43 protein-coding genes (1 of these 43 only partly in view) are annotated in these 52508 nt (G+C 69.3%); 28 read left to right on the forward strand and 15 right to left on the reverse strand.

The window, feature by feature from the left end; genetic code table 11:
- Both ACWDEW_RS08050 and ACWDEW_RS08055 read right to left on the reverse strand, forming a co-directional pair.
- Positions 1-21: the 5' end (the start) of a ferritin-like domain-containing protein gene (locus ACWDEW_RS08050; RefSeq protein WP_450510676.1), read on the reverse strand. The gene continues 444 nt to the left of window position 1, outside the view; the window shows 21 of its 465 coding nt (coding positions 1-21); its start codon is at positions 19-21; its stop codon lies off the left edge, out of view.
- Positions 18-542 (reverse strand): hypothetical protein, encoded by a 525-nt coding sequence (locus ACWDEW_RS08055; protein WP_450510678.1) that lies wholly within the window; start codon positions 540-542, stop codon positions 18-20. The genes ACWDEW_RS08050 and ACWDEW_RS08055 overlap by 4 nt, the downstream gene beginning before the upstream one ends.
- Positions 543-746: 204 nt before the next feature.
- Here ACWDEW_RS08055 and rimP point away from each other — a divergent pair, with 204 nt between their 5' ends.
- The 9 genes from rimP (at position 747) to ACWDEW_RS08100 (ending at position 12772) form a co-directional block, all read left to right on the forward strand.
- Positions 747-1265, forward strand: coding sequence for a ribosome maturation factor RimP (gene rimP, locus ACWDEW_RS08060; protein ID WP_450510679.1), 519 nt, complete (start codon positions 747-749; stop codon positions 1263-1265).
- Positions 1266-1267: 2 nt separating this feature from the next.
- Positions 1268-2266, forward strand: a complete 999-nt coding sequence (gene nusA / locus ACWDEW_RS08065; protein WP_019074814.1) for a transcription termination factor NusA — start codon at positions 1268-1270, stop codon at positions 2264-2266.
- A 90-nt stretch (positions 2267-2356) separates the two neighbouring features.
- Entirely contained in the window at positions 2357-2635 is a 279-nt protein-coding gene (locus ACWDEW_RS08070) for a YlxR family protein (RefSeq protein ID WP_450510682.1), read from the forward strand.
- Between the two features lie 146 nt (positions 2636-2781).
- Entirely contained in the window at positions 2782-5955 is a 3174-nt protein-coding gene (gene infB, locus ACWDEW_RS08075; protein ID WP_450510684.1) for a translation initiation factor IF-2, read from the forward strand.
- A 137-nt stretch (positions 5956-6092) separates the two neighbouring features.
- Positions 6093-6386, forward strand: coding sequence for a DUF503 domain-containing protein (locus ACWDEW_RS08080; protein ID WP_450510686.1), 294 nt, complete (start codon positions 6093-6095; stop codon positions 6384-6386).
- Positions 6387-6424: 38 nt separating this feature from the next.
- Positions 6425-6868: a 30S ribosome-binding factor RbfA gene (gene rbfA, locus ACWDEW_RS08085; RefSeq protein ID WP_362973204.1), complete on the forward strand. Its 444-nt coding sequence runs from the start codon at positions 6425-6427 to the stop codon at positions 6866-6868.
- Entirely contained in the window at positions 6865-7770 is a 906-nt protein-coding gene (gene truB, locus ACWDEW_RS08090) for a tRNA pseudouridine(55) synthase TruB (protein ID WP_450510688.1), read from the forward strand. Before rbfA ends, truB begins: the two co-directional genes overlap by 4 nt.
- 270 nt (positions 7771-8040) lie before the next feature.
- The gene (locus tag ACWDEW_RS08095) at positions 8041-11655 is read left to right on the forward strand and encodes a trypsin-like peptidase domain-containing protein (protein ID WP_450510690.1); all 3615 of its coding nucleotides are present in this window, start codon (positions 8041-8043) and stop codon (positions 11653-11655) included.
- 139 nt (positions 11656-11794) lie between these two features.
- Positions 11795-12772 carry a bifunctional riboflavin kinase/FAD synthetase gene (locus tag ACWDEW_RS08100; RefSeq protein WP_450510691.1) on the forward strand — a complete coding sequence of 326 codons (978 nt, stop codon included), beginning with the start codon at positions 11795-11797 and terminating at the stop codon, positions 12770-12772.
- 75 nt (positions 12773-12847) lie between these two features.
- Here ACWDEW_RS08100 and ACWDEW_RS08105 read toward each other — a convergent pair whose 3' ends face one another.
- The 3 genes from ACWDEW_RS08105 to eccE all read right to left on the reverse strand — a co-directional run bounded on the left by ACWDEW_RS08105 (position 12848) and on the right by eccE (position 18348).
- Positions 12848-15946, reverse strand: coding sequence for an SCO5717 family growth-regulating ATPase (locus tag ACWDEW_RS08105; RefSeq protein ID WP_450510693.1), 3099 nt, complete (start codon positions 15944-15946; stop codon positions 12848-12850).
- Between the two features lie 333 nt (positions 15947-16279).
- Entirely contained in the window at positions 16280-17029 is a 750-nt protein-coding gene (locus ACWDEW_RS08110; protein WP_450510759.1) for a hypothetical protein, read from the reverse strand.
- Positions 17030-17034: 5 nt separating this feature from the next.
- The gene (gene eccE, locus ACWDEW_RS08115; RefSeq protein WP_450510695.1) at positions 17035-18348 is read right to left on the reverse strand and encodes a type VII secretion protein EccE; all 1314 of its coding nucleotides are present in this window, start codon (positions 18346-18348) and stop codon (positions 17035-17037) included.
- Positions 18349-18553: 205 nt separating this feature from the next.
- On the opposite strand from eccE, the gene eccB reads away from it, so the two are divergent.
- Positions 18554-20086, forward strand: a complete 1533-nt coding sequence (gene eccB, locus ACWDEW_RS08120; protein ID WP_450510697.1) for a type VII secretion protein EccB — start codon at positions 18554-18556, stop codon at positions 20084-20086.
- Between the two features lie 25 nt (positions 20087-20111).
- A complete protein-coding gene (gene mycP, locus ACWDEW_RS08125) occupies positions 20112-21368 on the forward strand; it encodes a type VII secretion-associated serine protease mycosin (RefSeq protein ID WP_450510699.1) in 1257 nt (418 codons plus the stop codon).
- A gap of 45 nt (positions 21369-21413) precedes the next feature.
- On the opposite strand, the gene ACWDEW_RS08130 is transcribed toward mycP, so the two are convergent.
- Together ACWDEW_RS08130 and ACWDEW_RS08135 are read right to left on the reverse strand one after the other, a co-directional pair.
- Positions 21414-21857, reverse strand: a complete 444-nt coding sequence (locus tag ACWDEW_RS08130; RefSeq protein ID WP_450510701.1) for a hypothetical protein — start codon at positions 21855-21857, stop codon at positions 21414-21416.
- Between the two features lie 388 nt (positions 21858-22245).
- Entirely contained in the window at positions 22246-22599 is a 354-nt protein-coding gene (locus ACWDEW_RS08135) for a DUF4333 domain-containing protein (protein WP_450510703.1), read from the reverse strand.
- A gap of 370 nt (positions 22600-22969) precedes the next feature.
- On the opposite strand from ACWDEW_RS08135, the gene ACWDEW_RS08140 reads away from it, so the two are divergent.
- The 3 genes from ACWDEW_RS08140 to ACWDEW_RS08150 are packed head-to-tail and all read left to right on the forward strand — an operon-like array spanning position 22970 to position 25180.
- Positions 22970-23275, forward strand: coding sequence for a hypothetical protein (locus ACWDEW_RS08140; protein ID WP_450510705.1), 306 nt, complete (start codon positions 22970-22972; stop codon positions 23273-23275).
- 40 nt (positions 23276-23315) lie between these two features.
- Positions 23316-24608, forward strand: a complete 1293-nt coding sequence (locus tag ACWDEW_RS08145; RefSeq protein ID WP_450510707.1) for a putative T7SS-secreted protein — start codon at positions 23316-23318, stop codon at positions 24606-24608.
- Between the two features lie 56 nt (positions 24609-24664).
- The gene (locus tag ACWDEW_RS08150) at positions 24665-25180 is read left to right on the forward strand and encodes a hypothetical protein (protein ID WP_450510709.1); all 516 of its coding nucleotides are present in this window, start codon (positions 24665-24667) and stop codon (positions 25178-25180) included.
- A gap of 11 nt (positions 25181-25191) precedes the next feature.
- Here the strand turns inward: ACWDEW_RS08150 and ACWDEW_RS08155 are convergent, their stop codons facing one another.
- The 4 genes from ACWDEW_RS08155 to ACWDEW_RS08170 all read right to left on the reverse strand — a co-directional run bounded on the left by ACWDEW_RS08155 (position 25192) and on the right by ACWDEW_RS08170 (position 29626).
- Positions 25192-25911 carry a hypothetical protein gene (locus ACWDEW_RS08155; RefSeq protein WP_450510711.1) on the reverse strand — a complete coding sequence of 240 codons (720 nt, stop codon included), beginning with the start codon at positions 25909-25911 and terminating at the stop codon, positions 25192-25194.
- Between the two features lie 218 nt (positions 25912-26129).
- Entirely contained in the window at positions 26130-26801 is a 672-nt protein-coding gene (locus ACWDEW_RS08160; protein ID WP_450510713.1) for a hypothetical protein, read from the reverse strand.
- Between the two features lie 66 nt (positions 26802-26867).
- Entirely contained in the window at positions 26868-29168 is a 2301-nt protein-coding gene (locus tag ACWDEW_RS08165) for a hypothetical protein (RefSeq protein WP_450510715.1), read from the reverse strand.
- 5 nt (positions 29169-29173) lie between these two features.
- A complete protein-coding gene (locus ACWDEW_RS08170; RefSeq protein ID WP_450510717.1) occupies positions 29174-29626 on the reverse strand; it encodes a hypothetical protein in 453 nt (150 codons plus the stop codon).
- A 688-nt stretch (positions 29627-30314) separates the two neighbouring features.
- On the opposite strand from ACWDEW_RS08170, the gene ACWDEW_RS08175 reads away from it, so the two are divergent.
- The 5 genes from ACWDEW_RS08175 to ACWDEW_RS08195 all read left to right on the forward strand — a co-directional run bounded on the left by ACWDEW_RS08175 (position 30315) and on the right by ACWDEW_RS08195 (position 34632).
- Positions 30315-30734: a hypothetical protein gene (locus ACWDEW_RS08175; protein WP_450510719.1), complete on the forward strand. Its 420-nt coding sequence runs from the start codon at positions 30315-30317 to the stop codon at positions 30732-30734.
- Positions 30735-30736: 2 nt separating this feature from the next.
- A complete protein-coding gene (locus tag ACWDEW_RS08180) occupies positions 30737-32551 on the forward strand; it encodes a hypothetical protein (RefSeq protein ID WP_450510721.1) in 1815 nt (604 codons plus the stop codon).
- A gap of 135 nt (positions 32552-32686) precedes the next feature.
- Positions 32687-33871 (forward strand): S8 family serine peptidase, encoded by a 1185-nt coding sequence (locus tag ACWDEW_RS08185; protein ID WP_450510761.1) that lies wholly within the window; start codon positions 32687-32689, stop codon positions 33869-33871.
- Between the two features lie 70 nt (positions 33872-33941).
- Entirely contained in the window at positions 33942-34286 is a 345-nt protein-coding gene (locus tag ACWDEW_RS08190; protein WP_019075425.1) for a WXG100 family type VII secretion target, read from the forward strand.
- A gap of 46 nt (positions 34287-34332) precedes the next feature.
- Positions 34333-34632, forward strand: a complete 300-nt coding sequence (locus tag ACWDEW_RS08195; RefSeq protein WP_019075424.1) for a WXG100 family type VII secretion target — start codon at positions 34333-34335, stop codon at positions 34630-34632.
- An 802-nt stretch (positions 34633-35434) separates the two neighbouring features.
- Here the strand turns inward: ACWDEW_RS08195 and eccCa are convergent.
- Positions 35435-39409, reverse strand: a complete 3975-nt coding sequence (gene eccCa / locus ACWDEW_RS08200; RefSeq protein ID WP_450510724.1) for a type VII secretion protein EccCa — start codon at positions 39407-39409, stop codon at positions 35435-35437.
- Positions 39410-39760: 351 nt separating this feature from the next.
- Here eccCa and eccD point away from each other — a divergent pair, with 351 nt between their 5' ends.
- Entirely contained in the window at positions 39761-41272 is a 1512-nt protein-coding gene (gene eccD / locus ACWDEW_RS08205; RefSeq protein WP_019075418.1) for a type VII secretion integral membrane protein EccD, read from the forward strand.
- Positions 41273-41328: 56 nt separating this feature from the next.
- On the opposite strand, the gene ACWDEW_RS08210 is transcribed toward eccD, so the two are convergent.
- Complete coding sequence (locus ACWDEW_RS08210) at positions 41329-41616, reverse strand: DUF397 domain-containing protein (RefSeq protein WP_450510726.1); 288 nt, start codon at positions 41614-41616, stop codon at positions 41329-41331.
- A 282-nt stretch (positions 41617-41898) separates the two neighbouring features.
- Between ACWDEW_RS08210 and rpsO the strand changes: the two genes are divergently transcribed.
- From rpsO to ACWDEW_RS08235, 5 genes are all read left to right on the forward strand, one after another.
- Positions 41899-42186: a 30S ribosomal protein S15 gene (rpsO, locus tag ACWDEW_RS08215; protein WP_019075416.1), complete on the forward strand. Its 288-nt coding sequence runs from the start codon at positions 41899-41901 to the stop codon at positions 42184-42186.
- Between the two features lie 346 nt (positions 42187-42532).
- Entirely contained in the window at positions 42533-44755 is a 2223-nt protein-coding gene (locus ACWDEW_RS08220; protein WP_450510729.1) for a polyribonucleotide nucleotidyltransferase, read from the forward strand.
- On the forward strand, positions 44752-46131 hold the full coding sequence (locus ACWDEW_RS08225; protein WP_431253336.1) for a M16 family metallopeptidase: 1380 nt from the start codon (positions 44752-44754) through the stop codon (positions 46129-46131). Before ACWDEW_RS08220 ends, ACWDEW_RS08225 begins: the two co-directional genes overlap by 4 nt.
- 25 nt (positions 46132-46156) lie before the next feature.
- On the forward strand, positions 46157-46909 hold the full coding sequence (gene dapB / locus ACWDEW_RS08230) for a 4-hydroxy-tetrahydrodipicolinate reductase (RefSeq protein ID WP_450510731.1): 753 nt from the start codon (positions 46157-46159) through the stop codon (positions 46907-46909).
- A 10-nt stretch (positions 46910-46919) separates the two neighbouring features.
- Positions 46920-47372: a tetratricopeptide repeat protein gene (locus ACWDEW_RS08235; RefSeq protein ID WP_262059233.1), complete on the forward strand. Its 453-nt coding sequence runs from the start codon at positions 46920-46922 to the stop codon at positions 47370-47372.
- Positions 47373-47441: 69 nt separating this feature from the next.
- On the opposite strand, the gene ACWDEW_RS08240 is transcribed toward ACWDEW_RS08235, so the two are convergent.
- Positions 47442-47996 carry a hypothetical protein gene (locus ACWDEW_RS08240; RefSeq protein WP_450510733.1) on the reverse strand — a complete coding sequence of 185 codons (555 nt, stop codon included), beginning with the start codon at positions 47994-47996 and terminating at the stop codon, positions 47442-47444.
- Positions 47997-48110: 114 nt separating this feature from the next.
- On the reverse strand, positions 48111-48350 hold the full coding sequence (locus tag ACWDEW_RS08245) for a hypothetical protein (RefSeq protein ID WP_362973145.1): 240 nt from the start codon (positions 48348-48350) through the stop codon (positions 48111-48113).
- 213 nt (positions 48351-48563) lie between these two features.
- Between ACWDEW_RS08245 and thyX the strand changes: the two genes are divergently transcribed.
- The 3 genes from thyX to ACWDEW_RS08260 all read left to right on the forward strand — a co-directional run bounded on the left by thyX (position 48564) and on the right by ACWDEW_RS08260 (position 52226).
- Entirely contained in the window at positions 48564-49304 is a 741-nt protein-coding gene (gene thyX, locus ACWDEW_RS08250; protein WP_427919630.1) for an FAD-dependent thymidylate synthase, read from the forward strand.
- A gap of 211 nt (positions 49305-49515) precedes the next feature.
- Positions 49516-50415, forward strand: a complete 900-nt coding sequence (gene dapA / locus ACWDEW_RS08255; RefSeq protein ID WP_450510734.1) for a 4-hydroxy-tetrahydrodipicolinate synthase — start codon at positions 49516-49518, stop codon at positions 50413-50415.
- 125 nt (positions 50416-50540) lie between these two features.
- Positions 50541-52226, forward strand: coding sequence for a ribonuclease J (locus ACWDEW_RS08260; protein WP_093629507.1), 1686 nt, complete (start codon positions 50541-50543; stop codon positions 52224-52226).
- Positions 52227-52508: the final 282 nt, after the last annotated feature.

Genomic DNA, 52508 nt, shown 5'->3' on the forward strand with positions numbered 1-52508 from the left:
CGCGGCCTTCTCGTCGCTCACTTGGCATCCTCCGTCAGCAGATACGCGTGCCCGGCCCCGGCCGCCGCCACCGAGGCCAGCAGCCGGGCCAGCTCGCCCGGCACGTCGAGCAGGGCCTTGGCCCGCTTGTCGGCGAGGCTCCGCTCGGCCGCCGCCAGCCCGGCCAGGGCCTCGTTCGCCGTCGCGGGCACGGCGGAGGCCGAAGCCGATGCCGTCGGCGCGGCAGTGGTCGTAGAAGAGGGCGTGGAACCGCTGCCCCCGAAGGCCGTCGCGTGCCGGACGACCTCCGCGCGGAGCGGGTCTAGGCGGTCCGCGAGGGTCGGGTGGGCGGCGAGGACCGCGTCGTACCGCTGGAGCAGGGTCTCGCTGTCGGCGGCGGCACGCGCGCGTGCGCGTTCGGCGGCCGAGGGGCTGTCCGCGGTGTTCTCGGAGTCGTCACCGTCGGTGGAGCAGCCCACCAGGAGCGCGGCTCCGGCGGCCGAGGCGAGCAGGCTCCTTCTGCGCGGTCCCGTGAGGGTGCGCGGAGGTGGGGGGAACGGCACGGCGGATCGTCCTCGGGGGCTCGTACGAACGAAAACACGGGAAGGGCTGCGCGCCCGTGATCACGGTACCCGCGCACCCGAACCCTGCCAGTCACCGGCACCGGTCTGTCCGCAGGTGGACGGCAACACACCCCGGGACCGGATACCCTTTGAGCAGACACGCGCCCTACCCACAACAGCACACGCGGCCGAGGAGTCACCCGGATGAGCACGACCCAGAGCGAGAGGCTGCGAGTACTGCTGGAACCGCTCGTCAGCTCCCAGGGACTCGATCTCGAAGAGGTCGAAGTGGACTCGGTCGGACGTAAGCGGGTGCTGCGCGTGGTCGTCGATTCCGACACGGGTGCCGATCTGGACCAGATCGCGGATGTGAGCCGCGCGCTCTCCGCGAAGCTCGACGAGACCGACGCGATGGGCGCGGGCGAGTACACCCTTGAGGTCGGGACCCCCGGTGCCGAGCGCGAGCTCACCGAACACCGTCACTACGTGCGCGCCACCGACCGGCTGGTGAAGTTCCAGCTGGCCGAGAGCGGTGAGCTGGTCGCCCGGATCCTCGGCGTGGACGACGACGGCGTCGATGTGGAAGTGCCCGGTGTGAAGGGGCGCAAGCCCACCGCCAGACGGCTCGCTTTCGCGGATGTCGTCAAGGCCCGCGTCCAGGTCGAGTTCAACCGTAAGAACAAGAGCGAAGACAACAACGAAGAGAACGCAGAGGAGGCGTAGCCGTGGACATCGACATGAGTGCCCTGCGGGGCCTGGTACGGGAGAAGGAGATCTCCTTCGACCTGCTGGTCGGAGCGATCGAGTCGGCCCTCCTCATCGCCTATCACCGCACCGAGGGAAGCCGCCGCCACGCGCGCGTGGTGCTCGACCGTGAGAACGGCCATGTGACGGTCTGGGCGAAAGAGGACCCCGAGGACCTGGAGGAGGGGGAGGAGCCGCGCGAGTTCGACGACACCCCGTCCGACTTCGGCCGGATCGCCGCCACCACCGCCAAGCAGGTCATCCTGCAGCGGCTGCGGGACGCCGAGGACGAGGTGACGTTCGGCGAGTTCGCCGGCCGTGAGGGCGACATCGTCGCCGGTGTGGTCCAGCAGGGCCGCGACCCGAAGAACGTGCTCGTCGACATCGGCAAGCTGGAGGCCATCCTGCCGGTGCAGGAGCAGGTGCCGGGTGAGGAGTACCCGCACGGGCTGCGGCTGCGGTCGTACGTCGTCCGGGTGGCGAAGGGCATGCGCGGTCCGTCCGTGACCCTCTCCCGTACGCATCCCAACCTGGTGAAGGCACTGTTCGCCATGGAGGTGCCGGAGGTCGCCGACGGGTCGGTGGAGATCGCCGCCATCGCGCGCGAGGCCGGCCACCGTACGAAGATCGCCGTCCGCTCCACCCGCAGCGGCCTGAACGCCAAGGGCGCCTGCATCGGCCCCATGGGCGGCCGGGTGCGCGCGGTGATGGGGGAGCTGCACGGCGAGAAGATCGACATCGTCGACTGGTCCGACGACCCGGCCGAGATGGTGGCCAACGCGCTGTCCCCGGCGCGGGTCTCCAAGGTCGAGGTGGTGGACCTCGCGACCCGCTCCGCGCGCGTGACGGTGCCGGACTACCAGCTGTCGCTGGCGATCGGCAAGGAAGGGCAGAATGCCCGGCTTGCGGCCCGCCTCACCGGCTGGCGGATCGACATCCGTCCGGACACCGAACAGCCGTCCGACCAGCCAGGGGAATAGTTCTCGGCCGCCAGTGGCTTAGATCACGACAACAGCCGTTCGATTCTTGCCCCGAAGGGGTGAGGTCGGTGCGGGGAGGTAGACTTAGACGTGTCTGGCCGGACGCGAGCCCGCGCATGCCCTGAACGCACCTGTGTGGGGTGCCGGGAGCGAGCGGCCAAGAAGGAACTGCTGCGGATCGTGGCGGTCGAGGGCGAATGCGTCCCCGATCATCGCGGTACGCTGCCCGGCCGGGGCGCATATCTGCACCCCGCCCTGGTCTGTCTCGACCTGGCGGTACGCCGCCGGGCGTTCCCACGGGCGCTGCGTGCCCAGGGAACGCTCGACACAAAGGCGTTGCGTCTCTCCGTCGAGCAGGCAACACAGTAAGAGCGAGTCGTACGGAACCTCCGTGCGGCCCGGTATTCCGCGAGTTGGAAGTAGGTCGAGATTGCGATGAGCACTCGATGAGCACGCGATGAGTACGCCCATGAAGTAGCGACGGTCCGGACGCACCCGGACCTAAAAGGAGCGAAGTGGCTAAGGTCCGGGTATACGAACTCGCCAAGGAGTTCGGGGTGGAGAGCAAGGTCGTCATGGCCAAGCTCCAAGAACTCGGTGAATTTGTCCGTTCGGCGTCCTCGACGATCGAGGCGCCCGTTGTACGCAAGCTGACAGACGCCCTCCAGCAGGGCAGCGGAGGCGGCAAGCCCGCTCCCGCACGCAAGGCTGCCCCGGCCCGTCCGGGTGCCCCCTCTCCGGCGCAGGGTGCCCGTCCGGGCCCCGCCGCGCCGCGTCCGCCGGCCCCGAAGCCGGCTGTCGCCGAGAGCGCCCCCGCGGCTCCCGCAGCCCCGGCCGCGCCCGCCGCACCGGCCTCCACCGGCGGCCCCCGTCCGGGCCCGAGGCCCGCGCCGCGGCCCGCCCCGGTCTCGCCGGCGCCGACAGCGCCCGAGTTCACCGCGCCTCCGGCGGCTCCCGCGGCTCCGGCCGCCCCTGCCTCCACCGGCGGCTCCGGACCCCGTCCGGGCGCCCCGCGTCCGGCTAGCCAGGCCCCCCGTCCGGGCGCTGCCCGTCCGGCCGGTCCCGGCCAGGGCGGACAGGGTCGTGGCGACCGCCCCGAGCGTGGCGGCGAGCGTCCCGGTGCTCCGCGTCCGGGTGGCCAGGGCGCACGCCCCGGTGCTCGTCCGGCCGGTCCCCGTCCGGGCAACAACCCGTTCACCTCCGGCGGCTCCACCGGCATGGCGCGCCCCGGTGCGCCCCGTCCCGGTGCCCCGCGTCCCGGCGGCCAGGACCGCCCGGGTGGTGCTCCCGGCGGCGCCCCGCGTCCGCAGGGTGCCGGTCAGGGCGGTCCCCGTCCCCAGGGTGCTTCGGGCGGTCCGCGTCCCGGTGCTCCGGGCGGCGCGCGTCCGACCCCGGGCGGCATGCCCCGCCCGCAGGGCGGCGCTCCGCGTCCGGGCGGTGGCCCCGGTGGCAACCGTCCGAACCCCGGCATGATGCCGCAGCGTCCCGCCGCGGGCAGCAGTCCCCGTCCCGGTGGCGGCCCCGGTGGCCGTGGTCCCGGTGCCGGCGGCGGTCGTCCGGGCGGTCCCGGCGGCGGTCGTCCCGGTGGCGGCGGCGGCTTCGCCGGTCGTCCCGGCGGCGGCGGTGGCGGTTTCGCCGGTCGTCCCGCGGGTCCCGGTGGCGGTGGCGGCGGTTTCGCCGGCCGTCCGGGTGCTCCCGCCGGTGGCGGCGGTGGCCGTCCCGGCTTCGGCGGTCGTCCCGGTGGTCCGGGTGGCCGTGGTGGCACACAGGGCGCCTTCGGCCGTCCCGGTGGTCCCGCGCGTCGCGGTCGCAAGTCGAAGCGGCAGAGGCGCCAGGAGTACGAGGCCATGCAGGCCCCGTCGGTCGGCGGTGTGATGCTGCCTCGTGGCAACGGACAGTCCGTCCGTCTGTCGCGCGGTGCCTCGCTCACCGACTTCGCCGAGAAGATCAACGCCAACCCGGCGTCGCTCGTCGGCGTGATGATGAACCTCGGCGAGATGGTCACTGCCACGCAGTCCGTCTCCGACGAGACGCTGAAGCTCCTCGCGGACGAGATGAACTTCGTCCTGGAGATCGTCAGCCCGGAGGAGGAGGACCGCGAGCTCCTGGAGTCCTTCGACATCGAGTTCGGCGAGGACGAGGGTGGCGAGGAGTTCCTCGTCGCGCGTCCGCCGGTCGTGACCGTCATGGGTCACGTCGACCACGGTAAGACCCGACTGCTGGACACCATCCGCAAGACGAACGTGGTCGCGGGCGAGGCCGGCGGTATCACGCAGCACATCGGCGCGTACCAGGTCACGACCGAGGTCAACGACGAAGAGCGCAAGATCACCTTCATCGACACCCCGGGTCACGAGGCGTTCACCGCCATGCGTGCCCGTGGTGCCAAGTCGACCGACATCGCGATCCTCGTGGTGGCGGCCAACGACGGTGTGATGCCCCAGACGATCGAGGCGCTGAACCACGCCAAGGCGGCCGACGTGCCGATCGTGGTCGCGGTCAACAAGATCGACGTCGAGGGCGCCGACCCGACCAAGGTGCGCGGTCAGCTCACCGAGTTCGGTCTGGTGGCCGAGGAGTACGGCGGCGACACGATGTTCGTCGACATCTCCGCCAAGCAGGGTCTCAACATCGACCAGCTGCTTGAGGCCGTGGTCCTGACCGCGGACGCCTCGCTCGACCTGCGGGCCAACCCGGAGCAGGACGCGCAGGGCATCGCGATCGAGTCCCACCTGGACCGTGGCCGCGGCGCCGTCGCGACCGTCCTGGTCCAGCGCGGCACCCTGCGGGTCGGCGACACCATGGTGGTCGGCGACGCCTACGGCCGTGTCCGCGCGATGCTCGACGACAAGGGCGACAACGTGGAAGAGGCGGGTCCCTCGACCCCGGTCCTCGTCCTCGGACTCACCAACGTCCCGGGTGCCGGCGACAACTTCCTCGTCGTCGACGAGGACCGCACGGCACGTCAGATCGCCGAGAAGCGCGCGGCGCGCGAGCGCAACGCCAACTTCGCCCGGCGTGGAGTCAGGTTCTCCCTGGAGAACCTGGACGAGGCCCTCAAGGCCGGTCTGGTGCAGGAACTCAACCTCATCATCAAGGGCGACGCGTCCGGTTCGGTGGAGGCTCTCGAGTCCTCGCTGCTCCAGCTCGACGTCGGCGACGAGGTCGACATCCGCGTCCTGCACCGCGGCGTGGGTGCGGTCACCGAGTCGGACATCGACCTGGCGACCGGCTCCGACGCGATCGTCATCGGCTTCAACGTCCGCGCAGCGGGCCGAGCGGCGCAGATGGCGGAGCGCGAGGGCGTCGACGTCCGGTACTACTCGGTGATCTACCAGGCCATCGAGGAGATCGAGGCGGCCCTGAAGGGCATGCTCAAGCCGGAGTACGAGGAGGTCGAGCTCGGCACGGCGGAGATCCGCGAGGTCTTCAAGTCGTCCAAGCTGGGCAACATCGCCGGTGTCCTGGTCCGCTCCGGAGAGGTCAAGCGCAACACCAAGGCGCGCCTCGTCCGCGACGGCAAGGTCATCGCGGAGAGCCTCACCATCTCCGGTCTGCGTCGCTTCAAGGACGACGTCACCGAGATCCGCGAAGGGTTCGAGGGCGGTATCAACCTCGGCAACTTCAACGACATCAAGGTCGACGACGTCATCGCGACGTACGAGATGCGCGAGAAGCCTCGCGGCTGATCGTCACAGCACGCGATCGGGGCCGGTCGGCGGGAGCAGAATTCCGTCGATCGGCCCCGGCCGTTGCGTGTACGGTTCCTGTATCGGCGTCCGAGACCGGCGCCCGTACCCCGAACCGGCGGGACATCCGGACACACATGTATGTGGGGACTCTGTCCTTCGACCTGCTCCTCGGCGACGTCCACTCGCTGAAGGAGAAACGCTCTCTCGTCCGTCCGATCGTGGCCGAACTCCAGCGCAAGTACGCGGTGAGCGCGGCCGAGACGGGCAACCAGGACCTTCACCGCAGGGCCGAGATCGGGCTCGCGGTGGTCTCCGGGGACACGGGACACCTCGCCGACGTACTGGACCGCTGTGAACGGCTGGTCGCCGGGCGGCCCGAGGTGGAACTGCTCTCGGTTCGACGCAGGCTCCACAGCGACGAAGACTGAAGCAAGCAGCAAGCAGTAGTTACTAAGGAGACGGACCAGTGGCCGACAACGCGCGTGCCAAGAGGCTGGCGGACCTCATCCGAGAGGTGGTGGCCCAGAAGCTGCAGCGCGGGATCAAGGACCCGCGGCTCGGCTCGCACGTCACCATCACGGACACCCGGGTCACCGGGGACCTGAGGGAGGCGACCGTCTTCTACACCGTGTACGGGGACGACGAGGAGCGGGCGGCAGCCGCCGCCGGTCTGGAGAGCGCCAAGGGCGTGCTCCGCTCGGCCGTGGGTGCCGCGGCCGGCGTGAAGTTCACGCCGACCCTCACCTTCGTCGCGGACGCCCTGCCGGACACCGCCAAGACCATCGAGGACCTCCTCGACAAGGCACGGCAGTCCGACGAGAAGGTGCGCGAGGTCTCGGCGGGCGCCGCCTACGCGGGCGACGCGGACCCGTACAAGAAGCCGGACGACGAGGACGACGCCGCCGAATGACGCAGAAGACCCAGACGCCCGACGGCCTTGTCATCGTGGACAAGCCGTCGGGCTTCACCTCGCACGACGTGGTCGCCAAGATGCGCGGCATCGCCCGCACCCGCCGCGTCGGGCACGCGGGCACCCTCGACCCCATGGCGACGGGCGTGCTCGTCCTCGGTGTCGAGAAGGCGACAAAGCTCCTCGGCCATCTCGCGCTGACGGAGAAGGAGTACCTGGGCACGATCCGCCTGGGCCAGAACACCCTGACGGACGACGCCGAGGGCGAGATCACGGGGTCGGTCGACGCCTCGAAGGTCACCCGGGAGGCCGTCGACGCCGGGATCGCCAAGCTCAGCGGCGAGATCATGCAGGTTCCGTCCAAGGTCAGCGCCATCAAGATCAACGGCGTGCGCTCCTACAAACGGGCCCGCGACGGCGAGGACTTCGAGATCCCCGCCCGCCCCGTCACCATCTCCTCCTTCACGGTCTACGACGTCCGGGACGCCGTCGCCGAGGACGGCACCCCCGTCCTGGACCTGGTGGTCTCGGTGGTCTGCTCGTCCGGCACCTACATCCGGGCCCTGGCCCGCGACCTGGGCGCGGACCTCGGCGTCGGCGGTCACCTCACCGCTCTCCGCCGCACCCGTGTGGGCCCGTACAAGCTGGACTCGGCCAGGACCCTGGACCAGCTCCAGGAGGAGCTGACCGTGATGCCGATCGCCGAGGCCGCCGAGGCCGCGTTCCCGCGCTGGTCGGTGGACGAACGGCGGGCCAAGCTGCTGCTCAACGGAGTCCGCCTGGACATCCCCGAGGAGTACGCGGGCGTCGGCGCGGTCGGCGTCTTCGACCCCGAGGGCCGCTTCCTGGCTCTCGTCGAGGCGCAGAAGGGCAAGGCCAAGAGCCTCGCGGTCTTCGCCTGAGCGACACCCCCGGAGATTTCTCCGGGGGTCTCAACTCCCGCCCGTGGAGCGGCGGTCACGGGGTCCACGTTCCCGCCGCTCCACGGTCCCCCCTCGGTTCCCCCACCCCTAGGGTGTATCCAACGCTCCGCGTCTATTCACCCACCTGGGCAGGCGCTCGGAGTGAACCGAGGGAGCGGAAGGGGGCGCGTTCACCACGCGATCTGTCCCGCTGATCACGCCACGCCTACCGTCGAACACAGGGCAGCGGTACAGCGGGGAGGTTCGACCATGGTGGGACGGGGCCCGCGGCGATCCACCGGAGGCGATGCGACAGCGCCCCAAAGGGGCGTGGGGAACTGCGCGACCAGCCACGACGGCGCCGCAGATGAACGACGGCACATCGCGGCCCCAGCGGAGCGCCTCGTGCGGATCCGCGATCTGGCCGGACGTCCGCGCGGCACCGGATTCGTCGCCGACCACCACGGCACGGTGATCACCAGCCACGAGGCCGTCGACGGACTGGCCCGGCTCGTCCTGCACGCGGCCGGCGACCGCAGCTGCCTGGTGACCGCCGACGCGGTGACCCCACTGCCCGACCTCGACCTGGCCCTCGTGCGCACCGAGGGACTCGGCGTCGACCCGCTCCCCGTCACCGTCCGGGACCGGATCGGGACCGGCACCTACGTGCGGATCGCCGCGGGCTGCTGGCGCGAGGCCCGCGTCCTGGGCGCGACCTCCGTCACCTACACGGCCACCGACCGCTTCCATCTCCTCGACGACGCCCTGGAGTTGGCGATCGGCACATCCGGTCGGGACGCGCTGCGGCTGGGCGGGGGAGCGGCCGGCGGACCCGTCCTCGACACGGTGACCGGAGCGGTGGTCGCCGTCCTCGGCACGGCACTCCAGTCCGGGCAGCGGGACACGGGCTTCGCGGTACCCCTGCGCGCGCCCGACGGCCCACTGGCCGAACTCCTCGCCCGCAACGCGGCGACCGTGCCCGCGTACGGCGCCGACCTCAACCTGGCCGGTGTACTGGAACTGACGGCCACGTCGGTGGGCTCGGACGGCCCGCCCGGCACGCTCGCGGGCTTCGGCGGCCCCGGCCTCGACGGCCCGTCCATGCTTCGGCCGGTCGAACGCCCCTCGGTGGCAAGGGAGTTCGCCCGCTTCACCGCGAGCCCGGCCGCCGTACTCGGCCTCGTCGGGCCCCCGGGCAGTGGCCGTACGACGGAACTCGCGGCGTTCGCCGCCCGGCGCGGCGGCGGGGCGGAACCGGCGCCCACGCTGTGGCTGCGTGGCGCCGATCTGCGCGACGGCGACGCATCGGTGGCGGACGCGGTACGGCGGACGATGGAGCGGGCGGCCCGCATCCTGGCCGCGTCCGTCGCCCTGCCCGGCGGCCTCGGCGACGTCGGCCCCGATCGGCTGGCACGGGTCGCGCGCGAGGCGGGCAGGCCCTTGCTGTTGCTGCTCGACGGGCCCGAGGAGATGCCACCCGTGCTGGCGCACCGGCTGGACGCGTGGACCCGGGGGACGGGGGAGTGGCTGCGGGCGAGTGGGGCGCGGCTGGTGGTGGGGTGCCGGGCGGAGTACTGGGAAGGGGCGGGGTTTTCAAGGGAGTTGTTGTACGGAGGGTTTCCCCCAGAGGTGCCTGCGCCCGATGACGCGGGTCCGCATTCCTCAGCCCGTCCGGCGTTTGAGGACGAGGCCCTTTCGGGGCCGAAGCGGGGGTCTGGGGGCGCAGCCCCCGGGACGGCACTTCCAGCCTGCGTCCACCTTGGCGACCTGCGGGACGACGAAGCCCGCCGAGCCCGCGCAGCCTACGGCGTCCCCGAGGGCGCCCTCGCCGACCCCGACGCCCGTCACCCCCTCACCCTCCGCCTCCTCTCCGAGGTGCTCGCCGCGTTGCCCGCTGCCCCTGCTGCCCCACTTCACCGGGACGAGGTGTTCTCGGCCTACCTCGACCTCATGTGCCTCCGCATCGCCGTCCGGCTCGCCGCCGAGAACGGGCTGCGCGGCACCGCCGTACGACGCCTCGCCGCCAAGGTGTCCGGGCAGGTGCACGAAGCGGCGCGGCGCAGTCTTGGGCCGGGGCAGGGGGAGTTGGACCGGGAGGCGTTCGAGGCGGTGTTCCCGTGGGGGCCCGCACCGGCGCGGCTCGGCGGCGGTACCGGGTGGGCGTCCGCCGTCCTCACCGAGGGGCTTCTCGTGCCGGCCGGCAGTGGATACCGCTTCGCCCACGAGGAGTTGGCCGACTGGATCCAGGGCACGCACCTCGACCTCGACGAGGCACTGCACGCTCTCGTGCACCGCCCGCACACTCAGCGGGCCCCGCATCTCCTCCCCGTCCCGCACCACCGCATCGGCCCCGTCGTGCAGGCCCTGCTGCTCCTCGCCCGCGAGCACGGCACCGGTCAACTCGTCCTACGGCTGAAGGAGTTGGCGCGGGCTCTGGACGCCGACCCGCACTCCTGGTGGGCCGCTCGGCTGCTCGCCGGGGTGCTGGTACGGGTGCCCGACGCGACGCCGTACAGCGGCGTACTGCGGCTGCTCGCCGACGAGTTGGTGGGGTGGCGGCAGCAACAGGGCGATGTACCGGCGGAGTTCGGGCCGGACTTCTGGACCGCGCTGGCGTTGCCGGAGGCCGAGCGGTTCGAGCTGCTGCGGCGGCTGGTGCTCGCCGACGGTGCCCCGCAGGACGCCGTCGGGCCCCGATTCCTGGACGCCGCCGCCGAGTTGCTCGCCGCCGACCCCGCCGCCGTACAGCCGCTGCTGACCCGGTGGTTCGACGACGAGCGGCCGTTGCCCGCGACCCCGCACGCGACCGTGGCGACGGCCGCTCAGGCCCTGCTGCACACGCATCGGCGGCGGGCGCTGGACGATCTGACCGAGGTGCTGGTCGGCTGTGCGCACGGGCGGGCCGACGAACTCCTCGCCGTACTGGCCGAGGAGGAGCCGTCGGCCGTGTGCCGGGCCGTGGACCGGTGGGCGCACGACGAGCGGCCGGGGCGGCGGGTGGCGGCGGTGGCGTACGGGCTGCGGGCCGCACCGCACGTACGGACCGAGGCCGACCGTGAACTCCTGCGCTACGCGGCCCAGTTCCTGCTGGCCCGCCCCGCCGACCGCTCTCTGCACGGCGGCGCGCTCGCCCTCCTCGTCCGCGATCCGCACACCCGCTCCCGTCATCTCCCGCAGGCGCTGCGGCACTTCGCGTCCGGCGACCCGCAGTTCCCGCCGAGCGCGCTGGCCGCCGCCCTCACCACCCACTCCGACCCCGTCCTCGAAGCCTTCCGGGCCCGGCTGCACGGCCCGGACGCGGGCGAGGCGGTCCGCACGCTCGCCGACGTCACCACCCCCGCCCTCGCCCGCCGGGCCGCCGCCCTGGTGCGCGAGACCGTCGTACGGTGGCCGGAGACGGCGGCCCACCTCGGGGTCTACGTCGACCGGCGCCTCGACCGCGGCCCCACCGCACGGGCCGACCTCCTCCCCCTGGTCACCGGCCTGCTCGACGGCGGCCCGGAACCGGTGCGGACGGTCCTCGCCGCCGTGCTCGCCGCTCCCGGCACCCCCGCCTCCCGCCCGCTGCGCCGCGAACTCCTGGAGTTCCTGCTCGCGCACGAGCACGACCCCGCCGTGCTGGACGCCCTGCTGCACGCGGCGGCCCGGCGCGACGACGACGGGCTCCGCGACCTCGTCCACCGGACCGGCCGGCTGCTCGTCCGCACCCCCGCCGGAGCGACCCGCTTCGACCGCGGACTCGTCGACCTCGGCCGCCAGGTGCCGGGCTTCGCCGCCCTGATGGCCCGCTGGCTCGCGGACACCCCGGAGGACTGGGCCGCGGTGGTCGGACCCAGCACCCGGCGCATGATCGAGAACCTGGCCGGGGTGGGGGTTTCCGCCTAACGGTATTCGTACGTGCGCCCGGTCACAGCCTCCATGCCGATGCGGGGCGGAGGGCCCCGGCATGGCACCCTTAGACCTGCGTAAGAGGTCAACGACACAGGTCTACATACGGACACGGGTTCGATGAGGAGCGGTCACAGTGCAGCGCTGGCGTGGCTTGGAGGACATCCCCGAGGACTGGGGGCGCAGCGTCGTCACCATCGGTTCTTATGACGGGGTCCACCGCGGGCACCAGCTGATCATCCGGCATGCCGTGGAACGCGCCCGTGAGCTGGGCGTTCCCTCCGTCGTCGTCACCTTCGACCCGCACCCCAGCGAGGTCGTGCGCCCCGGCAGCCACCCCCCGCTGCTCGCCCCGCACCACCGCCGTGCCGAACTGATGGCCGAGCTGGGCGTGGACGCGGCGCTGATCCTGCCGTTCACCAAAGAGTTCTCCAAGCTGTCCCCGGCCGACTTCGTGGTCAAGGTCCTGGTGGACAAGCTGCACGCGAAAGCGGTCGTCGAGGGCCCCAACTTCCGCTTCGGCCACAAGGCCGCGGGCAATGTGGCCTTCCTGATCGAGCAGGGCCGGACATACGACTTCGAGGTAGAGGTGGTGGATCTTTACGTGAGCGGTGCGGCGGGCGGCGGCGAGCCCTTCTCCTCCACACTGACCAGGCGGCTGGTCGCCGAGGGCGACGTCGAGGGCGCCCGCGAGATTCTCGGCCGCCCGCACCGGGTCGAGGGTGTCGTGGTGCGCGGCGCCCAGCGCGGTCGCGAGATGGGCTTCCCGACGGCCAACGTCGAGACCCTGCCCCACACGGCGATCCCGGCCGACGGCGTCTACGCCGGGTACCTCCACGTCGAGGGCGAGGCCATGCCGGCCGCGATCTCCGTCGGCACGAACCCGCAGTTCGACGGCACCGAGCGCACGGTGGAGGCCTACGCCATCGACCGCGTCGGCCTCGACCTCTACGGCCTGCACGTCGCCGTCGACTTCCTCGCCTTCGTGCGCGGCCAGGCGAAGTTCGAGTCGCTGGAGGGTCTGCTGGAGCAGATCGCCCAGGATGTGAAGCGCTGCCGGGAGCTGATCTCGGCGGACGCGGACGCGGACACGGACTCCGGCGACGCCGGGTAGCTGTTTCCGGTTCTACGACGACGAAGGGCGGCCGGTGCTTGTGGGCACCGGCCGCCCTTCGTGTTCGGTGGTGGGTTACTGCTGCGGGGGTGCGGAGGGCGGGGGCGGGGTGCCCTCCGGCGGCTGCGCGTAACCCGGATGCTGCGGGTAGGGCTGGGCCTGCTGTCCCGGGTGCTGGGGGTAGGGCTGCTGGCCCGGCTGCTGTTGGGGCTGCTGCGGAGGGTACGGAGCCTGCTGGCCCGGAGCCTGTTGTCCCGGGTACGGCTGCTGTTGCGCCGGATAACCCTGCTGACCCGGGTAGCCCTGCGCTCCCGGGTATCCCTGCTGGCCCGGCATCGGCGGGGCCAGCACCGGCGGGGGGTTGCCGTCGCTCGTCCACAGGCCGTGCATCTGCTGGTGGCGGACGAAGTCCTCGGCGACCAGGGCCGCGAGGTTGAAGTACGACTCCCGGACCTTCGGCCGCATCATGTCGAGGTCGACCTCCGCACCGGCGGCGAGATGCTCGTCGAACGGCACGACCACGACACCCCGGCAGCGCGTCTCGAAGTGGCTGACGATGTCCTCCACCTTGATCGTCTTGCCGGTCTCGCGCACCCCCGAGATGACGGTGAGCGAGCGCGAGACGAGGTCCGCGTACCCGTGCGCCGACAGCCAGTCCAGGGTCGTACTCGCGCTGCTCGCACCGTCCACGGACGGGGTCGAGATGATGATGAGCTGGTCGGCGAGGTCCAGCACACCGCGCATGGCGCTGTAGAGGAGACCGGTACCGGAGTCGGTGAGGATGATCGGGTACTGCTTGCCCAGCACGTCGATCGCGCGCCGGTAGTCCTCGTCGTTGAAGGTCGTCGAGACGGCCGGGTCGACGTCGTTGGCGATGATCTCCAGACCTGAGGGCGCCTGGGACGTGAACCGGCGGATGTCCATGTAGGAGTTGAGGTACGGGATCGCCTGGACCAGGTCGCGGATGGTGGCGCCGGTCTCGCGGCGCACCCGGCGGCCGAGCGTGCCGGCGTCCGGGTTGGCGTCGATCGCGAGGATCTTGTCCTGGCGCTCGGTGGCGAGGGTGGAGCCGAGCGCGGTGGTGGTCGTCGTCTTGCCGACACCGCCCTTCAGGCTGATGACCGCGATCCGGTAGCAGGACAGCACGGGCGTGCGGATCAGCTCCAACTTCCGCTGCCGCTCGGCCTCTTCCTTCTTGCCGCCCAGCTTGAACCGCGAGGGCGAGGCACCCGGCCGACCGCTCTTCGCCTTCTGCTTCTTGTTGCTGAGCAGCCGGTCCGACGACAGTTCCACGGCGGCGGTGTAACCCAGCGGCGCGGCACCGGGGTTGACCGGCTGCCGGTGGTCGTGCTGCATGGGCTGCGGCCAGGCGGCACCGGTGCGGGGGTCGATCGGGGGCGCGGAGGGAGCCTGGGGGTGAGCCTGCGGCGGCAACGGTTGCGGCTGCGCCTGCGGTTGTTGGGGTGTCTGCGGGGGCGGGCCGGGGTGCCGCGGGTCGCCGGCCTGCCGGGGGACCTGAGGTGCCTGCGGGGGCTGCGCCGGGTCGGACCAGGACTCCGGGGCGAAGCCGGGGCGGGGGGCGCCTTGGGCGGGGGCGGGGGCGTGCGGGAATCCGTAGCCGTCCTGCTGAGCGGGGGGAGGGGGGAAGCCGTAGCCGCCCTGCTGGTCGGGAGGGGTGGGGGCCGGTCCGGGATGCGGGGCGGCTTGCTGGTTCTGCGGTGCGGGGAGCGGCCCCTGGGGGGTGCCGGGCTGGCCGTGTTGCGCCGGCGGCGGGAAGCCGTAGCTGCCCTGCTGGTTCGGTGGGGTGCCCGGCTGGTTCTGCTGGGCCGGGGGCTGGGGGAAGCCGTAGCCACCCTGTTCGTTGGGGGCCGGCGACGCGGGCGACGTGGGCGGCTGGGGGAAGCCGTAACCGCTCTGCGGCGGGGCCGGGGCCGGGGGCGTGGGTGCCGGGCCCTGGGGCGCGGGGGCGTTCCATGCGGCCGGTGCGGGCGGAGGTGTCTGTGATGACTGGGGTGCCTGCGGCTGCTGGAACGCGGGCTGCTGCTGGGGCGGCGACGGCGGCTGGGGCGGCCCGGGGTTCACGGCCGGGGGCTGCTGAGCCTGAGCCTGTGCCGGAGCCTGGGGGTGCGGCTGTGCGGGCCAGTGGTCGGCCGACGCCGGGGCGGCGGGCTGGTAGGAGGGGGGCAGGGGCGGGACCCCGCTCTGCGGGGCAGGCGGACGGGTCCAGGCGGGCGGGAGGGGCGGTACGTCGCCGGTGGCACCCGTCGCCGGGGCGGCGGGCTGCGGGGCGGCGGGCTGCGGGGCGGCGGCCTCGGGCGTGGAGGCCTCGGGTGTGGCGGCCGGGGCGTCGGTGTCGCTCGGTTCGTCCGCGGGGGCGGAGGGCGTGTCGGAGTTCGTGGCGGGGGGAGTGGAGGTGTCGTCGGCGCTCTCGTCCTCGGCCTGAGCTTCGGCCTCGGCCTCGGCCGAGGCCGCGCTCTCCGAGCCGGCGACCACGCCGTCCTCGTCCTGAGCGCTCACCTCGGCAGCGTCATCGGTCTCCGGGGTCTCCGTCAACTCACCGTCGGCCGGAGGCACCTCATCGGGCACCTCACGTTCGGGACCCCCGGAACCCTCGAACTCCCCTTCTCCGGAGCCCGATTCGGTACTGACGGGATCTCCCACAGAGCCCTCGGCGGGAACCGGAGCCGGAGCCGGAGTCACCAAGGCCTCCGCGTCGGTCTGTCCCGGCGTGGGGACGTCCACCCCACCCCGCTCCGTGATCTCCCGCTTCAGTGCGGCGGCCGAGATCCGCATGGTCGCGCCGCTCACGAGGTCGCCGTTCTCGGAGTCCTCGTCGTCCTCGTCGGAGACCAGGGCCGCGGCCGTCCAGGCGGACGGGAAGCCGGGGTTGTTCGGCAGCGCGGGCGTCGAGAACGGGAGGCCGACCGGCGGCGACGGCGGAGGCGTGGCCGTACCGTTCGGCGGAGTCGGTGCCGAAGGCGGTGCAGGTGTCGCAGGCGGCGCGGGCGTCGGCGGGGCCTGTGCAGGTGTGCCCGACGAGTTCTGCGTGTACCAGGCCGGCGGGGCGTAGTCGATCGTGAACTCGCCCGTCATCTCGATGGCGGACTCGTCGTCGGGCTGGTCATCGCCGGGCGTGGCCCAGCCCCCGCGGATCCCGTCCCGATCGCTGCTCACAATTCCTCCTGGTGTGGTCGAGCACCCTCATGCCGTGCTGGGGCGACCGTTCTTGACATCCGAACATCCGATGCGCCGGGTCGTCCCCCCGAGCCCCTGGCCCTGGGCGACGCACCACCCGCGCGCGGATACTCGTGACGTGCCCCGTCCCAGCCTAATCACCAAAACCGTGGACTCGGCAGGCCCGCCCATCCCTTCGTGCACACCCACACGACCGAGACCGGCGATAGTGGATCAAATCCCCCTGGAAATCGACCAAACGCGACAGCTCGGGCACTTCAATCGGCCGGATGCACCCCACCGGCGGTCCGGCGGTCCGCCCTCGCTCCGCCGTCAGTCCATGCGGCGCGCGACGCCCAGCAGTCCCACCTCGGCGTCCGTCGGCTGGGTCATCACGTACTGCCGGTCCCGCTCCGTGCACCACAGGGTGACGCCTTCGGGCAGCGTCGGCAGTGACTCCAGGTCGGGGCGCGGCAGCCCGATCACGCGCCCGATCTCGGCCGCCTCGTCCGGCGACACCCGCTGCACGCCCACCAGCCGCGCCTGCCGCATCAACCGCGGTGCGACCGGGCTGAGATACGGCAGCAGGGTCAGCACGGACTGCCAGGGCGCCGACGTCACCCGCCCGCGCGGGGGCCGCATCCCGCAGTCCCGCACCACCAGCACGGGCGTACCGGCGGAGGCGCCCTGCGGGGGGACGCGGCCGACGTCGTACACCGCGAGGCCGTTCTGCCCGCCGCCCATCGCGTGCACCATCTGCATCCAGGCCTGCGGCCGTCCCGTCTCGACGGCGACGCGCGCCCCGGTGGCCGCCGCGCGCAGCGCCAGCACCTGGGCTGTCCACAGACCGCTGATGAGCAGGATGTCGTACGGCGTCGGGCGGTTGACCCCGAGCACGGCGGGCCGGCCGTCGGGGTCGATGCCGACGACCACGCCGTCGTCCCCGATGGGCAGCGACAGCGCCTCCACCTGGTCGACGGGGAGTGCGTGCCGCGGATGGCGGGGGCCGAGCAGACCGAACCCGGTGCGCAGCCGCGAGGCGACACCGGTGGTGCCGGGCTCTGTGGTCGGCATGGTCGTCATGGTCATCAGCGGGCACCTCCGAGGGGCAACGTGGCGAGGACGCCGGGGAGTTGTTCGCGGTCGAGGCGGGCCAGGCCGGCGCGTGCCTGCCGGGCCGCCTGCTCCAACTCGCGCCGGGCGTCGGTCAGTTCCTGGTTGCTGCGGCCGGTGATCCGCAGGTGTCCGGTGAGGGCCACGTCCTGCTGCTCGCCGCGGGCCAGGGTCAGACTGAAGGTCGTCGCCAGCGCGGGCACCGCCGTCAACTGGGCCACCAGCTGTGCCAACGAGGTGCCGGACTCGCCCAGTTGGGGCCAGCGGCGCACCCAGTAGGTGGTGTGCCGGCGGTTGTCGCAGCGCCAACTGCGGCTGGACTCCTCGGTCCGCCGCTGCGGCGCCTCGCTCCGCCCGGCCTGCGCGGTCACCATCGGGTTGGCGCACGCGGAGGTGGCGATCGCGGCCGTCAGCTCCTCCTCCGTGAGCACATGGGCCCGCAGACCGGCACCGGACAGCCGGCTCGACAGATGCTCCGCCGACCGCACCAGGCACTTCTGCGCCCCGACGAGACCGCCCCCGCGCGCGGCCACCGCCTCGGGGCAGAGCTCGGGGTCGAGCTTCAGCGCGATCCAGGTGATACGGACGGCGGGGGAACCCGTCTGGGCCTGCAGCGGCGCGTAGTTGCTCACCACGACCGACTGCTGCGGCAGATGCAGCGCGGGCGCGGGCTGGGTGTGCACCACGATCTGCGCCGATTCGAGACGGATCCCGTCGACTTCGAGGGTGTCCCGGACCAGCCCCACGGGCAGCGGTCTGCGTCCGCGCTCGGCACGCAACGCGCCCGCGTCGGACTCCACTTGGAGCACCGCGGTCAGGAAGTCGCCGTCGCCGATCATCCCGACCGGCCGCTGGTCGCGGTCGTCACCGCGGTGGTAGCTGTACGTCCGCAGGCCCGGGTCGCACTCCACGGCGGGCGCGAGACCGGCGTCCGTCCCCGGCGGGACCGGGGTGTTGGCGGCCCGTCGCACCCGGGACCGCAGTGCCAGCAGCGTGCCGAGCCACTCCGGCAGGGAGCGCCCCCGGCGTCGTACGACAGCGAGGACCACCAGGAGCGCGGCGACGACGATCGAGGGCACGAGCGCGACCGGGCCGACGAGCCAGCCGCAGACCACGAGCGCCGCGGCGACCTCCAGCAGCACCAGCCGCTGGGTCGTGAACGAACCCCCGCGCCCCGAACGCGACTTCAGATGAGGCGTGAAGGAACCGCGGTACGGACCCGAGACGCTCGCCTGATCCGAGGCGGCCGCCGATTGCGATCGCGACCGGTTCCGCGTTGCGGAAGCCATCACTCCAAAACCCCCGAACTCTCCCGAAAATCCCTGCGCCCTGGTCCCCTCAGGGCCAGAGCACCCTACCCGTGACACAAGCACACCCACGCAACAGGCATAGTAGGGGGCGGGTCTGACACCAGAGGTATCAGAGGCAATCGGGGGCAGTGGACGTATCTCCACAGGTCCTCCACGGCTCCGCACGGGGAGAGAGCGGACACAGATGGCATCACGGCGCGACGAACTCAACGCCTACACCTTCGCGAAGCGCCGCACGCTGGCGTCCTTCCTGCAGCCGTCCCCGACAGGCTCGGAAGAGGGCGCGCCGAAACCACTGGGCGCACTGGTGCCCGGCGTCATCGTCGGCGTGGTGATCCTCGCGGTGTTCGGCGGTATCGGCATGTTCAAGCCGACAGCGCCCCAGGGGTGGGCCGACGTCGAGTCGCATGTCATCGTCGCGAGCAAGTCGACCACCCGGTACGTGGTGCTGACCACCGGCAAGAACAAGCAGAAGCAGCTGCACCCGGTCCTCAACATGGCCTCCGCCAAACTCCTCCTGGACCCCAGCAAGTCCAGCGTCATCACCGTCGACGAGAACGTCCTCGACAACGGCAAGCTCCCGCACGGCGCCACCATCGGCATCCCCTACGCCCCCGACCGCCTCCCCTCCTCCGACGAGGCCGAGGCGGCCAAGCGCTGGGCCGTGTGCGAGCGCCCCAGCGCCGGCGGACGCGCCATCCAGAAGGCGACGTTCGTGCTCGCGAAGAAGGAGTGGCCGAAGACGGAGGGCACCGGCAGGCTCTCCGGCGGCGACCTGATGTACGTCGTCGCCCCGGACGGCAGGACGCAGTACGTGGTCGACGCCCAGGGCACCGCCTACGAGATCGCCGACCCCTCGGACAACGAACTCCTCAAGGCCCTCGACACCCAGGGCCGTGCCCCGCAGCGCGTCTCCCAGGAATGGCTCGACACCCTCCACAAGGGGGACGAGATCTCCATCCCGAAGATCACCGGCGGCACCCCGGGCGCGAAGGCCGGCGCCTCCGCCCTCCTGGAGGACTACGACAAGGTCGGCGAGGTCATCAAGGCCTACGCCGGCCAGGTGATGCAGTACTACGTGGTGCTGCCCGGCAAGGTGGCCCGTATCTCCGAGTTCACCGCCACGCTCCTGCTCAACAGCGGTGACCTCGTCGGCGTCGGCCAGGCGGGCGAGGCCCAGCAGGTCAGCCCCGGCGCGGTCGCCGACAGCACGACGTTCGACGCGGACAAGAACTGGCCGACGTACAAGCCGAAGACGGTCAACGACGGCACCAGCGCCACCAGCGGTCCCAACACCGTCTGCAACGTGCTGCGTTCGGTCGGCGCCGACAACAGGACCACGCTCTCCACCTGGGTCGGCACCGACTACCCGGCGCAGCTGCCCACCGGCTCCTCCAGCGCCTACGTCACCGCCGGTTCCGGCCAGCTCTTCCGCCAGGTCAAGGGCACCGAGGCGAAGGCGGGCCCGGTCTTCCTGGTCACCGACACCGGCCTGCGCTACGCCCTGCAGTCCAACAGCGACAGCGCGACCGACGACAGCGGCATCGGCACCACCGCCGCACAGCGCAAACAGGAACTGAGCGAGGCCGAGATCGCGCAGACCCGCCTCGGCTACGAGAAGGTCACCCCCACACCCGTCCCCGCCGAGTGGTCGACGTTCCTGCCGATGGGCCCCCGACTGTCGGAGGCGGCGGCACGGCAGCCGCAGGGTTCGTGAGAGAAACGGGCGAGGGGTTCAACTGATGCTGATCGCGCGGATGTTGAGGGTCACGGTGGCGGCCTCGATGGTGGCCGTACCCCTGTCGATGTCACCGTTGCTGGTGACTCCGGTGTGGGCGGACGACGGCCAGTGCACGTTCCCGTCGAAGGACTACACGGGCCGCCCGTGGGCCCTGCAGCGCGTCAATCTCGACGAGTTGTGGGCGGAGTCCACCGGCAAGGGCGTCAAGGTGGCCGTGATCGACACGGGCGTCGACGTCAAGAACAAACAACTGAAGTCGGCCGTCGACGCGTCCAAGGGCGAGAACCTGCTGCCCCCCAAGAACTCCAAGGGCGAGACGATCGACCGCGGCAACAGCCGGGGCACCACCGACACGGTCGGCCACGGCACCCGGGTGGCCGGCATCATCGCGGCCCGCCCCGCCAAGGGCACCGGCTTCGTGGGCCTGGCCCCCGACGCGACGATCATCCCGATCAAGCAGAACGACGCGGAGGGCGACGGCACGGCCGCCACCCTCGCGACAGCGATCCGCGACGCGGTGGCCAAGGGCGCCGGCGTCATCAACATCTCCCAGGACACGGCGAACGCCCTAGCCCCCGACGACCGCCTCCGCCAGGCCGTGGACTACGCCCTCGCGCAGCGGGTCGTGGTCGTCGCTTCCGCGGGCAACGACGGCCTCGGCGGCAACGTCAAGGTCACCTACCCGGCCTCCTACGACGGCGTCCTCGCGGTAGCGGCCTCCGACCGCAACAACGAACGCGCCTCCTTCTCCCAGTCCGGCGAGTTCGTCGGCGTGGCCGCGCCCGGCGTCGACATGATCTCCACGGTGCCCGGCGGCGGCCACTGCTCCGACAACGGTACGAGCTTCTCGGCGCCCTATGTCGCGGGCGTGGCCGCCCTGTTGAAGGCCAAGTACCCGCACTGGACGGCCCGCCAGATCGTCGCCCAGATCGAACAGACCGCGGAACGCTCCATCTCCGGCCACGACCGCCTCGTCGGCTGGGGCGTCGTAGACCCGGTCAAGGCCCTCACGGACGTCGACCCCGAACACCCCGTCGAGTCCCCAGCCCCCGAGGGCGGAGTCTCCAAGGCGGAGGCCCCGTCGGTGACCCCACTCCACTTCGGCGAGACGGCGGACGAACGGAACACGCGGCTGGGGACGTATGTGGTCGTGGGTGGGTTGCTGGCGGTGGCGGGGCTTGGGGGGAGTGCGGTGGCGGTGCGGGATGCGCGTCGGCGGCGGGCCCGGGTCACGGGTGGTGGCGGGGCGGGGAGTTGACGGGGGTGGAGAAGCGTGGCCCCGGTTGGCAGCGCCGACACCCGCTCAGAAGGAGCTCCGCTTCTTGCAGGGCCCCTGTTTCTTGACCTTCGCCGTGTAGTCGGTGATCAGGCTCTTGATGGCCGACTCGTCCGACCGCGCGGGCTTCAGGACCTTGACGAGGGTGCTGATGTCCTCCTTCTGCACGTCGGTCCCACGGCACTTGAGCAGTGACACAGCGGCGTCGTCGGCGTACGCGATGCTGGTGCCTACCGTGAACTTCGGTTGTGTGACGCGGAGTTGGGTGTACAGGATGTGCCGCGCCGAGTCACCGGCGACGATGCGCTCCCTGCTCAACGCCAGCACCATGACGTCGTCGACGTCGACCGTGCAGAGCAGCACATCGTCGGTCGACCCCTCCGCCTCAGCGGTGAGCTTCTTGCCGGAGGCGGGCAGCAGCCGGGACAGCGCGTCGACCGGCACGGACACCCCGCACAGGGTTTTCGGCACCGTGAACTCCCGACTCGGCTTGTCCGTCGAGCAGCCGGTCGTAGCGAGCGCGGTGACCGTGGCAAGGATGGATACACCTCGCGCAAGGTACGTCCTGTGCCTCATTTCGTGTCACTTTCCGAGGTAAGGACCTCAGTCGGGGCAGGCGCCCGAGGCGGAAGCATTGGCCGCTCGTTTCTCCACGCTGATGGAGAGCACCGTTTCCCCGTCGTTCTGGAGCCGGCAGCGCTGCACGCCGACCGCGAACGTCCGCTGCGCGCTGATCTTCTTCCCGGGCGGCAGTACGGGTTCCAGCGTGGCGTTTGAGATCTCGGTGCCGCACAGCTCCTTCGGGGCGACGTATTCGCGTGTGGGCGACGGCGAGGAGCAAGCAGCCTTGACGCTCCGGTCAGCTTGCGGCGGGGGACGGTGTGGCGTCGGCCTCGATGCCGAAGTTGATGTTGTCGCCGTCGACGGAGGACACCGTGACGGTGACGCCCAAGGTGCTGCCGTCGCTCGCTGTGAGCTTGCACCGGGTGGTTGTACCGACCTTGCCGGTGAGGTCCTCCGGACAGGTGATGTCCGGCTTCGGCTGGCCCGTTGTGGCGGCGAGCTTCTCGGAGACCGTGGTGGCCAGCTTGTCCGCAGACAGTTTCGGCGTTGACTTCCCGGTGCTGACCGATGCGGAGCAGCCGACGAGCAGTGTGCCGACGGCCACGGCCGAGAGGATCGACGCTGCTGCGGACAACCGAGTTGCGGGCATGGTGGACTCCGGAGTGGGCGATGGTGGCAGGGGAGTCACGAAGCATACTTGGCAATTGCGTTGGCTCCGCCGGAGGGGCCGTCCGGCCTGAGTCGAAGCCATCGACGCTTCCGCAACCGGGGTCCGTGGGCACGCTCTCTCGTTGCACTCAAGTAACAGCGAGCCGTGAGCAAATTGCGCAAACAGCGCCTTATACAGGAACCAAACGCGATTGAGTTGCGCTTACATCGCGATGGTGAATGTCTAGTAGAGGTCATTGGGGCACCAGGGGATGAGTTGAGAATCCGATGGTGATCTTGGTGGTAACGTGCTTGCGCTCAGCGTGAGTTGCGTATGCGAACAGATGTAGCAGGAAGAGGGGGGATTCGCTGTGGCCGGCGATCTCGGAGTAGGTCCAGGAGTCCTCAAAAAGGGTGGGGCGGACATTCTGGAGTGCCTCGCCCCGGTCAAGAAGGTGGATCTGAGTGACCCCGCTGGGCTGGCCACTGCTGTCGGGGACGACGACACCGCCGCGGCACTGGTGACGTTCTGTGCCACTTGGGAGTCTGGAGCCGAGTTCCTCGCCGACTGTGCCGCGACCTTGGCGGCGGGGCTGAACAAGGCCAATGGCGATTACGAGGACACGGACGAGGCCATCCGCGACGCGGTGAACTCCGTCAACACGGCACTGAAGTAGACGCCCACGCCCAGGCGTCAGAAACGGGGAATCCGCAAACATGGCAGCTTCACTCGGGTCGACGAGTGACCCGAAGGAACTCATCCCGGGAGACACCGGCAAGCTCGGTGACCTGGAGACCGCGTTCACCAAATGGTCGACCAAGTTCGAAGGGATCGGCGACGGTCTGCGCGGCCTGCGCGTCAAAGGCTGGGTGGGCAAGGCCAGCGACGCCTTCTGGCCCACCTTGGGCAAGGAGAAGACCAACTGGTACTTCGCCGGCGACGCGATGTCCGATGCCTCCAAGGCGGTTCACTCGTACGCCTCCACACTGCACTGGGCACAGGGCCAAGCCGCGATCGCCATCGACAAATGGAAGACCGGGGACCACGACGCCGCAGAGCATGTACTGAGCGCCGCGCGTACACAACTCAAGCCGGAGGCCGAGAAGCTGGCCAAGAAGCTCAACGACCTTGCGGGGAGCGCCTCCGACAGCCCGGACTGGCTTGTGGCGATCAGGAGTGGGCTGGACGCGAAGAAGTGGGCGGAAGACCACGGAGTCGGCAAGAGCGCCATCGCGCCGGAAGCGTGGGCCAAGGAGAAGCGACAGTGGTTCGGCACCGACGAGAACCCGCGCCACCGGGAAAAGACATGGGGCAAGGACGAGGAAGGTAATTGGGTCTTCCGCGACAAGCCCGCGGACTCGGAGGACGACGCCGACACCCCCAGTAAGAAGGTCGAATGGAGCATCAAACTCGCTGAGTGGTCGGGAGACGCCAGCGCCTGGTCGGCCGATGCCGCCAAAGAAGGCAAGGCGGCCGGTGTCGACCTCAAGGGCGCGCTGGGCGTTTCACTGCTGGGTGTGGACGGCTCCGTCGGCGCGAGCGTCGCGAACGGGCAGTTCCAGGTCGGCGCTTCGGGGACCGCGTATCTCGGACAGGCCTCCGCGACCGGCAGCGCGCAGTACGGCATCCTCGGAGCGCAGGGTGAGGCGAAAGCCTTCGCGGGCGCCGATGCCTCGGCGAAGGTCTCGGCCGGCAAGGACGGACTGCACGGCGGCGCGGAGGCGTTCGCCGGGGCCAAGGCCACAGGGTCCGTCTCTGCGGACGTCGCTGGTGTGGGCGCCGGTGCGAACGGCGAGGCCTGGGCGGGCGCGGGCGCCGAGGCCAAGGCCGATCTGGGCAGGACGGACGGCAAGTTCACCATCGGCGGAGAGGTCGGCCTGGGTCTGGGCCTTGGCGGCAAGGTCGGTTTCAGCGTCAACGTCGACGCCGGAAAGCTGGGCGAAGCGCTCGACGACGGTGCCGACGCCGTCGGCGACGCCTGGGACAGCACAGTCGGCAGCTGGCTCTAGCCCGAGTCGAAGTCCACGAAGTCCACGTCGAAGCTCACTGAAGGTTGGGATCCACCATGGCGGCCACGTTGCCGGTCAAGATTTCCTTTTCACTGCCGGACGGCTGGCAGGCGGCACCACCGGAGGAGGTGGGAACTCCGAACGTGGCATTCGTAGCACTGCACCCCGCCTCCATCGACAACGGTTTCACCGCGAACATCACCATCTCGGGCGAGATGCGCAACGACAGTGCCACCATGTCGCAGATCGCCGATGAGGCGGTGCCGAGGCTGGAGCAGGCCGGGTCGGTACGCGTCCTCAAGAAGGCCGAAATCGGTACACCGGATATTCCTGGCCTGACGGACTCTCCCGGAGTCGTCCAGAACCTCGTCCTCGCCACCACCCTGCGGGGAGAGCCCATCGAGCTTTGTCAGAGCCAGGTGTACCTCGGCACGGAGGACGTCAGGAATCCGGCGCAGCGCGCCGTGATCGAAATCGTCCTCACGGCGAAACCGAATCAACTCGACGAGCTCATCGGCGACTACAAGGAATTCCTCAGGACAGTGGAGTCGGCGGACGAGAATCCAGCCTAGGATCGGATTGGTCAGGTGGTTGCCCACACCCGCGCGGGAATCCGGGCGAGTACATCGCACAGGTAGTCCAGCCGCTCTTCGAGGTCCTGCGGGGACAGCGTGCCCGTGTACCACGTGAACAGTTCGTCATCGCGCAGCCGGAGGGGGGACTTCTGGGCGCGGGAGTCCGAGAGCAGGAAGGTCGGCATGGGGTCGCTCAGGATGCTGCGGGCGAAGTCCTCGTCATCGGTGACAACCCGAAACTTCTCGTCGAATTCCGGTGAGCCCAGCAGCATTCTGGGCCGACGGCCGAGCATCGCATCGAGTTTGCTGGGCCGACCGATCTGCAGGAACGGCCCGGAACCCGGTGCTGATACCAGGAAGATCGACTCGATGGTCAGCTTCTTGGACTCCCCGACTCCGCTGCTGCCCGACAGAGGATTGGAGTAGCGGTACTCGAAGCACTTGAACGAACGGCCGCGGAATTCTCCGGTGACGTAGTGCCAGGCGCTCAGGTTGGAGCCGCTGCCAGGCATGGGACCCACCCCGCAGTACTCGGTGGCCCGCCCTCGCGCACGCTGTTCGTACGTCCACCCGTGCTCCGCGGCGACCCGCGAGAGGTCCGCCCAGCCCTGCCTGATCCGCTTGTCCTCCTTGCCGCTGCGCACGAACGCCCTGATGACGAGGGCGAACATCCCCACCACGAAGGCAAAGAGGGACACCTTCAGCAGAATCCCTACTACCGTCTCCATGCTCCAGATTATTGCGGACGGCGAGTGGGGCCTGGGGGTCGGCCCCTGACACTCCAGGGCCAACCCAACCAAACGTGCGGCTGGGCACATTGACCAGCAGACCGGACTCCGATGAACAGCCGAGGGCCTTGGCCGGGCCGTAGAGTTTGGCCTCTAGTTCTTTCCGTGCTTCCGGCCGTGTAGGTGATGATGATTCCCAGTGAGGAGTCACGTGGGTCTCACCTGGGAGTTCCTGTTTCTCCACTGGGTGCCGGTGCCGGGATCTCGGATGGGAGCGCCGCCTCCGAAGCGCAGTCGAGTTGCTTGGCCATGGCTCCCGAGAGGGCGTTGAGTACGGTCATCAAGTCTCGGCTGGTTGTCTTTGTGGAAATCTGTCCTGGCGCACTCGTAAGACTTGCTCGGATGTAGGGAGTGGTATCGCTTGCTTTTGTGGGATCTTGGGTCGGGCATTTGAAGTAGAGCAGCGCGCTGCTGGTGCCGCCGGTCTGGGCATAGGAGCCGATGGGGTAGAAGGTTTTCTCGGAATCCCCACCTGACTCTGAAGTCTCCGTTTTCGGGACGTACTTGGACGCCGAGAAATCAATATTGATCAGTGGGTGACCGCTCTTGTCCCCGGCCTTGAAGACAACGCATTGATTGCGCTGTGTTTGGCCCTTGTGGACCGTGCTCGCGGCGTATTTCAGGGAGAACTTGTTCGACTTCCCGGAGTCGTCGCTACCGGGCAGCTCTGTGAACGTGGTTGTGTTACCCATGCGCTGTAGAGATTTGGCTGCCGACGCGTCGAAAGCGGAAGCGCAGACCTGGGAAGCGGTCAGGTCGGTCTCATCGGTACTTTTGTCTCCCCCGCCACAGGCGGAAACCCCGAAGACCATCACTATGGCACCCAGCACTGAACACCGTACGGTGCGTGCGCTTGTCCTGTATTGCAGCGGTTCGCGTGTCTGTTGTCGCACAGGTCAGTCCTTGTATGGAGCTCGGCCACGGTAGTCGTTCTCGGCTGATCCGGTCCCGTAGTAGGCGTTGTTGATGTCCTGGTCCCAGTTTTGACTGTCGGCTGTTTCTTCGGTTTTGGGACTGTCATCCAAGTATGAGACGTACGCTTCACCCAGCTCGTTGATACCCTTTTTATAGAACTCACTGCTGGTCAGCTGAGACTTTTCCGCAGGGTTCTGTTCGGCATCGTCCACACTCTTGTCGATCTGCTGGCCGATGAAGGTGTTGATCGCTTCACCGACGGTGTCGGCGGCGATGGGTGCGATGACCACGGCCGCAGCGGTTGTCCCGGGGAGTGGGATGGCGCCGATGCCGACCCCGACGGTGGTCCCGACCCCTAGTTTGATCCAGTCGGAAGATCGTCCCAGAGACTTGTTGGCCGCGTCGGAGGCCTCTCCGTAGTCCGTCGAGGCCTGCTCCACACGGGAGTTGTCGAGGATGCCCCGGGCCTGAGCCCCTGCGACCAGCGCGTCATGCGCGTGACCGATGTTGGCGTCAGTGGTCGGCGGATACTTGTCGAGGACGCTGAGTGTGTAGAGGTGTTGTGCTGCGGTGACGGCTCGGTGCGAGTTCTCGTCCTGGCCGAGCACACTCAGGAAATTGATTGCACCGTCGTTGGTGAAATTCGCGCGGCCTTGGTAGCTGGCGGGGAAGGAGCCATTGTCCAACTGGTGTTCCCCGACGCCGGACAGGTTGTAGTCGATGTCGTCGATGTAGGCACCGGCCATCTTGCCCAGGCTGTCGGCCAACTCCGGCTGGCCATGCAGCAGTTTGGGACCGTCCTCGCCGCCGTAGAGGTATGCCACCTCCTCCATTACAGCTGCGGTCGCAGGAGTGCGATGATCTCCGCCGGCCTTGATGTCCTCGGCGGTCGCATCGGACGAGTACCCGGTCGTGGCGGCTTCCAGGGCGTGGCCGAGAGCGTCGCGTCCGGCAACGTAGCCGTCCTTGCCCTCCAGCGTTACATCGGAAGCCCAGACCCGTTCTTGGGTGAGGTATTTGAGGTGCTCGTTGACTTCTGAGTTCTCGTTGACCACGTCCCTGTCGACGGTGCCGTCCGTGACATCAGGCCGGGCGAAGAACTGCTCCGACGCTCCCGGATTGTGCCCCAGAGCCTCCAGGAATCCCGTCACCGGGTCGCGGCCCCGGTCGTTCTTGTAGCCCCAGTAGTTGAGGTCTCCCTGGTTGGCGTTGTTGACCCAGAGGCTGATGCCCTCGCCGTTGACCTGTTTGTCGTAGGCGAGGAGCTTGTCGCCGTAGTCGTTGAGGAACTGGTCGTCGTAGTCGCCGAAGCGCATGAGATTGCTCATGACGGCATAGCCGGTCGGATTGCTCGCGTCGTCGATGCCGAGCTGGTCCGGGCCGAGCTTGGTCATCTGGCTTTCCCAGCTCTGCATCTTGTCGCTGTCGGAGAGCGTGGCCCGTCCGATGGTGATGCCGAGGTTCTTCTGGAGCTGCTTGGCCTGCTCGCCGCGTGCGGGGTCGTAGCTGCCCTGGTAGGGGTCGGCGATGCCGGCATAGAAGGTGAGGAGCTTCTTGGGCCCCACCTGCTCGGCGAACTCCTCCGCGAAAAGAGGGTCGTTCTTGTATTTCACCAGGGTGGCGTTCAGGCTCGCGAGTTCCGTGTTCGTCACGTCGTGGGGGTTCTTGGCGAGGATCTTGGCCATCGCGTCGGCGTCGGCGATGGCCTTGGCCGCGGCGTCCCGGTTCTCGTAACTGGCGTCGGAGAAACCGTACTTGGCCTGGTCGACGATGAGGCGCAGCGCCTTGGCCGCGGTGGAGTCGCTCTCGGTGGCCTTGGTGAGGATGCGCTGGATCTCGTCGCGCAGGGAGTCGACTTCGTGCTGGTCGACGGCGTCGGACCGGCCGCTGGGATCCGAGGCCCAGTCGGGGCGCGTGGTCCGGGTGACGACGAAAGTGCCTTGGCCGGTGTCCAGTACCGTCAGGCTCTTCTTCTGGCCGCCCGCGACGGCTTCGTTCAACTGGTCGCGGTAACCGACGAGTTCGCCCCGGGTGTCACTGAGGATGTTGGCGACGGTGTCCGCCTGGGTGTGGGCGTCCGCGAACTCGCCTGCCGTCTTGTCGATGAACTCACGGGTGACAGTGGCGTTGACGCCGGCCCAATCCGCCTTGTCGGCCTTGCCCTTGAGGTTCCTGTCGGCGTCGGTGGCGAGCGTCTTGAGCTTCTTCGCCATGTTCTGCCAGTCGGTGATCGCCTCGTCGAGCTGGTGGAAGTTGCCGTAGCGGAGCGCGTCGAGATCCATCGGGTTCAGCTGCCCTTCCGCTCGTCGAAGCCCTTGTCGAGCGTGGCGATGTTGCTGAGCGTGCCCGCGATGTACGCCTCGTCGCCCGCGTGCGCGCCCTTGGTGTAGTCGAGGTGGTTGGAGATGTGGGCCGTCGCGTCGAGGACCGACTGGACCTGGTCCACCCAGTGCTCGGCGACATGGTCCAGCGCCGAACCGATCTCGTACCCCTCGCTCTTGAGGCCGTCGCCGGCCTTGATGGAACTCATCCGGGCGAGGTCGCTGTCGTGCTGGAAGGCTTGGTGCAACTCGTACGCCGCGTCACCGACCGCAGCGAGGTCGCTCTGGCTGACCCGTAGGTCACCTTGCGGATTGCCGCCGCCGGGATCGGCGGGGATCGAGTTGAGTTGCATGCGCGTGGAGCTCTGTTGGCGTGCAAGCGCGTCGCCCTTGAGCTGCTCCCATTCGTCCCAGCCCACCTTTGGTCACCCTCCCCCGCGCTCTGCCTCCGGCGCACCGGTCGGCAGGCGATGCCGTCTCCTGTTCACGATGATTGGTCAAGTTAGCAACCCGTGCCGAGGAAAATTAGAGTCGCGTCCGATGTGCGCGGATTGTCGATCGTGAAGGTTCGAGGGGGTGCCGAGTGTGTGGTTGGTCGACGGATGGTGGCCACATCCGTGCCTGCTCCTCGGCATCGGAAGGCTGCCGCTGCCGAAACCCGGCGCTGTCGGCGTGTGACTCGACCGGGCGCCCCTCAACGACACCGATGCGCCCCGAGTGGCGCGTGGGAGCCGTGGTGATCCGGAGCGATCGGTCGCGTGTGGGAATTCCATGAAGATCGCAACGGGGGCCCGTCCGGCGGCATCCGACGTTGTCGCGCGGGCTCGGGCCTCCGGCGGGGCGCCAGTGCTGCTGACGCGTGATCCATAAGTCGTAAAGTGACAAAACCGGCAGACTGTGGCGTCTGGCCCGGCCCCGTAACTGAGTTAACACACAGGCCGGTTGGCCCCGATGTACAGGTTGACTAGAGTGGTAAACGCGTTGTCAGGAGTGGCTCGCTTTGCGATCGTAGGGTGAGCGGTTGATCGTCCTCGGTTCGACGGTGGCCGATGGATGTACGGGGAAACGGGGAGGAGCGTCGTGCTTCCGGCAGACATGGTGGGGGGCGTGTCGGCTACCAGGGCGAAGGACCTGGAGGCGAGCAGCGAAGCGCTGACCGACTTCGTGAGCCGCGTGGACAAGGTCCTGCGTGATCTTGAGAGTTCGGCGGGGAACCCGAAACGGGTGGGTGCGCAGACGGTCAGTGCGGGGTCGATCCACAGGGGCGGGCGAGGCGCCTTCCATGAGGCGGACGGCCTGTACGACGAGTACCACGCGGTCCACGACAAGCTCACGGCCCTGTCCAAGACGCTCCATCTGCAGATCGAGGCGATCGGCATCGCCGTGCAGGGTGCCAGGGGCACCTTCGACGGGGTGGAAGAGGATCAGCGTCGGCGGTTCTGGGAGATCCAGACTGAGATCACGAGGATCAACGGGGCCTCGGGTCCCGAGCGCACCAACACCGCCAACTCCGGCATGAGTGGGTGACGATGACTGACGACCAGCACAAGGCGGACCTGAAAAGGGTCTCCAGCCAGAATCAGTTCACCGACCTGGCACGGGGTGTCGAGGAGCGACCGCGAGAGAACGGACTGCTGGCCGGCCTCTTCTACAACCCAGTGCGCGCGGTGGTCGAGAGCACGTCGCAGGGCCAGGCCGTCCACGACTCCGTGCACGGGCCGTCCGCCGACCGTCGTACGAACTTCGAGAACCGCCCGCTCAACGAGATGATCGACCTCGTGGAGCGGACGAACCCGGAGGACCTGGAGTCCTCCGGCAAGGCTCTGTGGGACGCGCGTGACGCGATCAAGGCGGCGGCCGAGGAGCTCGACGGTCACATCGACAAAGTCCGGTGGGCAGGGGAGTCGGGCGAGGCGTTCCGTAAGTGGGGGAGCGAACTCGTCATCCAGACGCACAGCCTGAGCAGTTTCGCCGGGGGCGCGGGGGATCAGATCACTGCTGCCGCGATGGGGCTGGCGTCGGTGCGTAGTGCCATGCCCCCTCGTGACACCCAGGCTGAGCGCAAACACCCCACGACGTTCACGGCGGCCGAGAAGGTCGCGAACAAGGACGAGTACGCGGCGGCCGTGCGCGTGGAGAAGGATCGCCAAGAGGCGATCAACCAGATGAACCGGCTGTCGTCGTACTACGTGGTGTCCAAGGACGAGCTGGCGGCGCTGAACAGCAAGGCGCCTGAGTTCACGGCTATGCCGGATGTGGGGGTGCCGCAGCCTGATCCGACATGGCGGGACGGCTCCGGAGGGTCTAAATCAGCAGACGGCCAAAAGACTCGTACGACCACTGTGCCGAGTCATCATGAAACGCTTGCAGCGGCTACGAGCAATGGCGGCAAGCACGTCGTAAGTGATGTCGTGTCGCCCGTCAAAGACGTCACCGGTCATGTGACGCCTCCCGATGTCACCACGCACACGAATATCGACAGCGTCGGTACGTTGCCTACCACCACGGTGCCCGCGACGGTCCACAACCCGCCGGCCATGGGTGCACCTGCCCCGGGCGGTGGCCAGACCAACGCCTTCGAGAATGGCTTGGGAACTCCCATGCCCAACGGACCTCTGGGCCGGAGTGTCAGTGGGTCGGGCGGGCTCAGGAACCCGATCTCCGCGCAGGGACGAACCGGCACTTCGGACCTGAGGAACTCGAACACGGGACGGACGGCGGGCCGTGGACCCACCAGCCAGATGGGCCGCGCCACCGAGACCGGCCGCTCCCTGGCCAAAGGCACTGCCTCCGGAGCGAAGTCGCCCCCGATGGGGCGTGGTGTCACGGGTGGTACTCCGAGAGCGAGTGGTACGGCGACTCCGCGAGCCAATGGTGGTTCAGCCACCGGTGCTGGTCGTTCGAATGGCGTCGTGGGCGGACGGCCTACCAACGGCACAGGCAACTCGGCGAAGGGCGGGTCCAGGATTCCCCGTGGAAACGTCATCGGAGCCGAGGAAGCGAGCGGCTCTCGGTCCGTGCCCGGTCGTCCGGGGCAGCGTGGAGTCTTCGGAGCGCCCGATTCTGCTGCCAAGCCGACCCCGAACGCATCGAAGCCCCGTGGCGGTACGGGCGCGTCCGAGGGTGTCACGACTGTGCCCACCGAACGTAAATCCGTTGCTCGAGCCGAACGCAATGGCATGACGCGCGGTGGCTCCGGCCTCGTACGCGGACCTGGCAACCAAGGGAAGCCCGGTGACAAGGAACGAGCGGACGGAGCTTCGTGCCCCGACCATCTCGTTGAGGACGAAGAGACCCACCTGCCCAACCAGCCGCGGCGCGATGTGCCGCCGGTCGTCAACTGAGCGCGAGCGAGGACAGTCAACGTCATGAAGTCAGGGAACAGCCGTCCAGCCCAGAGGGCTGCGCTGCTCAGGACACGCCGTGCCGGACGAGTACGTGCCGTAGGTGCGGTCCTCGGCGCCCTGGCTGTAGTGAGCGTGGGATTCGCGCCGAATGCCGGCGCTGACGACGTTCAGTCGAAGCAGTGGTACCTGGACGAGATGCAGGCCCACCAGATGTGGAAGGTCAGCACGGGGAAGGGTGTAAAAGTCGCTGTCATCGACAGCGGAGTAAACCCGAATACACCTTCGTTGAAGGGCCAGGTTCTCGTCGACGAGGTGCCCAAGGCGGTCGCATACCGCTCGACGGTCGACTACGTAGGCCATGGGACAACCATGGCCGAGTTGATTGCGGGTACTGGATCCGACGGTGGCCTGCAGGGACTGGCGCCGGGCGCCAAGATCGTCCCCTATCGCGTCTCCTTCCAAGGGATGAAGGCCGATGCGGCGGAGAAAAAGAAGACTCCCAAGCCGTGGCAGGCGATCAGGGCCGCAGCCGATACCGATGCAAAGATCATCAGCATGTCCTTCGGAGGGTTTGTCAGCCCGCAGGAGGAAGAAGCGATCAAGTATGCCGCTTCAAAAGGAAAGTTGATGGTCGCTGCAGTGGGAAATGCAGGTACAGGGAAAGGTACAGGCAATATCGACTATCCCGCTGCTTACCCTTACGTAGTCGGCATCGCGGCAGTCAACTCGTCGTTCGACGTTACGAAGTTCTCTTCGTACGGAAACTACGTCGACCTCGTGGCACCCGGTGACGGGTTTCCGGGATGGTGCGATACCACTTTCCGCTCCTACTGCGACAAGGCCGGCACAAGTCCCGCGACCGCCCTCGCCGCCGCCTCCGCCGCCCTCATCTGGTCCGCCCACCCCGACTGGACGGTCAACCAGGTCACCCGCTCCCTGATCGACACGGCGAGCCGGACGTGGCCGGAGAACGACCCGAGCAAGTACGCCGGTTACGGGTTCGTCCGTCCTCGCATGGTGTTGGAGAACGCCAAGTACGACGCGGGCGCCCCCAACGTCGACCCGCTGGCGAAGGAGAACGGCGGCAATCTGCTTGCCAAGTCGGCGAGTTCTCCCTCGGCCGCCTCGACTCCGTCCGCCTCGGCCACATCGAAGACTCCGGGCGAGACTTCTACCGGCGGCACCTCAGCCGCAGCATCAAGCGCACAGTCGTCCAGCGACAGCAACACGCTCTGGATCGCACTCGGCGGCGCAGCCGCAGTCATCGTCATCGGCGGTGCGGGCGTAGCCGCAATGCGCGCACGGCGTGCCAGGTGACCGGCATTTCCAGCCAGACCGCGAATCAGTCACGACGCCAGTCAATAGAAGGAAGAAGGGTGAGCTGACCATGTCCAACAAGCAGAAGCTCGAAGATGCCGCAGTAGTCGATATTCAGAAGCAGATGCTCGACAAGTACGACGGCATCGCCAAGCGCGTGCACGGGCTTCAGGGTGTGATCGACGGGCTTGAGGGTCAGTGGCACGGAATCGGGCGTGCCGCGTTCGACAAGAAGCAGTACGAGATCAACGAGTCGCTGCAGAAGATCGGCACCATTCTCGGTGACGTCATCGAGGCGATGACCGCGACGCGCAACATCAAGGACAGCAAGGAGGACGAGGTCCGCGCGGCGGTCAACAAGATCGACCTCCAGGACGGCGCCCCGACCGTGACCTCCCCGCTGAGCTCCTACTGAGCCACGACGTCCACTGCCCCATACGAACGAGACGAGGTACACACGCATGAGCCGTAACTCCGACGGCCTTTCCGTCACTTATGACGGGCTGGACTTCGCGGCCACCAAGATCGGCAACGAGGCGAAGCAGCTGGAGCAGGACCTCCAGGAGCTTCGCGCGCTGGTCGTGAAGAGCCAGCAGTACTGGGAGGGTGACGCCCAGGGCACCTTCAACGAGAAGCTGCACCGCTGGGACAAGGAAGCCAACGACATCCACACCGCGCTGACCGGCATCGGGCACGTCGTGTACACGTCGGGCGGTACCTACATGGAAGGCGACAAGAAGGCCGCCAGCTACTTCCAGTAGGACGAGGCACGCAGCAAGAACAGCGACTCAGGGTGGGCGCGCGCGGGAGGCGCCCACCTGTTGCCGTATCTGGCCCCTGCACGAGAGGGTGAGCACGCGCCGATGCCGCGTGCGCCGCGCGGACGCGAAGGTCGGGTGGACGGCGACGGTTCCGGCCGACTTCCGCACGAAGGTGTTCGCCCTGGCCGCCGTCGGCCCGGGTCGGCTGGTCATGGGGACGACCGACGGCAACTTCCTGGCGATCGACACCAGCAACGGCCGTATGGCATGGAATGGCATGGAATCGCCTCGACCATGTCCCCAGCGGGCTCCGGCCGGCCGTCCGGGGCGGCACCGTTTACCTCGACGGCTACACCCTGGAGGCGGTGCGGATCGCCGACAGCGAGCGCACCTGGAGCGTCAAGCCCCACGGGGACCGCAACCGGGAGCGTTGGGGACCCGTGACGGTCTCCGGGAGCAGGCTCTACGCCGCGGAGGGCATCTATCCCAGACGTCTGGACCCGCGCGACGGGAGCCAGTTGTGGTCCGGCTACTCCGAATCCGCGGGCACGGCTCTCTACGCGGGGCGTGCGCTGCCGCGGGGGCACGCGGTCTGGTCGATCGGCAAGAGCGTGGTGCAGACCGAGCCCATGGAGCTCGACGCGGCGAAGGCGGTCGACGGAGGGGAGGCTGTGGCGGTACGAGTTCCCCCGTACCGACTCCACCCGCCTCGCCGCCGACGGCAACCGCGTCTTTCTCATGCACGACAGCACGGTCGTCGCCCTCACCACGTTCTGAGGAACCCGTCGGCCCGCACCGGGCCTTACTCGTCGCCGTCCGGGACGCGTCCGATCTGGACCAGCGGCTTGCCCCGCTTCCGGGACACGAACACGCCCCGCCCGGCGGGCATCGGCCGCGGCCGGACCCCGCCCAGCAGGTCACCCTCGGCCGGGTCGCCCGCCAACACCACGCCCTGGGCGCCGAGTTCCTTCATCCGCTGCATGAACGACTCGTAACCCGCGCGCCCCGCACCCGCCGTGGAGCGGGCGATGATGAAGCGCACGCCCACGTCCCGGGCGAACGGCAGGAGTTCGGTCAGCCCCGACAGCGGGTTGCCGCTCGACGTGGACACCAGGTCGTAGTCGTCGATGATCACGAAGACCTGCGGGCCCCGCCACCAACTCCGGTCCCGGAGCTGCTGTGGAGTCACGTCCGACGTCGGCGTCCGGCGCTGCATCAGGTCGGCCAGCGCGTCCATGTGGTGCTGCATCTGGTTCGACATCGGGATGTACTCGGCCAGGTGCGAGGGCGGGGTCACCCCCAGTAGGGAACGCCGGTTGTCGACCACGAACAGCTTGCACGCGTTGCCGTCGTAGCGCTCGCCGAGGCGCTTGATCAGCAGCTTGAGCAGGTTCGACTTGCCGGACTCGCTCTCGCCGAAGACCAGGAAGAACGGGTCCTGGTCGAAGTCGACGAACACCGGCTCCAGGTTGTCCTCGTCGAGGGCGAAGGAGATGCCGCGGTTCGGGAAACGGTCGCCGGACGGAAGCTGCGCCGCCGCGAACTCCCTGGGCAGCAGCCGGACTTCGGGCGCGCCGGGCTCCTGCCAGTGCCGGGCGACCTCGGCCGTGAGGGCCGTCGTCGCCTCCGCGAGGTCCGTGTCCGAGGACAGGCCGTCGATGCGCGGGACCGCCGCCATGAAGTGCTGCTTCTGCGGGGTCTGGCCGCGCCCGGGCACGCCCGTGGGCACGTTGGCGGCGACCTTGCGGTCGAACTCCGAGTCCATCGGGTCGCCGAGCCGCAGCTCCAGCCGGTTCATCAGGTGGTCCTTCATGTTCGCGCGGACCTCCATGGAGCGCGAAGCCGTGAGGATCACGTGGATGCCGTAACCGAGGCCGCGGGCCGCGATGTCCAGCACCAGCGGCTCCAACGCCTCGTAGTCCGTACGGAAGTTGCCCCAGCCGTCGATGACGAGGAAGACATCGCCCCAGGGCTGGTCCGCCACGGAGATGTCGCCCCGCGCGCGGCGGGCGCGGAAATCGGCGATCGAGGAGATCCCGGCCGTACGGAAGTACTCCTCGCGGCGGGTCATCACGCCGTAGACCTCCGCCGCCGTACGCCTGACCTTCTCCGGGTCGAGCCGGGAGGCCACCCCGCCCACGTGCGGGAGACCGGCCACCGCCGACAAACCGCCACCGCCGAAGTCCAGTGCGTAGAACTGCACTTCGCGCGGGGTGTGGGTGAGCGCGAACGACGCGATGAGCGAGCGCAGCAGCGTCGACTTCCCGGACTGCGGGCCGCCCAGGATCTGCATATGGCCGGCCGCGCCGCCGAAGTCGGTCCACAGCGGGTCGCGCCGCTGCTCGTACGGCTTGTCGACCAGGCCGACCGGGACGACGAGTCGGCCCGCGCCCTCGTAGCCGGGCTGCGTCATACCCCGCCCCGGCACCGCGGCGAGTCCGGGCAGCAGGGAGTCGAGCGACGGCGGGCTGTCCAGCGGGGGCAGCCACACCTGGTGGGCGGCCGGACCCTGTGCCTCAAGTCGCCGCACGATCACGTCGAGCACGGTGTCGGCGAGCGCGTCGTCCTTCTCGTCGGCCGTCTCCGCCTGGCGCTGACGCGGCACGGGCGCGTACTGCACCGGCACCTGCGCCGCCGTGAACAGCACCGGTCTGCGGTCCACCGGAAGCGGCCCGCCGAGCGCGGCGGCCTGCTGCGAACCGGTGCGGTACACCCCGGAGACGTACGCCGCCTTGAAGCGGACCATCTCGTCGGTGCCGTGCTTCAGGAAGCCGGAACCCGGCACGTTCGGCAGCTCGTACGCGTCCGGCACCCCGAGCGCGGCCCGCGACTCGGCCGCCGAGAACGTCCGCAGACCGATGCGGTACGAGAGGTACGTCTCCAGGCCGCGCAGCCGGCCCTCCTCCAGGCGCTGCGAGGCCAGCAGCAGATGCACGCCCAGGGAGCGGCCGATGCGGCCGATCTGCACGAACATCTCGATGAAGTCCGGCTTGGCGGTGAGGAGTTCGCTGAACTCGTCGATCACCAGGACGAGTGACGGGACGGGCTGCAGGGGGGCACCCGCGGCGCGCGCCTTCTCGTAGTCGTGGATGTTGGCGTAGTTGCCCGCGTCGCGCAGCATCTCCTGGCGGCGGTTCAACTCACCGCGGATCGAGTCACCCATACGGTCGACGAGCGTCAGGTCGTCCGCCAGGTTGGTGATCACGGCCGCCACGTGCGGCATCTGCGCCATACCGGCGAAGGTCGCACCGCCCTTGAAGTCCGCGAGGACGAAGTTCAGCGTCTCCGAGGAGTGCGTCACCGCGAGGCCGAGGACCAGGGTGCGCAGCAGCTCCGACTTGCCGGAACCGGTCGCGCCGACGCACAGCCCGTGCGGGCCCATGCCCTCCTGGGCCGCCTCCTTGAGGTCGAGCATCACGGGCCGGCCGTCCTCACCGAGCCCGATCGGCACCCGCAGCCGCTCCGCCGTCGAACGCGGGCGCCAGGTCCGCTTCGGGTCCACGGAGGCCGCGTCGCCCAGGTTCAGCAGATCGGTGAACTCCAGGTTGGCGAGCAGCGGTTCGTCGTCGTCACCGCCCGACACCATGCGCAGCGGCGCCAGTTGCCGGGCCAGCGCCTCGGCCGCCTCGTACGACAGGACGTCCGGCGTGCCTTCGTAGACCATGCCGTGGCCCGACTCCAGACGGAGTTCCTTCGGGTGTACGACGACCGAGAGGTCGCCGCGTCCGCTGCTGAGGTCGCCGGGGACGACCTCGACGATCGTCACACCCTGAAGGCCCTCGGGGCTGGCCAGGAAGGATGTGGGCGGCAGGGAGACGCCGTCCAACACGACCACCAGATGCGGTTGTTCGGGCACCGGCGCTCCGGCGGGGTGGAAACGCGGGCGGCCCTGGAGGCGGTCCGTGAGCATCTCCTCCAGCTCCATGGGGTCGGTGCTGATCAGGCGCATGGTGCCCGCGCCGTCCGCGAGACCCTGTGCCTGCGCGTGCGGCAGCCACTTGGCCCACTCCCACTCGGGCACCGACTCGCGCCCGGTGGCGACGGCGATGACCAGGTCCTCGGGGGAGTGCATCGAGGCGAGGGAGGCGGCGAGGGCCCGCGCGGTGCCGCGCACGGTGGCCGGTTCGCCGCTGATCGTCACGTGGTAGAAGGCGCGCAGCGAGACCGCCATCGGCAGGTCCTCAAGGGTGCTGTGCGTGGCCAGGAAACGCTGCATGGCGCCCGCCGTCAGCGGCTCCAGCTCGTCGACCGGGGCGGTCTCCGGCGCGATCAGGGGAGTGGCGAGACCCTGCGGTCCGAGGCCGACCCGCACCTGCCCGAAGTCCTCGTCGTTCGTGCGGCGTTCCCACACCCGGCTGCCCTCGGCGACCAGCGCCCACAGTTGCTCCGGCGAAGGGTGCAGGTAGTACTGGGCGTCGCGCTGGGCCCGCGCGGTCTCCAGGGCCGTACGCCGGGTCTGGGACAGATAGCGCAGATAGTCACGGCGCATGTCGGCCATCTGCCCCTGGTTGCCCCGGCGGTAGCGGACCAGCATCGAGACGCCCATCGCGACCGTGGACGCGATCATCACCATGCCCATGATCTTCATGAACGGCTGGGCACTGGGGTTGAAGAAGAACACCACCGACCCGCCCATGCCGAGCATGGGCAGGAGCTGCATCATGGCGCCCTCCTGCTGGCCGCGCGGCAGCTCCGGCGGAGCCTGCAGCATGACCTCGTCCGTGGGCACTTCCTTCGGCAGCGACCTCGGCGGGCGCTTGACGACGATCTGGCTCACTAAGCACCAATTCCCTTGCCGGACCGAGTTGTTTACGTCCGCCGCCCCGTGTCGGGCGGACGCCGATCCGCACTGCGCGATCCTACTGACAACCACTGACAACGGCGGGCGGTAGGGTGCCCGTGAGACGTGTGAGCAGTTGCGAATCGTTCCGGGAAAACCGGGCAAAACCGCAGTGTTCGCGGCGGGCGGATCCCGTCGGATCCCGTTGAGTGCCGGGCGCGACGGCGCGGTCGGCCGACGGGACGGGTGGTACGGCGCGACCTGCACAGGATCTTTACGGCGGAACTACACGGAGGACGCGCGCGGCAGCTTCGCGGACCGTCCGTCACTGACAAGGGGGAACAGCAGGTGAGCATCACGGCCTCCGCGCCGGCCGGCGCGACCGGCGGAACGGGCACCGGAGCCTCATCCGGGGCGGGCACGGGCTTCGGCTTCTGCCGGGTCACCATCGTGGCGCCCGACAGCCGGATCGACGTGGCCCTGCCCGACGACGTACCGGTCGCCGACCTGTACCCCGAGATCCTGCGGCTGTCCCAGCAGAGCCTCGCCGAGGGCGCCCCCGTCGGCTACCACCTCGTCCGCCGCGACGGCACCGTCCTCGACGGCGCCCGCTCCTTCGCCGCGCAGCGCATCCTCGACGGCGAACTGCTCACCCTGCGCCCCTTCGCGGACTCCCTGCCGCCGGCCGTCTACGACGACGTCTCCGAGGCGGTCGCCGCCGCCGTCACCCGTGACCGTGCCCTGTGGAACGGCGAGTTGACGCGCGCCGCCGGTCTCGTCGCGGGCGGCATCCTGCCCGCACTGCTCGCGTTCGTGGCCTGGAGCTCCCAGATCCACCACGACATGAACGGCCTCCAGGGCATCGTCGCCGGCCTCGCCGGCATCCTCCTGATCACCATCGCCTGCGTACGCGCGCGCGTGTACGACGACCGGGGCTCGGCGGTCGCCCTGGGCCTGGGCGCGCTCCCCAACATCGCCGTGGCGGGCTCCGGACTGCTCCCCTTCTCCGAAGGAGAAGGCATTGGCCGGCTCCAGTTCCTGCTGGCCTGCGCCGCCGTCCTCGTCGCGGCCGTCGTCCTCACCCTGGTGTCACCCGGCGGCGACGGCCCCTTCGTGGCCTTCGTCTTCGCCTCCGCCATCGGCCTGTTGACGACGTTCACCGCGATGCTCGCCCACCTGAAGCCCATCGAGACGGCCGCGATCTGCGCCCCCCTCTCCGTGTGCGCGCTCGCCTTCCTGCCGGGCCTGTCCATGCGCTTCGCCCGCCTCCCCATCGGCTTCGAACCGCCCAACCCCACCCGCGGCTACGGCGACGGCGAACCCGTGGCCCAGGAGCCCGTCGACGCCGAGCGCATCGCCGCCCGCGCCCGGCGCGGCCACGAACTCCTCGTCGGCCTGGTCGGCGGCTGCGCCCTCGTCTCCGTGGGCGCCTCGATCGTCCTCGGCTTCTCCAGCAACGTGTGGGCACAGCTCCTCGCCCTCGCCACCGGCGTCGCGATGCTGATGCGTGCCCACCTGTTCCGCTACACCGCCCAGGTCGGCGCCACCCTCGCCGCGGGCCTGGCCGCCCTGGTCTTCCTGGGCCTCGGCCTCGCCCTGAACCCGCCGCACGCGTACGTGCGGGACGCGTTCCTCGGCGACCCGAACTCCCTCGACATCCGCAGCGTCTGGCTCGCGGCGGCCGTGGCCGCGTCGACCGCTCTGGTCACCGCGGTCGGCCTGATCACCCCGAAGCGCGGAGTGACCCCCTTCTGGGGCCGCTTCCTGGAGATCGCCGAGAGCTTCGTCCTGCTCACCCTGATCCCGCTGTCCCTGGCCGTCTTCGACGTGTACGCGCAGGCACGGGCGATGACCAGCTAGGGAGCGGTAGGCATGGAAAAGGGGCGGCACGCGTGTGTGCCGCCCCTTTTCCATGCCTACGACTGCTGCTGCTCCTCCGGAGCCGGCTCCAGATCGAACTCGCCGTCCCGGGCGCCCAGCACGAAGGCCGTCCACTCCGCCTCCGTGTAGCGCAGCACGGTGTCCGGGTCGAGCGACGAGCGCATGGCCACCGCGCCGTCGGGCAGGTCGGCGATCTCGACGCGCTCCTCGTGCTCCTCCGTGCCCGGCGCGCTGCGCCACTCCACACCCGAGATATCGAGGGCGTACAGCTCGTCCCGCTCCCGCTCCTTGCGTGCCTTGATCTCCTGCTCCGTCTCCGCCATGGCGAAGCGACCCCTTCCCGACGAACCGACGTGATCCACGGTCCATGCGTGGACGTGGATCACCCTAGTGGCCGTATCCGCCCCGGTCAGGGCCCTTCACAGAGCTGGACCGAGGTGTCCCCCCAGGCTGGTACGCTGTGTAGCGGCCGTTTGTGTACGCACCCCTGGAGCTCACGCTCCGGAGGCAGCGCCCAGCGGATCCCGCCTCCCGAGTTACGGAAGCTCCCCTGAGAAGTGGACCAGGGGCACTCGGTGGCACATCAAAGACTACGAGGAGTACGCGTGTCGCTCGACGCCGCTACGAAGAAGCAGCTCATCACCGAGTTCGGCCAGAAGGAGGGCGACACCGGCTCCCCCGAGGTCCAGGTCGCCATGCTCTCGCGCCGCATCTCGGACCTGACCGAGCACCTCAAGACCCACAAGCACGACCACCACTCCCGTCGTGGTCTGCTGATCCTGGTCGGTCAGCGCCGCCGGCTGCTGCAGTACCTGGCCAAGAAGGACATCCAGCGCTTCCGTGCGCTGGTCGACCGCCTGGGCATCCGCCGCGGTGCGGCGGGCGCCAAGTAAGACGCCGTGAAGGGGAGCGGTTCCCGAAACGATCGGGAGTCGCTCCCTTTGCCGTATGTGCGGATTGCCCGTACGTGCGGAAACGTGCGGAGTGTCACTGCCGCTTTGTAGTGTGGTAGCACAACGCAGGACACGGCACGACAACGCACGACAGCTCGACAACGTACGAAACGAACGAGGAGAAGCGCGCCTCGCAGCCGCCGGTCCTCGGTAGTGGCCCCCGGGCAGGAAACCCCGGGTGCTTCGATCGAAGACCGGCCCGCACCAGACAGCGCTTCTCCGCCACCGTCCCCCCGCCACACGGGCGGGGAGGGACGAAAGACGACAAGTAACGGAGAAAACGCTAGTGGAGAACGAGACCCACTACGCCGAGGCCGTCATTGACAACGGCTCCTTCGGCACCCGCACCATCCGCTTCGAGACGGGCCGCCTGGCCAAGCAGGCCGCAGGCTCCGCCGTGGCGTACCTGGACGACGACACCATGGTGCTGTCGGCCACCACCGCCTCCAAGAACCCCAAGGACCAGCTCGACTTCTTCCCCCTCACGGTGGACGTCGAGGAGCGGATGTACGCCGCCGGCAAGATCCCCGGCAGCTTCTTCCGCCGTGAGGGCCGTCCCTCCGAGGACGCCATCCTCACCTGCCGCCTGATCGACCGCCCGCTGCGCCCGTCCTTCAAGAAGGGCCTGCGCAACGAGATCCAGGTCGTCGCCACGATCATGGCGCTCAACCCCGACCACCTGTACGACGTCGTCGCGATCAACGCGGCTTCCGCGTCCACGCAGCTGGCCGGTCTGCCCTTCTCCGGCCCGGTCGGCGGCGTCCGCGTCGCACTGATCAACGGCCAGTGGGTCGCGTTCCCGACGCACACCGAGCTCGAGGACGCCGTCTTCGACATGGTCGTCGCCGGTCGCGTCCTGGAGGACGGCGACGTCGCGATCATGATGGTCGAGGCCGAGGCCACCGAGAAGACCATCCAGCTGGTCGCGGGCGGCGCCGAGGCGCCGACCGAGGAGGTCGTCGCCGCCGGTCTGGACGCCGCGAAGCCCTTCATCAAGGTGCTCTGCCGTGCGCAGGCCGACCTCGCCGCGAAGGCCGCCAAGCCGACCGGCGAGTTCCCGATCTTCCTCGACTACCAGGACGACGTCCTGGAGGCCCTCACCGCCGCCGTCCGCCCGGAGCTCGCCTCCGCGCTGACCATCCCCGGCAAGCAGGACCGCGAGGCCGAGCTGGACCGCGTCAAGGGTCTCGCCGCCGAGAAGCTCCTCCCGGAGTTCGAGGGCCGCGAGAAGGAGATCTCCGCCGCGTACCGCTCGCTGACCAAGGCCCTGGTCCGTGAGCGCGTCATCAAGGAGAAGAAGCGCATCGACGGCCGCGGTGTCACCGACATCCGCACCCTGGCCGCCGAGGTCGAGGCCATCCCGCGCGTGCACGGCTCGGCGCTGTTCGAGCGTGGCGAGACCCAGATCCTGGGCGTCACCACCCTCAACATGCTCCGCATGGAGCAGCAGCTGGACACCCTCTCCCCGGTGACCCGCAAGCGCTACATGCACAACTACAACTTCCCGCCGTACTCCGTCGGCGAGACCGGCCGCGTCGGCTCCCCCAAGCGCCGCGAGATCGGCCACGGAGCGCTCGCCGAGCGCGCCCTGGTCCCGGTCCTCCCGACGCGCGAGGAGTTCCCCTACGCGATCCGTCAGGTCTCCGAGGCCCTCGGGTCGAACGGCTCGACGTCCATGGGCTCGGTCTGCGCCTCCACCATGTCGCTGCTGAACGCCGGTGTGCCCCTCAAGGCCCCCGTCGCCGGTATCGCCATGGGCCTGATCTCCCAGGAGATCAACGGCGAGACGCACTACGTCGCCCTCACCGACATCCTCGGTGCGGAGGACGCCTTCGGCGACATGGACTTCAAGGTCGCCGGCACCAAGGAGTTCGTCACCGCCCTCCAGCTCGACACCAAGCTGGACGGCATCCCCGCCTCCGTCCTGGCCGCCGCCCTCAAGCAGGCCCGTGACGCCCGCCTCCACATCCTCGACGTGATGATGGAAGCGATCGACACGCCGGACGAGATGTCCCCGAACGCCCCGCGGATCATCACCGTCAAGATCCCCGTGGACAAGATCGGCGAGGTCATCGGCCCGAAGGGCAAGATGATCAACCAGATCCAGGAGGACACCGGCGCCGAGATCACGATCGAGGACGACGGCACCATCTACATCGGTGCCCAGGTCGGCTCGCAGGCCGAGGCCGCCCGCGCCACGATCAACGGCATCGCCAACCCGACCATGCCGGAGGTCGGCGAGCGCTACCTGGGTACGGTCGTCAAGACCACCACCTTCGGCGCGTTCGTGTCGCTGCTCCCGGGCAAGGACGGTCTGCTGCACATCTCGCAGATCCGCAAGCTCGCCGGCGGCAAGCGCGTGGAGAACGTCGAGGACGTCGTCGGCGTGGGCCAGAAGGTCCAGGTCGAGATCGCCGAGATCGACTCCCGCGGCAAGCTCTCCCTGATCCCCGTCATCGAGGGTGAAGAGAACACCGAGGACGACAAGAAGGACGACGGCGACAAGTGACGTCGACCAGTACCACGACGACGGCCCGCACCTCCTCGGAGGCGCGGGCCGTCGCCCGTACCCAAACCCTCATCCAGGGCACCAACGGCATCGGCACGGTCCGCAAGACCACCCTCCCGGGCGGCCTGCGCATCGTCACCGAGACGCTGCCCTCGGTCCGCTCCGCGACCTTCGGCATCTGGGCCCACGTGGGCTCTCGCGACGAGACACCGTCGCTGAACGGCGCCACGCACTACCTGGAGCACCTCCTCTTCAAGGGCACGCACAAGCGCAGCGCGCTGGACATCTCCTCCGCGATCGACGCGGTCGGCGGCGAGATGAACGCGTTCACGGCGAAGGAGTACACGTGCTACTACGCGCGCGTGCTCGACACCGACCTGCCGCTCGCCATCGACGTGGTCTGCGACATGCTGACGGGCTCCCTGATCCGTGAGGAGGACGTCAACGTAGAACGCGGCGCCATCCTCGAAGAGATCGCCATGACGGAGGACGACCCGGGCGACTGCGTGCACGACCTGTTCGCGCGCACGATGTTCGGCGACAACCCCCTCGGCCGCCCCGTCCTCGGCACGGTCGACACCGTCAACGCCCTCACCGCGGACCGCATCCGCCGCTTCTACAAGAAGCACTACGACCCGACCCACCTCGTGGTCGCGGCGGCCGGCAACATCGACCACGACAAGGTCGTACGACAGGTCCGTGCCGCCTTCGACAAGGCCGGCGCCTTCAAGAACGCCCAGGCCGCGCCCATCGCCCCGCGCGACGGCCGCCGCGCCCTGCGCACCGCGGGCCGCGTCGAGCTGATCGGCCGCAAGACCGAGCAGGCGCACGTCGTCCTCGGCATGCCCGGCCTGGCCCGCACCGACGAGCGCCGCTGGGCCCTGGGGGTCCTCAACACGGCCCTCGGCGGCGGTATGTCGTCCCGCCTCTTCCAGGAGGTCCGGGAGAAGCGCGGCCTGGCCTACAGCGTGTACTCGTACACGTCCGGCTTCGCCGACTGCGGCCTCTTCGGCGTCTACGCCGGCTGCCGTCCCTCGCAGGTCCACGACGTGCTGAAGATCTGCCGCGACGAACTCGACCAGGTCGCCGAACACGGCCTGTCCGACGACGAGATCGGCCGCGCCGTGGGCCAGCTCCAGGGCTCGACCGTCCTCGGCCTTGAGGACACGGGCGCATTGATGAACCGCATCGGCAAGAGCGAGCTGTGCTGGGGCGAGCAGATGTCCGTCGACGACCTGCTGGCCAGGATCGCTTCGGTCACCCCGGACGAGGTCCGCGAGGTCGCCCGCGAGATCCTGGGACAGCGACCCTCGCTGGCGGTCATCGGCCCGCTCAAGGACAAGCAGGCGGCCCGGCTGAACGACGCCGTCGCCTAACACCCGTCGTAAGGAAGCAAGAACGATGAGCAAGCTGCGCGTGGCGGTCCTCGGTGCCAAGGGCCGGATCGGCGCCGAGGCGGTACGAGCCGTCGAGGCCGCCGAGGACATGGAACTGGTGGCCGCCCTGGGCCGGGGCGACACCCTGGAGGCGCTCACGGCCTCGGGCGCCCAGGTGGCGGTCGAACTGACCACCCCCGCCTCGGTGATGGACAACCTCGACTTCTGCGTCCGGCACGGCATCCACGCGGTCGTCGGCACCACCGGCTGGACCGAGGAACGCCTCGCGCAACTGAACGGCTGGCTGGACGCCTCCCCGGAGACGGGCGTCCTCATCGCGCCCAACTTCTCCATCGGGGCCGTACTGACCATGAAGTTCGCGCAGATCGCCGCGCCCTACTTCGAGTCGGTCGAGGTCATCGAACTGCACCACCCGAAGAAGGTCGACGCCCCCAGCGGTACGGCCACGCGCACGGCCCAGCTCATCGCCGAGGCGCGCGCGAAGGCCGGCACGGCCGCGGCACCGGACGCGACGGAGACGGCCCTGGACGGCGCGAGGGGCGCGGACGTCGACGGGATCCCCGTCCATTCCGTCCGCCTGCGTGGCCTGCTGGCCCACCAGGAGGTCCTGCTGGGCGGCGAGGGCGAGACGTTGACCGTCCGCCACGATTCGCTCCACCACAGCAGCTTCATGCCGGGCATCCTGCTCGGCGCCCGCCGCGTGGTGACGACCCCGGGCCTCACCTTCGGCCTGGAACACTTCCTGGACCTGGGCTGAGGCTCACGACATGCGCGCCAAACTCACCTACGCTGTCACGGCCGCCGTCCTGGTCTTCTACTTCGTCCTGGTCGGCAGCCGCGGCGTCATGCTCATACAGTCGGGCACGGTCATCACCGTCACCTTCGGGATCGCGGTCCTGATCCTGCCGGTGATCGGCGTGTGGTTCCTCTGGAAGAACACCCAGTTCGTCCGTAACGCCAACCGCCTCGCCGCCCTGCTCGACGCCGAAGGCGGCCTGCCCGTCGACGAGTTGAGGCGCACGCCCGGCGGCCGTATCGACCGCGACTCCGCCGACGAGGTCTTCGCCAGGCGCAAGGCCGAGACGGAGGCGGCCCCCGACGACTGGCGCAGCTGGTTCCGCCTCGCCGTCGCCTACCACGACGCCCGCGACACCCCGCGTGCCCGCAAGGCGATGCAGCGCGCGATCGCCCTCCACGCGGGCCGACCCGTCCAGGCCTGAACTCCCGCACGCCGAAGGGGCCGACCCGCACCCGCTGCGGACCGGCCCCTTCGCCTTGCTCTCGGCCGGTCAGCCCCGCCGGTACTCGTCGGACCACACCTCGACCGAGTCCGCGGCCCGGTCGAAGGCGGAGGCACGCGCCAGGAAGTCGATGTCGTGCGTGGTCAGCAGCGCGGCCACGTCCTCGGCAGCACGGTCCTTCCGTACGAGGAGCAGGGCCTGTCCCTGCACCGTGCGCGGCAGCCCGAGCCAGCGCACCGGCTGCTGCACCGTGTGTACGGCGGCGACCCGGTCCCACCGCACCGTGAGGGTGTAGAAGAACCGCACCCGGCGCAGCCCGCGCGCGCTCACCCACACGCCCATGCGCAGCAGCCGCAGGGCGCAGAGGATGACGGCCACCGCGATACCGAGGATCACCCCGGCCTCGGACCGCGAGCCGGTCAACGCGATGATGACGGCGGCGAAGAGCACGTACGACGCGAGCAGCAGCACGAGCGCCGACACCGCCACCCGCCACGGTCCGGGCCGGTAGGGGCGCCGCCAGCGGTCGCGGTCGTCGAACGGCAGTGCGAGCTCGTCCGCGGCCTCGAATGCGCGGTCGGCCGTAAGGAAGGGCAGGGGCACGGCTGGTGTCCTCACTGAATCCATGCGTGGGCTGTGCCCGGTGAGGCTATCCGGCCGTGTTCCCGCTCACCACCATTGGGGGTCCGGATGAGTCAGTGTCAGCTGCGTCGCAGGTCAGCGGTTGTCGGCGGCCTGCGACTGCTGGTTCTGTGTCGAGAGGTTGTGCTGGGACAGCGCCGGCATACCGAGGACCACGGAGCCCACGATGCCGGCGATGATGGTGAGCCCCAGAAGCCAGCGCCCGGCTATCTGACCGGCGGACGCGCGCTCACGGGGCGGCGGGGTGACGTTGCTGCGGAAGCGGTCGGTCTCGGCGATGAAGGCGAACGGGACGGGTTCGCGCCGACGGAGCATCGGTGGTGCATCTCCCCTCGGGGATCGAGTCGGGATCGAACGGGTGGCTCTCACCAAGACAGACGAGCGAACGCCCCAAAAGGTGCCCTGTTTCGCCGAATTCGCAGAAGTTCGCCAACGAATGTCGCGGCACGGCACCGAACGCCCCGATGTCAGTGCCGGGCCGTAGAGTGGGCGCCGCCCGAGAGACGTGATGGAAGGACCTTCCGAGCCGTGACCGACACTCCCGCCGACGACCTCAAGCCCAGTTTCCGCAGCGATGTCACCGTCGAGCTGGTCAAGCACACCGCGTCCGACGCGGACGTGCTCTTCGCCGCCCGCGTCTCGACGATCGGCGAGCAGTCCCTGGAAGAGATGGGCAAGGACCCCGAGCGCTCCAAGGGCCTCATCAACTACCTGATGCGGGACCGGCACGGCAGCCCCTTCGAGCACAACTCGATGACCTTCTTCATCAGCGCCCCGATCTTCGTCTTCCGCGAGTTCATGCGGCACCGGGTGGGCTGGTCGTACAACGAGGAATCGGGAAGGTACAGGGAGCTCCAGCCGACCTTCTACGTCCCCGGCGAGTCCCGCAAGCTGGTCCAGGAGGGCCGCCCGGGCAAGTACGTCTTCGTGGAGGGCACTCAGGCCCAGCAGGAGCTGGTCGGCCGCACCATGGAGGACTCGTACCGCCAGGCGTACGAGGCGTACCAGGAGATGCTCGCCGCCGGCGTCGCCCGCGAAGTCGCCCGTGCCGTGCTCCCCGTAGGCCTCTTCTCCTCGATGTACGCCACGTGCAACGCTCGCTCGCTGATGCACTTCCTCGGTCTGCGCACGCAGCACGAGCTGGCGAAGGTGCCGTCGTTCCCGCAGCGGGAGATCGAGATGGTCGGCGAGAAGATGGAGGAGCAGTGGGCCAAGCTCATGCCGCTGACCTACTCCGCCTTCAACGCCAACGGTCGTGTCGCCCCGTAGCGCACCTCTGTTTGCCGAGCGGGCACACATGTACGGGTAAGTCGCGCGAAGTGTCCGTATTGCGGCATTTGGAGAAGTTCATCTAGCCTGATCAAACGGACCCGGCACTGCTTGAACCCCCGAGCAGGCAGTGCCGGGCTCCATATTTGTCACGACTTGTCGCCTGCCCCGAGGGCAGACCCCGCATTGAGCAGCGAGTAGCGTGTTACCCATGGCTCCGACCTCCACTCCGCAGACCCCCTTCGGGCGGGTCCTCACCGCCATGGTCACGCCCTTCACGGCGGACGGCGCGCTCGACCTCGACGGCGCGCAGCGGCTCGCCACCCACCTGGTGGACGCAGGCAACGACGGCCTGGTCATCAACGGCACCACCGGTGAGTCCCCGACCACCGGCGACGCGGAGAAAGCGGATCTCGTACGAGCCGTACTGGAAGCGGTCGGCGACCGCGCCCACGTCATCGCCGGCGTCGGCACCAACGACACCCACCACAGCGTCGAACTCGCCCGCACGGCCGAACGCACCGGCGCACACGGCCTGCTCGTCGTCACGCCGTACTACAACAAGCCCCCGCAGGAGGGCCTGTACCGCCACTTCACGACAGTCGCGGACGCCACCGAACTGCCGGTCATGCTCTACGACATCCCCGGCCGCAGCGGCGTCCCGATCGGCACCGAGACCCTGGTCAGGCTCGCCGAGCACCCCAGGATCGTCGCCAACAAGGACGCCAAGGGCGACCTCGGCCGCGCCAGCTGGGCCATCGCCCGGACCGGCCTGGCCTGGTACTCCGGGGACGACATGCTGAACCTGCCGCTGCTCTCCGTGGGCGCGGTCGGCTTCGTCTCGGTCGTCGGCCATGTGGTCACACCCGAGCTGCGCACCCTGGTGGAGGCGTACGTCTCCGGCGACGTCCAGAAGGCCACCGAGATCCACCAGAAGCTTCTCCCCGTCTACACCGGCATGTTCCGCACCCAGGGCGTCATGACCACCAAGGCCGCGCTCACCCTCCAGGGACTGCCCGCCGGACCGCTGCGCTCACCGATGGTCGAGTGCACGCCCGAGGAGATCGCCCAGCTCAAGATCGATCTTGCCGCCGGCGGGGTACAGCTCTGACAACAGACTTCACAACTGAATACGCGGGACTTCGGTGCCCGCATCCCACCAATAACTGCATTTGCACGAACGTCATGCGCGCCACGTGCCCACCGGTACGTGGCGCGCATGGGTAGGAGAGTCTTTTGAGCCATCCGCATCCTGAACTCGCCCCTCCGTCGAAGCTCCCCGAAGGCGGCCTGAGGGTCACCCCACTCGGCGGCCTCGGGGAAATCGGCCGAAACATGACGGTCTTCGAATACGGCGGCCGTCTGCTGATCGTCGACTGCGGCGTGCTCTTCCCCGAGGAGGAGCAGCCCGGAATCGACCTGATCCTGCCGGACTTCACGTCCATCAGAGACCGCCTCGACGACATTGACGGCATCGTCCTCACGCACGGCCACGAGGACCACATCGGTGGAGTGCCGTACCTCCTTCGCGAGAAGGCGGACATCCCGCTGATCGGCTCCAAGCTGACCCTCGCCCTCATCGAGGCGAAGCTCCAGGAGCACCGCATCCGCCCGTACACGCTTGAGGTCGCCGAAGGGCACCGCGAGCGCATCGGGCCGTTCGACTGCGAGTTCGTCGCGGTCAACCACTCGATCCCGGACGCCCTCGCGGTCGCCATCCGCACCCCAGCGGGCATGGTCGTCCACACCGGCGACTTCAAGATGGACCAGCTTCCGCTGGACGGCCGTCTGACAGATCTACACGCGTTCGCACGGCTGAGCGAGGAGGGCATCGACCTCCTCCTCGCCGACTCGACGAACGCCGAGGTGCCGGGATTCGTCCCGCCGGAGCGGGACATCTCCAACGTCCTGCGCCAAGTTTTCGCCGGCGCCCGCAAGCGCATCATCGTGGCGAGCTTCGCCAGCCACGTGCACCGCATCCAGCAGATCCTGGACACGGCCCACGAGTACGGCCGCCGGGTCGCCTTCGTCGGCCGCTCGATGGTCCGCAACATGGGCATCGCACGTGACCTCGGCTACCTCAAGGTCCCGCCGGGTCTGGTCGTGGACGTCAAGACGCTCGACGACCTCCCCGACAGCGAGGTCGTCCTCGTCTGCACGGGCTCGCAGGGCGAACCGATGGCCGCGCTGTCCCGCATGGCCAACCGCGACCACCAGATCCGCATCGTCGCCGGCGACACGGTGATCCTGGCGTCGTCGCTCATCCCGGGCAACGAGAACGCCGTCTACCGCGTGATCAACGGCCTCACCCGCTGGGGTGCCAACGTCGTCCACAAGGGCAACGCCAAGGTCCACGTCTCCGGACACGCCTCGGCCGGCGAGCTGCTGTACTTCTACAACATCTGCAAGCCGAAGAACCTGATGCCGGTCCACGGCGAATGGCGCCACCTACGGGCCAACGCCGAACTGGGCGCCCTCACCGGTGTCCCGCACGACCGGATCGTCATCGCCGAGGACGGCGTGGTCGTCGACCTCATCGAGGGCAAGGCCAAGATCTCGGGCAAGGTCCAGGCCGGCTACGTCTACGTCGACGGCCTCTCGGTCGGCGACGTCGGCGAGCCCGCGCTCAAGGACCGCAGGATCCTGGGAGACGAGGGCATCATCTCGGTCTTCGTCGTCGTGGACTCGTCCACCGGCAAGATCACGGGCGGCCCGCACATCCAGGCCCGCGGCTCCGGCATCGACGACTCCGCCTTCGTGGACGTGGTGCCGAGGATCACGGAGGTACTGGAACGCTCGGCCCAGGACGGCGTGGTCGAGCCCCACCAGCTGCAGCAACTGGTCCGCCGCACGCTGGGCAAGTGGGTCTCGGACAACTACCGACGCAGGCCGATGATCCTCCCGGTCGTGGTGGAGGTCTGACCGTCGTACGACCCCCTCGTACGCGTGAACCTGGAGCGGGCCGCCTCGATTTGCATCGAGGCGGCCCGCTCCAGTACGTTTACGGCTCCGCCTGAGGGGGAACTCGGACACTTCGCGTGTACGGGAGCCACTCCCGGAGGGCCGGAAATTCCGACTCAGAACCTCTGATAAAGTCGGAGTCGCCGGAAAGGGAAACGCGGAAGCGGGAACCTGGAAAGCGCCGAGGAAATCGGGACCGGAAACGGTCTGATAGAGTCGGAAACGCAAGACCGAAGGGAAAAG

Source organism: Streptomyces sp. NPDC001100 (assembly GCF_053598575.1).

Coding starts and splice junctions, on each gene's coding strand:
- ACWDEW_RS08210 (WP_450510726.1), bottom strand. CDS start 41,616: ATGGCGGAGACGGAGCAGGAGATCAAGGCACGCAAGGAGCGGGAGCGG.
- dapA (WP_450510734.1), top strand. CDS start 49,516: ATGGCTCCGACCTCCACTCCGCAGACCCCCTTCGGGCGGGTCCTCACC.
- ACWDEW_RS08110 (WP_450510759.1), bottom strand. CDS start 17,029: ATGACGACCATGCCGACCACAGAGCCCGGCACCACCGGTGTCGCCTCG.
- ACWDEW_RS08235 (WP_262059233.1), top strand. CDS start 46,920: ATGCGCGCCAAACTCACCTACGCTGTCACGGCCGCCGTCCTGGTCTTC.
- ACWDEW_RS08195 (WP_019075424.1), top strand. CDS start 34,333: ATGAGCCGTAACTCCGACGGCCTTTCCGTCACTTATGACGGGCTGGAC.
- dapB (WP_450510731.1), top strand. CDS start 46,157: ATGAGCAAGCTGCGCGTGGCGGTCCTCGGTGCCAAGGGCCGGATCGGC.
- eccE (WP_450510695.1), bottom strand. CDS start 18,348: ATGGCTTCCGCAACGCGGAACCGGTCGCGATCGCAATCGGCGGCCGCC.
- truB (WP_450510688.1), top strand. CDS start 6,865: ATGACGCAGAAGACCCAGACGCCCGACGGCCTTGTCATCGTGGACAAG.
- eccB (WP_450510697.1), top strand. CDS start 18,554: ATGGCATCACGGCGCGACGAACTCAACGCCTACACCTTCGCGAAGCGC.
- rimP (WP_450510679.1), top strand. CDS start 747: ATGAGCACGACCCAGAGCGAGAGGCTGCGAGTACTGCTGGAACCGCTC.
- ACWDEW_RS08165 (WP_450510715.1), bottom strand. CDS start 29,168: ATGGATCTCGACGCGCTCCGCTACGGCAACTTCCACCAGCTCGACGAG.
- mycP (WP_450510699.1), top strand. CDS start 20,112: ATGCTGATCGCGCGGATGTTGAGGGTCACGGTGGCGGCCTCGATGGTG.
- ACWDEW_RS08145 (WP_450510707.1), top strand. CDS start 23,316: ATGGCAGCTTCACTCGGGTCGACGAGTGACCCGAAGGAACTCATCCCG.
- ACWDEW_RS08180 (WP_450510721.1), top strand. CDS start 30,737: ATGACTGACGACCAGCACAAGGCGGACCTGAAAAGGGTCTCCAGCCAG.
- ACWDEW_RS08080 (WP_450510686.1), top strand. CDS start 6,093: ATGTATGTGGGGACTCTGTCCTTCGACCTGCTCCTCGGCGACGTCCAC.
- ACWDEW_RS08150 (WP_450510709.1), top strand. CDS start 24,665: ATGGCGGCCACGTTGCCGGTCAAGATTTCCTTTTCACTGCCGGACGGC.
- ACWDEW_RS08135 (WP_450510703.1), bottom strand. CDS start 22,599: ATGCCCGCAACTCGGTTGTCCGCAGCAGCGTCGATCCTCTCGGCCGTG.
- ACWDEW_RS08155 (WP_450510711.1), bottom strand. CDS start 25,911: ATGGAGACGGTAGTAGGGATTCTGCTGAAGGTGTCCCTCTTTGCCTTC.
- ACWDEW_RS08190 (WP_019075425.1), top strand. CDS start 33,942: ATGTCCAACAAGCAGAAGCTCGAAGATGCCGCAGTAGTCGATATTCAG.
- ACWDEW_RS08245 (WP_362973145.1), bottom strand. CDS start 48,350: ATGCTCCGTCGGCGCGAACCCGTCCCGTTCGCCTTCATCGCCGAGACC.
- ACWDEW_RS08095 (WP_450510690.1), top strand. CDS start 8,041: ATGGTGGGACGGGGCCCGCGGCGATCCACCGGAGGCGATGCGACAGCG.